This is a genomic window from Mesorhizobium delmotii (assembly GCF_900149755.1).
GTDB classification, from domain to species: domain Bacteria; phylum Pseudomonadota; class Alphaproteobacteria; order Rhizobiales; family Rhizobiaceae; genus Mesorhizobium; species Mesorhizobium delmotii.
Map to the genome: position 1 here is coordinate 26,153 of NZ_FUIG01000021.1, position 56,574 is coordinate 82,726.

The 56,574-nt window shown below is 60.3% G+C and carries 52 protein-coding genes, 1 tRNA gene and 3 pseudogenes; 26 read left to right on the plus strand and 30 right to left on the minus strand.

Annotated elements, in window-relative coordinates:
• The first annotated feature begins 276 nt into the window (after positions 1-276).
• Positions 277-582: a hypothetical protein gene (locus BQ8482_RS12460; protein ID WP_123147910.1), complete on the plus strand. Its 306-nt coding sequence runs from the start codon at positions 277-279 to the stop codon at positions 580-582.
• A gap of 47 nt (positions 583-629) precedes the next feature.
• Here the strand turns inward: BQ8482_RS12460 and BQ8482_RS12465 are convergent, their stop codons facing one another.
• Together BQ8482_RS12465 and BQ8482_RS12470 are read right to left on the minus strand one after the other, a co-directional pair.
• A complete protein-coding gene (locus BQ8482_RS12465; protein ID WP_123147911.1) occupies positions 630-1,064 on the minus strand; it encodes a DoxX family protein in 435 nt (144 codons plus the stop codon).
• Positions 1,065-1,338: 274 nt separating this feature from the next.
• The gene (locus BQ8482_RS12470) at positions 1,339-2,091 is read right to left on the minus strand and encodes a tryptophan 2,3-dioxygenase family protein (RefSeq protein WP_123147912.1); all 753 of its coding nucleotides are present in this window, start codon (positions 2,089-2,091) and stop codon (positions 1,339-1,341) included.
• A gap of 160 nt (positions 2,092-2,251) precedes the next feature.
• On the opposite strand from BQ8482_RS12470, the gene BQ8482_RS12475 reads away from it, so the two are divergent.
• Entirely contained in the window at positions 2,252-2,722 is a 471-nt protein-coding gene (locus tag BQ8482_RS12475; RefSeq protein WP_123147913.1) for an Lrp/AsnC family transcriptional regulator, read from the plus strand.
• Positions 2,723-2,750: 28 nt separating this feature from the next.
• On the opposite strand, the gene BQ8482_RS37665 is transcribed toward BQ8482_RS12475, so the two are convergent.
• Positions 2,751-3,377, minus strand: coding sequence for a hypothetical protein (locus BQ8482_RS37665; RefSeq protein WP_133254754.1), 627 nt, complete (start codon positions 3,375-3,377; stop codon positions 2,751-2,753).
• Positions 3,378-3,430: 53 nt separating this feature from the next.
• The gene (locus BQ8482_RS12480) at positions 3,431-3,904 is read right to left on the minus strand and encodes an Lrp/AsnC family transcriptional regulator (RefSeq protein ID WP_123147965.1); all 474 of its coding nucleotides are present in this window, start codon (positions 3,902-3,904) and stop codon (positions 3,431-3,433) included.
• Between the two features lie 111 nt (positions 3,905-4,015).
• Here BQ8482_RS12480 and BQ8482_RS12485 point away from each other — a divergent pair, with 111 nt between their 5' ends.
• Positions 4,016-4,573, plus strand: coding sequence for an RBBP9/YdeN family alpha/beta hydrolase (locus BQ8482_RS12485; protein ID WP_123147914.1), 558 nt, complete (start codon positions 4,016-4,018; stop codon positions 4,571-4,573).
• Between the two features lie 828 nt (positions 4,574-5,401).
• Here the strand turns inward: BQ8482_RS12485 and BQ8482_RS12490 are convergent.
• Positions 5,402-5,788 (minus strand): ester cyclase, encoded by a 387-nt coding sequence (locus tag BQ8482_RS12490; RefSeq protein WP_123147915.1) that lies wholly within the window; start codon positions 5,786-5,788, stop codon positions 5,402-5,404.
• Positions 5,789-5,914: 126 nt separating this feature from the next.
• On the opposite strand from BQ8482_RS12490, the gene BQ8482_RS12495 reads away from it, so the two are divergent.
• From BQ8482_RS12495 to BQ8482_RS12505, 3 genes are all read left to right on the plus strand, one after another.
• A tRNA-Gln gene (locus BQ8482_RS12495) sits at positions 5,915-5,988 on the plus strand.
• A 1,065-nt stretch (positions 5,989-7,053) separates the two neighbouring features.
• Positions 7,054-7,914, plus strand: coding sequence for a LuxR C-terminal-related transcriptional regulator (locus BQ8482_RS12500; RefSeq protein WP_123147916.1), 861 nt, complete (start codon positions 7,054-7,056; stop codon positions 7,912-7,914).
• A gap of 34 nt (positions 7,915-7,948) precedes the next feature.
• Positions 7,949-8,245 (plus strand): hypothetical protein, encoded by a 297-nt coding sequence (locus tag BQ8482_RS12505; RefSeq protein WP_208867664.1) that lies wholly within the window; start codon positions 7,949-7,951, stop codon positions 8,243-8,245.
• A gap of 327 nt (positions 8,246-8,572) precedes the next feature.
• Here BQ8482_RS12505 and BQ8482_RS12510 read toward each other — a convergent pair.
• Together BQ8482_RS12510 and BQ8482_RS38090 are read right to left on the minus strand one after the other, a co-directional pair.
• Positions 8,573-8,935: pseudogene (locus BQ8482_RS12510) on the minus strand (transposase); the annotation flags it as partial.
• Positions 8,936-9,296: 361 nt separating this feature from the next.
• Entirely contained in the window at positions 9,297-9,758 is a 462-nt protein-coding gene (locus tag BQ8482_RS38090) for a hypothetical protein (RefSeq protein WP_165848539.1), read from the minus strand.
• Between BQ8482_RS38090 and BQ8482_RS12515 the strand changes: the two genes are divergently transcribed.
• The 3 genes from BQ8482_RS12515 (at position 9,739) to BQ8482_RS12525 (ending at position 14,144) form a co-directional block, all read left to right on the plus strand.
• On the plus strand, positions 9,739-10,614 hold the full coding sequence (locus tag BQ8482_RS12515; protein WP_165848540.1) for a right-handed parallel beta-helix repeat-containing protein: 876 nt from the start codon (positions 9,739-9,741) through the stop codon (positions 10,612-10,614). The two genes, BQ8482_RS38090 and BQ8482_RS12515, sit on opposite strands and share 20 nt — an antisense overlap.
• Before the next feature lie 217 nt (positions 10,615-10,831).
• Positions 10,832-12,625, plus strand: coding sequence for a type I secretion system permease/ATPase (locus BQ8482_RS12520; RefSeq protein WP_123147919.1), 1,794 nt, complete (start codon positions 10,832-10,834; stop codon positions 12,623-12,625).
• Positions 12,626-12,890: 265 nt separating this feature from the next.
• On the plus strand, positions 12,891-14,144 hold the full coding sequence (locus tag BQ8482_RS12525; protein WP_123147920.1) for an HlyD family type I secretion periplasmic adaptor subunit: 1,254 nt from the start codon (positions 12,891-12,893) through the stop codon (positions 14,142-14,144).
• Positions 14,145-14,344: 200 nt separating this feature from the next.
• On the opposite strand, the gene BQ8482_RS12530 is transcribed toward BQ8482_RS12525, so the two are convergent.
• The 7 genes from BQ8482_RS12530 to BQ8482_RS39175 all read right to left on the minus strand — a co-directional run bounded on the left by BQ8482_RS12530 (position 14,345) and on the right by BQ8482_RS39175 (position 22,474).
• Positions 14,345-14,572, minus strand: coding sequence for a hypothetical protein (locus tag BQ8482_RS12530; RefSeq protein ID WP_123147921.1), 228 nt, complete (start codon positions 14,570-14,572; stop codon positions 14,345-14,347).
• Positions 14,573-14,682: 110 nt separating this feature from the next.
• Complete coding sequence (locus tag BQ8482_RS12535) at positions 14,683-15,684, minus strand: nucleotidyltransferase family protein (RefSeq protein WP_123147922.1); 1,002 nt, start codon at positions 15,682-15,684, stop codon at positions 14,683-14,685.
• Positions 15,681-16,856, minus strand: coding sequence for a PqqD family peptide modification chaperone (locus tag BQ8482_RS12540; RefSeq protein WP_244602771.1), 1,176 nt, complete (start codon positions 16,854-16,856; stop codon positions 15,681-15,683). Before BQ8482_RS12540 ends, BQ8482_RS12535 begins: the two co-directional genes overlap by 4 nt.
• Before the next feature lie 181 nt (positions 16,857-17,037).
• Positions 17,038-18,372: an undecaprenyl-phosphate glucose phosphotransferase gene (locus BQ8482_RS12545; protein ID WP_165848541.1), complete on the minus strand. Its 1,335-nt coding sequence runs from the start codon at positions 18,370-18,372 to the stop codon at positions 17,038-17,040.
• 544 nt (positions 18,373-18,916) lie between these two features.
• Entirely contained in the window at positions 18,917-20,077 is a 1,161-nt protein-coding gene (locus BQ8482_RS12550) for a glycosyltransferase (RefSeq protein ID WP_133254757.1), read from the minus strand.
• Between the two features lie 34 nt (positions 20,078-20,111).
• Complete coding sequence (locus BQ8482_RS12555) at positions 20,112-21,770, minus strand: GMC family oxidoreductase (protein ID WP_123147925.1); 1,659 nt, start codon at positions 21,768-21,770, stop codon at positions 20,112-20,114.
• 308 nt (positions 21,771-22,078) lie between these two features.
• Positions 22,079-22,474 (minus strand): hypothetical protein, encoded by a 396-nt coding sequence (locus BQ8482_RS39175; RefSeq protein ID WP_244602774.1) that lies wholly within the window; start codon positions 22,472-22,474, stop codon positions 22,079-22,081.
• On the opposite strand from BQ8482_RS39175, the gene BQ8482_RS12560 reads away from it, so the two are divergent.
• A complete protein-coding gene (locus BQ8482_RS12560) occupies positions 22,451-23,203 on the plus strand; it encodes a hypothetical protein (RefSeq protein WP_342210945.1) in 753 nt (250 codons plus the stop codon). The two genes, BQ8482_RS39175 and BQ8482_RS12560, sit on opposite strands and share 24 nt — an antisense overlap.
• Positions 23,204-23,237: 34 nt before the next feature.
• On the opposite strand, the gene BQ8482_RS12565 is transcribed toward BQ8482_RS12560, so the two are convergent.
• The 9 genes and pseudogenes from BQ8482_RS12565 to BQ8482_RS39180 form a co-directional block, all read right to left on the minus strand.
• The gene (locus tag BQ8482_RS12565; RefSeq protein ID WP_095490889.1) at positions 23,238-23,642 is read right to left on the minus strand and encodes a recombinase family protein; all 405 of its coding nucleotides are present in this window, start codon (positions 23,640-23,642) and stop codon (positions 23,238-23,240) included.
• The gene (locus tag BQ8482_RS12570) at positions 23,639-24,796 is read right to left on the minus strand and encodes a glycosyltransferase family 4 protein (RefSeq protein WP_165848543.1); all 1,158 of its coding nucleotides are present in this window, start codon (positions 24,794-24,796) and stop codon (positions 23,639-23,641) included. The genes BQ8482_RS12565 and BQ8482_RS12570 overlap by 4 nt, the downstream gene beginning before the upstream one ends.
• 292 nt (positions 24,797-25,088) lie before the next feature.
• On the minus strand, positions 25,089-26,270 hold the full coding sequence (locus tag BQ8482_RS12575) for a glycosyltransferase family 4 protein (protein WP_123147929.1): 1,182 nt from the start codon (positions 26,268-26,270) through the stop codon (positions 25,089-25,091).
• Between the two features lie 22 nt (positions 26,271-26,292).
• On the minus strand, positions 26,293-27,591 hold the full coding sequence (locus BQ8482_RS12580) for a polysaccharide biosynthesis/export family protein (protein WP_123147930.1): 1,299 nt from the start codon (positions 27,589-27,591) through the stop codon (positions 26,293-26,295).
• Between the two features lie 306 nt (positions 27,592-27,897).
• The gene (locus BQ8482_RS12585; protein ID WP_123147931.1) at positions 27,898-29,208 is read right to left on the minus strand and encodes an O-antigen ligase family protein; all 1,311 of its coding nucleotides are present in this window, start codon (positions 29,206-29,208) and stop codon (positions 27,898-27,900) included.
• Positions 29,205-30,929: a Wzz/FepE/Etk N-terminal domain-containing protein gene (locus tag BQ8482_RS12590; RefSeq protein ID WP_165848544.1), complete on the minus strand. Its 1,725-nt coding sequence runs from the start codon at positions 30,927-30,929 to the stop codon at positions 29,205-29,207. Before BQ8482_RS12590 ends, BQ8482_RS12585 begins: the two co-directional genes overlap by 4 nt.
• Before the next feature lie 10 nt (positions 30,930-30,939).
• Positions 30,940-32,259, minus strand: a complete 1,320-nt coding sequence (locus tag BQ8482_RS12595; RefSeq protein WP_123147933.1) for an oligosaccharide flippase family protein — start codon at positions 32,257-32,259, stop codon at positions 30,940-30,942.
• Positions 32,260-32,422: 163 nt separating this feature from the next.
• Positions 32,423-33,229 carry a WecB/TagA/CpsF family glycosyltransferase gene (locus tag BQ8482_RS12600; RefSeq protein ID WP_123147934.1) on the minus strand — a complete coding sequence of 269 codons (807 nt, stop codon included), beginning with the start codon at positions 33,227-33,229 and terminating at the stop codon, positions 32,423-32,425.
• Between the two features lie 170 nt (positions 33,230-33,399).
• Positions 33,400-33,522 (minus strand): annotated as a pseudogene (locus BQ8482_RS39180) (bifunctional Delta(1)-pyrroline-2-carboxylate/Delta(1)-piperideine-2-carboxylate reductase); the annotation flags it as partial.
• 182 nt (positions 33,523-33,704) lie between these two features.
• On the opposite strand from BQ8482_RS39180, the gene BQ8482_RS12610 reads away from it, so the two are divergent.
• The 14 genes and pseudogenes from BQ8482_RS12610 (at position 33,705) to BQ8482_RS12675 (ending at position 45,440) form a co-directional block, all read left to right on the plus strand.
• Positions 33,705-34,313, plus strand: coding sequence for an SIS domain-containing protein (locus BQ8482_RS12610; RefSeq protein WP_165848545.1), 609 nt, complete (start codon positions 33,705-33,707; stop codon positions 34,311-34,313).
• Positions 34,310-35,578 carry an HAD-IIIA family hydrolase gene (locus BQ8482_RS12615; protein ID WP_095490897.1) on the plus strand — a complete coding sequence of 423 codons (1,269 nt, stop codon included), beginning with the start codon at positions 34,310-34,312 and terminating at the stop codon, positions 35,576-35,578. The genes BQ8482_RS12610 and BQ8482_RS12615 overlap by 4 nt, the downstream gene beginning before the upstream one ends.
• Complete coding sequence (locus tag BQ8482_RS12620) at positions 35,571-36,626, plus strand: NAD-dependent epimerase/dehydratase family protein (protein ID WP_123147936.1); 1,056 nt, start codon at positions 35,571-35,573, stop codon at positions 36,624-36,626. Before BQ8482_RS12615 ends, BQ8482_RS12620 begins: the two co-directional genes overlap by 8 nt.
• 33 nt (positions 36,627-36,659) lie before the next feature.
• Complete coding sequence (locus BQ8482_RS12625; RefSeq protein ID WP_123147937.1) at positions 36,660-37,742, plus strand: GHMP family kinase ATP-binding protein; 1,083 nt, start codon at positions 36,660-36,662, stop codon at positions 37,740-37,742.
• Positions 37,743-37,845: 103 nt separating this feature from the next.
• A complete protein-coding gene (gene rfbC / locus BQ8482_RS12630) occupies positions 37,846-38,379 on the plus strand; it encodes a dTDP-4-dehydrorhamnose 3,5-epimerase (protein WP_123147938.1) in 534 nt (177 codons plus the stop codon).
• A gap of 46 nt (positions 38,380-38,425) precedes the next feature.
• A complete protein-coding gene (locus BQ8482_RS12635) occupies positions 38,426-39,763 on the plus strand; it encodes an NAD(P)H-dependent oxidoreductase (RefSeq protein ID WP_123147939.1) in 1,338 nt (445 codons plus the stop codon).
• Between the two features lie 41 nt (positions 39,764-39,804).
• On the plus strand, positions 39,805-40,593 hold the full coding sequence (locus BQ8482_RS12640; protein ID WP_133254760.1) for a phosphatase PAP2 family protein: 789 nt from the start codon (positions 39,805-39,807) through the stop codon (positions 40,591-40,593).
• 797 nt (positions 40,594-41,390) lie between these two features.
• Positions 41,391-41,963 carry an FkbM family methyltransferase gene (locus BQ8482_RS12645; protein WP_165848546.1) on the plus strand — a complete coding sequence of 191 codons (573 nt, stop codon included), beginning with the start codon at positions 41,391-41,393 and terminating at the stop codon, positions 41,961-41,963.
• A gap of 463 nt (positions 41,964-42,426) precedes the next feature.
• Positions 42,427-43,497 (plus strand): GDP-mannose 4,6-dehydratase, encoded by a 1,071-nt coding sequence (gmd, locus tag BQ8482_RS12650; RefSeq protein WP_123147942.1) that lies wholly within the window; start codon positions 42,427-42,429, stop codon positions 43,495-43,497.
• Positions 43,498-43,512: 15 nt separating this feature from the next.
• Positions 43,513-43,674, plus strand: a pseudogene (locus BQ8482_RS12655) (NAD-dependent epimerase/dehydratase family protein); the annotation flags it as partial.
• 143 nt (positions 43,675-43,817) lie between these two features.
• A complete protein-coding gene (locus BQ8482_RS12660; RefSeq protein ID WP_123147967.1) occupies positions 43,818-44,000 on the plus strand; it encodes a DUF3606 domain-containing protein in 183 nt (60 codons plus the stop codon).
• Positions 44,001-44,142: 142 nt separating this feature from the next.
• Positions 44,143-44,421 (plus strand): type II toxin-antitoxin system HigB family toxin, encoded by a 279-nt coding sequence (locus BQ8482_RS12665; RefSeq protein WP_123147943.1) that lies wholly within the window; start codon positions 44,143-44,145, stop codon positions 44,419-44,421.
• Positions 44,422-44,437: 16 nt separating this feature from the next.
• Positions 44,438-44,854 carry a helix-turn-helix domain-containing protein gene (locus tag BQ8482_RS12670; RefSeq protein WP_123147944.1) on the plus strand — a complete coding sequence of 139 codons (417 nt, stop codon included), beginning with the start codon at positions 44,438-44,440 and terminating at the stop codon, positions 44,852-44,854.
• A 256-nt stretch (positions 44,855-45,110) separates the two neighbouring features.
• Entirely contained in the window at positions 45,111-45,440 is a 330-nt protein-coding gene (locus tag BQ8482_RS12675; RefSeq protein ID WP_165848547.1) for a GYD domain-containing protein, read from the plus strand.
• A gap of 128 nt (positions 45,441-45,568) precedes the next feature.
• Here the strand turns inward: BQ8482_RS12675 and BQ8482_RS12680 are convergent, their stop codons facing one another.
• From BQ8482_RS12680 to BQ8482_RS12705, 6 genes are all read right to left on the minus strand, one after another.
• Positions 45,569-47,665: an EAL domain-containing protein gene (locus tag BQ8482_RS12680; RefSeq protein WP_123147968.1), complete on the minus strand. Its 2,097-nt coding sequence runs from the start codon at positions 47,663-47,665 to the stop codon at positions 45,569-45,571.
• A gap of 219 nt (positions 47,666-47,884) precedes the next feature.
• Entirely contained in the window at positions 47,885-48,193 is a 309-nt protein-coding gene (locus tag BQ8482_RS12685) for a hypothetical protein (RefSeq protein WP_123147946.1), read from the minus strand.
• Between the two features lie 9 nt (positions 48,194-48,202).
• A complete protein-coding gene (locus BQ8482_RS12690; RefSeq protein ID WP_123147947.1) occupies positions 48,203-49,552 on the minus strand; it encodes a S8 family peptidase in 1,350 nt (449 codons plus the stop codon).
• A gap of 3 nt (positions 49,553-49,555) precedes the next feature.
• Positions 49,556-51,127, minus strand: a complete 1,572-nt coding sequence (locus BQ8482_RS12695; RefSeq protein WP_123147948.1) for a phospholipase D-like domain-containing protein — start codon at positions 51,125-51,127, stop codon at positions 49,556-49,558.
• Positions 51,128-51,503: 376 nt separating this feature from the next.
• The gene (locus tag BQ8482_RS12700; protein ID WP_123147949.1) at positions 51,504-52,709 is read right to left on the minus strand and encodes an NAD-dependent formate dehydrogenase; all 1,206 of its coding nucleotides are present in this window, start codon (positions 52,707-52,709) and stop codon (positions 51,504-51,506) included.
• A 266-nt stretch (positions 52,710-52,975) separates the two neighbouring features.
• Positions 52,976-53,575, minus strand: a complete 600-nt coding sequence (locus tag BQ8482_RS12705; protein WP_123147969.1) for a YdeI/OmpD-associated family protein — start codon at positions 53,573-53,575, stop codon at positions 52,976-52,978.
• Positions 53,576-53,791: 216 nt separating this feature from the next.
• Between BQ8482_RS12705 and BQ8482_RS12710 the strand changes: the two genes are divergently transcribed.
• Positions 53,792-54,403 (plus strand): hypothetical protein, encoded by a 612-nt coding sequence (locus BQ8482_RS12710; protein ID WP_123147950.1) that lies wholly within the window; start codon positions 53,792-53,794, stop codon positions 54,401-54,403.
• A gap of 122 nt (positions 54,404-54,525) precedes the next feature.
• Here the strand turns inward: BQ8482_RS12710 and BQ8482_RS12715 are convergent, their stop codons facing one another.
• Positions 54,526-55,428, minus strand: a complete 903-nt coding sequence (locus BQ8482_RS12715) for a S1C family serine protease (RefSeq protein WP_123147970.1) — start codon at positions 55,426-55,428, stop codon at positions 54,526-54,528.
• A 271-nt stretch (positions 55,429-55,699) separates the two neighbouring features.
• On the opposite strand from BQ8482_RS12715, the gene yghU reads away from it, so the two are divergent.
• Positions 55,700-56,566, plus strand: a complete 867-nt coding sequence (gene yghU, locus BQ8482_RS12720; RefSeq protein ID WP_123147951.1) for a glutathione-dependent disulfide-bond oxidoreductase — start codon at positions 55,700-55,702, stop codon at positions 56,564-56,566.
• Positions 56,567-56,574: the final 8 nt, after the last annotated feature.

The window sequence follows — 56,574 nt, forward strand, 5'->3', positions numbered from 1 at the left end:
GTGGGGGAGATGTCCGGCAGGACAGAGGGGGGCGCTGTCCCGCCGACATTCATCCAAGCAAGCGAAAGATGGTCCAAAAACTAAAAACCCGCCTCGGCGGGCGGGTCATTGGCGCAAATCAGCACCATGACTATATTCCTAGCATAGCTGCCGTCACAAAGCAAGCGAAATCTCGTGGGCGGGCTTAAAATTCGGCCGCGCGCCGCGATATGGTGCAGCTGTCTGGATCGGAACCGGCGTTCGCGCGTTTGCAATTTTGCCAATGGGAGCAAAGCCATGAATGTCGCCAATCTGCAACTCGAAGGCCTGCTGATGGCCGTCGCATCGATCAATCAGGTCCTTGTCCGCAAGGGCGTGCTCACGGTTGAGGAGATCGACATCGCCTTGCGCAGGGCCGAAGCCAGCGAGACCAACGAGGAACGGTCCGAAGGCATGTCGGCGTCGAGCCGCGATGCCGTCAACTTCCCGATCCGGCTTCTGGAACTGGCCAATCAGTGTCAGCCGGAGGCGGACATGCCGTCGTTCTCGAAACTAGCCCGCATGGTCGGCCAGATGAAGGAACCCTACAACGACCAGATGTGACGCCCCTTCCCCGCATCAAAGATGGTGGGCCGACCGAAGGTTCGGGATCAGCTTGCAGACCCAAGCTTCAGCGCCAGCACATTGCCCGGCCCGTGCACCGCGGCAAACAAGAGCCCGGCCAGGAAGGTGAAATGATCGACGAAGAAGCCGAACTCGGCCTGGTTGCCGGCCCAGTGCGACGGCCCGTGGAAGGCAAAACCGAGGAAGATGACGTAAACGGCGGCTACGAGCGCGGCCGGTGTGAAAAAAGCGCCGGTCAGGAAGCACAGCACCAGCACCACTTCGAGCAGGGCCGCGCACCAGGCCAGAAACAGCGGGAACGGAAATCCGGCGGCGGCGATGTAGCCCGCGGTGGCGCCCATGTCGATGAACTTGAAGGTCACCGCCATCACGAAGACGGCCGCGAAGATCAGGCGGCCAATGAGGATTGCCGCGGTTTGCCACGGCGTTTGAACCGGTGATTGAGCTGATTCCAACGACATGATGTCCTCCGGGGTTGCGACGGGTTTCGCCCCAAGGACGATACACCAGCCGCAAACCCGACAATCATCCCCGAGAACCCTGGCTGGGATCAGCGACCCGTGGGCATGCCTTTGCAGGACTTGGGTTCCTCGCCCCCACGAAAGTGGGGGAGAGGTGGCGCGGCGAAGCCGCGACGGAGAGGGGGACTGCGCCCGCAATGAAAGACCCCTCTCTCCGTCCGCTTCGCGGCCACCTATCCCCCGCTTCGCACGGGCGAGGAATCCAAGCCTAGGACTATCCTACCTTCGCCTCCGGGTGGCTGATCGAATCCCGCACCGTCCCATACTGGCTGCCCCAGCGGTCGGTCATGTCGCAGCGTATGTCCCACAGCTCCGGGAAGAAGCGATGAAGGGCGCCGGCCTGCAGCAGTTCGACCGGCCGGCCCTTCAGCGATTTAGAGCCCAGCCCGATCGAGCGGTGGATGAGGTAGAGATGGTTGGCGCGGAACTTCTGGAACAGCTCGTCGAATTCGATCAGCGCCTCGGCGACGACATAGCTGTCGCCGTGATCATAGCTGATATCGTAGACATCCTCGACCGAGAGCCCGCGACCATCGAGATAGGACGCCTGGAAGGCGCGCCACAGGTCCGGCGGCATGCGCAGCAAGAGCTTGAAGCCTGGCGATTCTTGGCCGCTGCCATTGCCGAGCTGCAGGCGAATCTCCTGGTATTCCTTGGGCGACATGGTTTCGAGCAGGTCGAGCTGCGCCGTCACCATGCGCATCAGCCGATGCACGCGCCCCATCAGCGTGACGACGCGATGCGTGTTCTGCTGTTCGAGAAAGTCTACGACATCGACCAGCGTGTAGGTGATGAGCTTCATCCACAGCTCCTCGACCTGATGGACGATCTGGAACTGCAGCTCGTCGGCATTCACCATCTCGGCCAGCGGCTTCTGGCAGGCGAGAAGCTTGTCGCATTGGAGGTAGACGCCGTAGTCGCGCATCTCGGGCGCTTCGATGCGGGCATAATAATCCGGCTTGTGCATGGCAGCTGCTCCTTTGCCCGGCCCGTCGGTTCAGGGCTTCCGTTCGGTCCGAGCCTGGAGAATAAGCGCTTTTGGCTTGCACATTGTTCCATTCTGTTATTCAAATGGCGAAAATCGAAGGACGAAAGCCCACTGATGGAGCCATTTTGGAGAACGTTTGATGTTGGACTCCCTCGACCGGAAGATCGTCGCAGCGCTGGAACGCGACGCGCGTACCTCCTTCGCGGTGCTCGCCGACGAGGTCGGCTTAAGCAAGACGCCGTGCTGGAAGCGGGTCAAGGCGCTGGAGGACGCCGGCATCATCCGCGGCTACTCGACACGGATCGACCCGGCAAAGCTCGGCTTCGGCATCGAAGCCTTCATCCAGGTGTCGATCGATTTCGAGCTTTCCGAAGCCTTCGAGGCCGCAGTCCAGGCGCACCCGCTGATCCGGCGCTGCCACGCCACGACAGGCGAGGCCGACTATCTCCTGCAGATCGTGACCGTCGACATGATGGCGCTGGACAGGATGCTGCGCGTCGAGCTCAGCCGCCTGCCCGGCGTACGCCGCACGATCACGTCGATGGCCATGCGCGAGATCAAGGGTGACATTTCTTTCGCCAATGCCGTAGGTCATACACAGAAGCGATAGCGCTCCATCAGCCCCCGCGACGCCTCCCCTAATAAAATCCTTCCAGTAATTTCTTTTCGGAACACTGTATGTGGGTGTCAGGTGGGCTCATCGACGTTTCACTTATGCCAGAAGAGTCCATTTTCTTCAGCAATTCGCCAAAGCAAATGTCAAAATTATCCACACCGGAATCCACATCGGAATCCAGAGAGGGTTTTCTGCAAACTTCAAATGACGGGTCGTAATATTTGCTTTCCTTGTTTGAAATTAGATGTTGAACGTAGGCCTCCACTATCATCAATGGCAAGATTAAAGATTCTCTTTCATATTCACTTTCTATTTTGTATAGCGCATTCAAGCTAAGAATTTGCCCATTCCGATGAGCCAGAGCCGCGAACCTAAATGCGATTTCGCTGTTCTCAAGATCGCTGGCTGGCTGCCAAGGATGTTCACCTTGAAAGGCAAGAGCAGATAAAATCAAATAGGAATTTATTTTATTGTTATTACGGTTTTCCCAAAACAAATGCCAAACGCCATGGCAGTCATTATCATCGAATTTTTCCATTTTTGCATTGATAGTCTCAAAAGTCACTTCAGACTTTGACTTGGCAGGCAGGCACGCCATAGCTGATGCTGCGACCAGAGTGGCGGCCACAAGAACACGTTTCGCAAACATCCTTCTCACCGCTCGATCCTCCCTGTGTCGCGTTGGCCGGTGACCGTACCCGGTCATGGCCTCGCCATCAATTCCCGCCCCAGCCGTTTCGGTTGCTCGGCGCGCAGCACCACATTTGTCGTCACCGCGCCGTAGCGGCCGATTGTGTCGACGATGCTTTCAAGGTCGGGCGGCGACGGGACCACGACTTTGACCAGAAAACAATCCTCGCCGGTCACCCGCAGCACTTCGATCACCTCAGGCAATTGCGCGAATTTCTTCAGGCAGGCCTGGATGTGCTCATGCGTGGTGCGCAAGCGGATGACGGCCATGGTGCCGAGCCCGAGTGCTGCCGGATCGATCACCGCCTTGTAGCCGGCAATGATGCCGCGTTCCTCCAGCCGCTTGACCCGCTCCGAGGTGGCGGGCTGGGACAGGCCGACGCGCCGGCCGAGCTCCGAAATGCCGATCCGGCCGTCCTCCTGCAGGGCTTCGATGATCGCCACATCGGTGGGATCAAGTTTTGGACGATAAATGCCGTTCTGCATGAAAACCTTCAATCCATCGGAATTCGCCGCACTTTTGCGATGATCTCTCATTCCACCGACCGAGGAAAGGCCTAGAATCCGGCGAGTATTGCAGGAGAAACAAGGCTTCCCATGACTGACTTCATCATCGTGCCGGGCATTGGCGGGTCGGGCGACGCCCATTGGCAGACCCGGTGGCAGCAGGCGAACCCGGCCATGCGGCGGTTCACGCCGGCGAGCTGGGACCTGCCGGATTTCAACGACTGGGTCGCTGCTTTGGAAACTGCGGTGTCCGAGGTCAAGACACCGCCCGTGCTCGTCGCTCACAGCCTCGGCTGCCTGCTGGTCGCGCACTGGCAGCGCATCTCGGGCCGCGACGTCAGCGGTGCATTCCTGGTCGCGGTTCCCGATCCGGCGGCGTCAGCCTTTCCCTCTGTCGCGCACCGCTTCGCCGGCACCCCGCAACAGCGGCTTCGCTTTCCCTCGCTGGTCGTTGCCAGCACCAACGATCCCTATGGCTCGATGGACTCTGTCAGGGCCAAAGCCGGCCAATGGGGCAGCGAACTGCATGTCGCCGGACCGCTCGGCCACATCAATGGCGACAGCGGCCTCGGCGAATGGACAACAGGAATGGAACTGCTGCGGGCCTTCATGGAACAGACGGGAGGCGGCCAAGGCTTGCTTCGCTAAGGTGAGTGATCCAGCGGACGCTCGCTTCCTAAGACCGCAGCCGGCCTGGGCGCGCAAAGTCCGGGCTAGTAGACGATAGACGATGATTTGCGCAAGGCGGCGAAGCTGAAGCGCTCTGTCCGCTGAGTGCGGCGAGGCCCCTCGCTCTCTGCTGTTCGGCGTCAGCTTTCCGCTTCGGGCAGTCCTCGTAGTCATGGTCGCGCCCGCCGCAATAAGCGCAGCATTTTGCAGGGATATCGGGGCGAAACATCGTCATGCATTGAAATGCACGTGGCGCCGGTCTGGTTGCGTGGCACCGTTACTTTTCGCTTACATTAGGGATTTGGGTGCTAAATCCGAGGCTTAAGAGACTGTTTCGAAATTCGCTCTGGCGAGACATATGGTGGTGGTTTCGAGAACCGGAGCGCAGCGGACATTAGAGCGCTGCGCGTCCAATTGGACGCGCAAAGGACGCTCTAACACTTTGCATGTGCGCATGATCCTTTCCGGGAAACCGAAATCGGTTTCCGGGGTCATGCGCTGGTCCGTGAGCACCGGACGCGCCGGAAGCGCCATCAGATGGCCGCCAGAGTAGAGTTTCCAAACAGTCTCTAAGGCGTGTAGCCCAGCGCGGCCAGGGCCGACAGCCCTGCAACCAGGCCAATTGCAATAACAATGCCGAAATGCCGTTCCAGGAATTTGCGCCCCTGCCAGTCGTATCGCATATCTGAAACTCCGCCGCGTAATCTGGGGCAGCGTGTTCAGGCGTCAAGGCCGGGTCCTTGACAGGCGGTAGACAGGCAGCTGCCATTGTTCATATCGTGTTCATATCGGAACGTGGACGACACGCTAAAGCTGAGCTTCGATAGCCGCCTTGTCTATAACAGACCATACTTGTACAATCTTTTTGTCCCGAAATTCATAGATAACATTCTCGGCAAAGGAAACTCTTCTCCCGCTTACAGGGAGGCCGAGGAATGTTCCTTTCGGGGTACAATCGAAGTCAAGCCGGCTCGCTATATAAGGCGGATCGGAAATCAGCATCCGGACGTTGAAATAAAGGTCCGGGATTTCAGCAAAGTCTGTCTCCAGCATTTCGCGATAACCTGATAAGCCGAGCCGCCGGCCGTTGTGGATCACCTCATCATCAACGAACTGTCCCAGCTTCTCCCAGTCCTGCTTATTCAGGCAGGCAATGTAGTCTCTGTAGACGTCGGAGAGCTCGGTTTTAATCATCGCGACTGACCCTATCTTCTAACGGGACCTGCTGCAAAGACGGTATTCTCGCGCTCACGCAGATGACGGCATGAAGCGGCTTCATGCGCGGATGAGAAAGTGTTAGACAGCGTCCACTTCCTCTATTCCCGCTTCGTCTAATGGTAGGACAGCGCCCTTTGAAGGCGTGAATCGTGGTTCGAGTCCATGAGCGGGAACCAGTAATTTCAATAACTTAGATAATTTTCTCGCCAACTGTCCAATATTTGGCCTATAATCGCCGAGGTGGGCACAGGGAGCGGGCTATTCGCTTACCTGCAAAGAACAGGGGGCGGCGCACCTCGTACGGTTGTTTTAGTAGGGTTCCTGCGACTATCGGCAGGTCCACGCGATATGGATGCGACATGGGGGAACCGCAATGGGCGCAATCGAAGACGTTCGAAAATGGCTGGCCGACATGCCTCTCTGGCGGGAACTCGGGCAGATGCCGGATCGGGTCGCGGCGATCGAGGCCCGCATGGCTGCGATGGAGGATCGCCTAAAAACTAGACCAGGGGAAACCTACCCCAAATGCGGCGAGCACACCATGAGGCTTTCTCACAGCGGACGAGTGACTGGCTCTGCGGCAAACAGGAACGAAACGACGTTTTTCGAACGCCGAATGCAGTCACCAAGAACACCGGATAGTGCGCCTATGAAAAGCCCGCGCCCGTGAGGCAGCGGACTGGTCGTGCGCGGCCTGGCGGGGCCGTGATATATCTCGACCACGCGGTATCCGCATCGGGCTTGCGGTGAAGGGCAGGCCGAGCGGAACTCGGCCTCGTTCGTGTTGAGCAATATGCAAAAAGGTCCGATCATCATGACCGACGGCGACACGGCCTATCGCGCGACGAGAGCGTGCTGCCGAATAAGTGCAGGTGCCTGACACACTGCGGCAGACCTGACCACGCCAACCTCCACCTTCAGCAATCCTCGTCTATCGTTGCAATCGCCGAAGGCACTACCCGATCGTCGTTCGACTACCAGCGGCTTGAGATGGCTAAGCCGTGCCATCCCTGCGTCTTCAGGCAGATTGCCTAGCTTGACGTCGGTTTGCGGCGAATATTTACCGAAAAAGCAACCTATGTTAGAGACTGCTTATAAATAGACCTTACACTGCCCAACCTGTTCTCGCCAAGGAGGGAGTGAGGAACTGCAAGAGACTCAAACCGAGGGCATCGAGTGCGGTTGGCGCGTGGAGTGCTCTACTCGACGCGTGTACCTCAATCGCGCCGGAGCGAGAGGCAATGATGACAAGACAATCCTTTGTAACAGTACTTGTCGGGCCGAGCGAGTTACTCCGAGAAGGCCTTAGTCGAATCCTGGATGCGGCAAAGTTTCGGGTCCTTTTCTCTGCGGCTTGTGTTCACGATCTTCTGCAGAAGCCGCTAGCCCAGCACCGGTCCATCTTGCTCATCATAGATGTCGGCGGTACTGATGCGGATGCTGAATTCGCACAAATTGCAGAATTCAAAGCGATTTATCCGACCAGCCATGTCGTCGCGCTAGCCGATCACTGTCGATCGACCGATATAGTTTCAGCTTTTCGTGCGGGGGCAGACGGGTATTTGATAAAAGTCGCTCCTTACGACACCTTCATCAAAGCTCTCGAATTGGTTATGCTAGGGCAGACGGTGTTACCTGCCGAAACTTCAACGGCTATTCAAGAAATAAGGCATGATCTGAAACCTGACGCGGTAGCTGATGAGTTAACAAAGGTGGTTGTTAACGTGGAGCATGAGGATCAAGAACTATCAATTTTGTCAAATCGGGAAAACTGTATTCTACGCCGCTTAATCGAAGGGGAGTCTAACAAAGCCATCGCGCGCGAGATCAACATTGCCGAAGCTACGGTGAAGGTACACGTCAAGGCCATCCTCCGAAAGATCCGGGTCCGCAACCGCACACAGGCTGCAGTTTGGGCGATGAACCATGGCATGCTTACTCCCGCATCTGGCAATGCCCCGTCGGGGAGCGAAAAGATGGCAACTCAGCCGTCTCACAATATATCATCACTCGGGCTGGTGCATTCGCTTTTGCCAAAGCTTCGCCCTGATATGAGCCTCCGCTATCAAGAACCATACGCTCAAATCCCCCGGCGATGGTAGCGAGCGGTGGAGACGGCATCGCAGGGGCCATGAGGTGGAGGGCTTTATCAAAGTGGGCAAAGCAAAAATTACTTCTGGATTTTCGTTCAGCGAAGTGCGGATCGGAACGGTCGAGGGCGGAGAATCGGGGGTTCTGGTGTGGAAATGCGACCAACTGGTGGCGGTCCTCACCCAGATCGACGAGGAAGCCTACTCGACGAAAGGCAAATGGTTTCTCGAGACGGGATTCGGGCTGCTAAGCGGGCAGCACAAGAATTTCGATACGATGGAGGAGGCAATAAGATGGGTTGGCAGATACACCTTCCCCGAGCCTGCTTACACTGCAGATTGAGCGACCGTTCCGAGGCAATTGATCCGAAGATGATCACGTCCGTTGAAGTGCGGCGGGCTGCTCATCTTTGCCCGGACACTTTAGGCGCAACTGGTCCATTCCAGGATCCCCGAATGCGGAGACGATGATCCCGGAATACTTTGCCAGATATCTCTGCGAGTTCAATGACCGCCTTGGCACCAATCGCCAATTTGTCATCGTCATAAATCAGAGGTGCGCCGCGTTGCGCCGTTGCACCTTCGACCGTCACGCCAGTCGTGCCTTTGCCAAAACTCCAATGGCAAAGATTGACGCCAAACGGCTGCTAATAATACCAACGAGCGGTGATCATGACCGATGCGCCCATTCGCGGAGTCCGATGGACATGATCTTCCACGGCTGGTCGACGAGCTTGTTCCTTGCGGCGCAGCAATGGGTGACGATGTCGTCGTAGTCCTTGAAGATACGGTTGGAGAGCCAGTTGTCGCGCATGAACTGCCAGACGTTTTCGACTGAGTTCAGTTCCGGTGAGCGCGGCGGCAGGAACATCAGGGTGATGTTGTCCGGCACCTTCGGTTTCGGAGTCACATGCCATCCGGCCTGATCGAGGATGAGCACCGCATACGCGCCGTCGTCGACGCTCCGGCTGATCTCGGCGAGGTGCTCCCGCATCGCCTCGGTATCGCAATAGGGCAGGACAAGGCCCCGCCCGAGTTCAGGATAGCTCTCGTAGATCACCTGTTTCGAGCCGTGCCGGACTGTGTTGGTAACGCTCATGCTGTGTTGGCCGACTAGCATGCATGACCTTGTCTCCTGCTGCTCGGGGGTAGGGTCACGCGTGATCCGAGTACTAGGCGACGTTTGCAATCCGACGTAGGCGCAGGCTTGAACGCAGCGCCGATCGCCCGGGAGAGTCTCAGTATAGCCCTATCCACGCCGCATTCTGGTCATGAAGGTTAGCATTATACCCCCAGACGAAATTTCTGGTTGTATAAGCGGAGTTTCGTTAAGACGATAAATTATCGTTTATTGTCGATGGGTGTCCTTCGAGATACTTATAGTGGTTAATATTTTAACTGGAGAAACACATGAAGTCGATGAATTCCGATAAGGGAATACTGTGGAAGCACTCGGAAGGGTGGAAACACTCGGAAGGGTTGAACAACTCACGCGCGACGACGGAGACAGCCGCGTCGAGCCCGACCTCGACCGTGACGACCGAGGCTCCCACTTCCACCGCTTCCGCGTCGACGGCATCCACGGCTCCCACGTCGACGGAGACAGCCGCGTCGAGCCCGACCTCGACCGTGACGACCGAGGCTCCCACTTCCACTGCTTCCGCGTCGACGGCATCCACGGCTCCCACGTCGACGGAGACAGCCGCGTCGAGCCCGACCTCGACCGTGACGACCGAGGCTCCCACTTCCACGGCTTCCACGCCGACGGCATCCACGCAGCCGGCGCAAGGTCTTACCCACACCACCACACCGATCCAATCGGAGTACGATGGCCAGGTGATTGAAAATCTTGACATCTACGTCACCAACGGGGACGCGGTCACGATTACGCACGACAATGTCATCCTGCGCAATTGTCGTATTCATCACGTCGAGGGCGACGGGGTGACGGTGTCGGGCGCAACCGGCGTCACCATCGAGAACACCGAGGTCATCAACGCCGACCCGCCGGCGGGAATCGACGCCGAGACGAGCCCGAACATCAACAACATCAACGCAGAAAACGCCGCGAACCTGACCGTTCAAAACACCACGGTGCGGGAAGGCTCGACCGGCATCTATCTCCTGAACTCGCCCGGCGCGGATCTTTCGAACGTCGATGGCTACAACTTCCATGGCCCGATGCCGCGCGGTCAGTTCGTCCAGTTCAACAACTCGGGCAATAGTTCGCTGACCGACTTCTATGCCGTCAACGAAGCCGGCAGTTCGCATCCTGAGGACATCGTCTCGGTCTATGGCAGCCCGAATACGACGATCTCTAACGGGGTGATCGACGGTAACAACTCCGTGACCGGCGTCGGCGTCATGTTCGAGAACGCATCAACCGGCGGCAGGGTGCAGAACGTTGACGCCATCCATCAGGGCAATGGCGCGTTCTCGTCCTACGCGAGCGATGTCACCTTCGATGACACGAGGTCGTTCGACGGTATCAACGAGGACCAGGGCCGCGGGCTGTCCTCGTCGAATGGACTGATCTGGAATGTCAGCTCCGGCGGGGTCAGCGTCCTGAACTCGAGCTACACCAACCCTGGCAATCCCAACAACATCATTTGGGACAAGTCAAAGGCGGTCGTAGCCGACGTGCACGAGGATGCCGCCGCCACCCCAATGGCACACATCGATAACCAGTTCGCCTGGGACTACGCAGTCTGAACGGGCGGCGCAACCGGCTGCTGCAGCCGGTTGCGCCCCACTTCAGCACGGTGAGATGGGGCAGGGCTCGCGCTCGGACCAACTCGGCGGGTGGTTCCGTCGGGGGATTTTTGCATGAGACCTCGCCTGCCCTGCCGCCTTCCTCTCTCGTGAACAGAGGCCTGAAGATGGCCAGGTTAGAGCGCCCTGCGACCGCTTCACTGGATTCGGATAATAGATGACAAATTTCTCCTTGCACGTGCCCTCGCCGCTGGCGGTGGCCTTGCGCAAGATCCGTCCGGGCCTCTGCGCGGCCGGCGGGCTCTCGCTCTTCATCAATCTTCTCATGTTCGTGTCTCCGCTCTACACGATGCAAATTTATGATCGCGTCCTAACGAGCCGTAATGCCGTCACGCTCGTCATTATTTCGGTGATCGTGGGCGTGTTGCTGATGACCTATGGGGCCCTCGAACATTATCGGGCTCGTATCCTCCAGCAGGCTGGCGTGCGGTTCGATCGGCTCTTGTCCGGTCCCGCCTTCGAGGCGGCGCTTTCCTCGGCGCTGCGTGCCCGCGGATCGAATCATGCACAGACCCTGCGCGATCTCGACCTCATGCGCGACATTCTTTCGGGCGGCGTCATCATGGCGCTGATGGACGCGCCCTGGGCTCCGATCTACATCGTGATCTGCTTCCTACTTCACCCGTTGATCGGCCTTGTGGCCCTCGTCGGCGCGTTGGCGATAGTGACGATCGCACTCGTAAATGAGCGAGCGACGAAGGGCTTGCTCTTGCGAGCCTCGCTCACGAACACTCGCGCGATCGACAGGCTGGGCTCCTCGCTGCGCAATGCAGAGGCAATTCGGGGGCTCGGGATGGGGCCCGCTATCCGGTCATGGTGCACCGGAATCCGCGAGGAAGCGCTAGGTTACTCCGTCAGCGCGGGCGAGCGCGGCGGCACACTTCTTGCGTTGTCCAAGTTTCTGCGCATGGCCATTCAAACGGCCATGATGGGCATCGGTGCGTACCTGGCTATTAACCAGGAAATCTCCGGGGGCGTCCTGTTTGCGGCGTCGCTTATCATGGGTCGGGCACTTGCCCCGATTGAGATCATGGTGGCGCAATGGAAAAGTATCGTGTCCGCGCGCAGCGCCCATGCGCGCCTGGAACGCATATTCGAGGAGAACCCGCCCATTGCAGGACGCGTGCGTCTGCCTGACGTCAGGGGTACGGTTTCCGTCGAGAACCTTTTCGTCCTCGCCCCCGGTACGAACACGCCGGTCGTCATGGGCGCGACGTTCACGCTGAAGGCGGGAGAGGTCGTCGCCCTCGTCGGGTCATCGGGCTCGGGCAAATCCTCGCTCGCGCGTGCGCTTGTGGGTGCGTGGCCGCCGGCGCAAGGATGCGTGCGACTCGATGGCAACGATTTGCGCCATTACGATCCGGACCAACTCGGCACCGCGCTCGGCTACCTGCCCCAGGATATTGAGCTGTTCTCCGGTTGCGTGCGCGACAACATTGCGCGCTTCCGAGCTGACGCGGCCGATGCGCAGGTGACCGAGGCGGCAACACACGCCTCTGCGCACGAGATGATCCAGCGCCTCCCCAACGGGTATATGACCGACATCGGGGAGGATGGAGTCGGACTGTCGGGTGGGCAGCGGCAGCGGGTCGGTCTCGCGCGCGCCCTGTTTGGCAAGCCGAGCTTCGTCGTGCTCGATGAGCCTGATGCCAATTTGGACAGCGATGGCAATCGCGCACTGATCCGGGCAATCGAAGGGTTGCGGAGAGACGGAAAGACCGTTGTGATCGTGACCCACAGGCCGAACCTCCTGTCGGCGGTGGATCGAATGATCATCATGCAGGAAGGACGAATAGCGCAGATGGGCAGTCGTGACCAGTTGCTGCCGTCGCTCGTCGGCCCGAACGTAGCGCCGGCACCGCGGCGGCCCGTCTGGGATGGAGGGCGCGCCGGACCGCCGGCGTCAGATCCAGCGCACTCTCTCCTCCGCCGGACACGCGTCGATGCATAACGAGTCGAAACCAATGATAATGCCTGACACCTCGAAAAGGACTGCAATCATAGCACGGGTTCGCGGGCTCCCGACGCGGACGGCCCGCTCGACTCCTGCCTCCGCTTGTACAAGCGCGGTGGGGCCGACACTTTCCGCGCTCTTGCGTGCAGGACGGGTGACTCGAGCTAGCTTCCCGCAGATTTTCGCGCCGTTAGATTTTGCCGGCTCAGACCACAAGCCGGCGCACGCAAACCTCTCCGGCGACTGGCGCAAGCCCGCGCGGATGGGCTTTGGCATCGTCGTGCTGACCTTCGGCATCCTCGGCGGGTGGGCCTCTCTGGCCAGCCTCGACAGCGCGGTGGTCGCTTCGGGTACAGTTGTGGTCGAAACCGACCGCAAGGCGGTTCAGCACCTTGCGGGCGGTATCGTGCGTGATATTCTCGTCTCGCCCAACGCACATGTGACCGAGGGTCAGGTGCTCGTGCGCCTTGATCTCACCGAGGCGCAGGCGCAGGGCGAAATCGCGAGGTCCGCCGTCTTCTCGCTGCTTGCCGAGCAGGCACGGCTGCAGGCGGAACTGGACGGAGCCGAAATGGTCACTTTCCCGCGCGAACTCACGCTAGGGAACGCCCCCCTGGCCCAGCGCGCGATGGAAGACCAGTTGCGACTGTTCAACAAGCGCCGCTTGGCCCGTACGAACGAGATTCCCATCTTGCAGGAGCGCATCGCCCAGTCCGAACGGAAGATCGAGGCCGTGCAATCCCAAAGCGAGGCTGTCCGTTTGCAGATCGAAAGTATCACAGAAGAGCACGACATGCTGGCGCCCTTAGCCCATAAAGGCATCATTCTGGGCACGCGGCTGACCGCGCTCAAACGGCAGCAGGCCGATCTCCAAGGTCAGCTTGGTGCCTTCCTTGCCGGAATAGCGGGCGAGCGCCACACTATCGGCGAGGCGCGACTCCAGATCGAGCAAGTCGGGCGCGAGGCCATCGAAGAGGTCTCGGCACAGTTTGCCGAGACCAGTGCCAAGCTCGCCGACGCCGGCGAAAAGCTGCACGTTGCAGATGACGTGCTCAACCGCACCGAAATACGCGCACCGCGGTCCGGGCGCGTTGTCGGCTTAAAGGTACACACGATAGGAGCCGTGGTTCGCCCCGGCGAAACCTTGATGGAGATCGTCCCTGATGACGACACTCTGATCGTCTCAGCGAAGATGTCGCCGGTCGACATCAACAATGTTGCCGAGGGCCTTCCTGCCGAGATCCGACTGCCTTCGTTCAAGGCTCGCTCGACGCCGGTCGCGATCGGCGAGGTGCAGACCGTTGCCGCGGACGCGCTCCATGACGAAGTGACTCGTGAGCCCTACTACGAGTTGAAAGTTTCCGTGCAGGTCTCTCAGTTCCCCGAACAGGTCCGCGAGAAACTTAGGCCCGGCATGCCGGCGGAGGTGATCGTTGCTACCGGCGAGCGGACCGTGCTGTCCTACTTGACGCAACCGCTGACGGACGCGTTCCGTCTCGGCATGCGCGAAAACTGAGCCTTTGCCGGGCTGCTGGCATCCCTGCGGTCGACCCCTTCCTTAGACGGGGTCGGGGTAGACCGCAGAGACGCGGCAATATGGCAGGATCGATGACCGCTGGGGCAAAGATCGGGCGAAGCGCGCTTCCGTTTCCACGGCCGCCTCAACCGGGTATTAGGCGTCTATCCGGATTAGCCAGAATGACCAAAGAAACCATTCTAACGCTTGCGGCCAGGAGAGCGTTTCTTGCTGCCCCATCCATGTCCGGGACGTGCGCCATGCGATGCGGCAATAGCTTGCGAGTTCAAGCTCGTGCCAAGCAACAGAGCAATGGATGGAGGTGTTACAACAGCAAAACGCCCGGCATTCTTTAGAAATTCACGACGTGCCTGTTCTTCCGGGACAAGTTTATCGGTCTTTCCTTTGGAATATTTCCCGCTCTTCATCAAACGTACTCCCAGGCTGAGAATAACACCTCTAACCACTCAATCTATCTATCATATGCGACTCGTGAAGACAACGCGCCATCAAGATACAATTCAGGAATTAAGTATTACTACACTTTTGACCCGAGATCGCCGTCAAGGAGGATGCTAGTGGCGCGGCGTCCAAAGTCGAGCGGACTCCGTCGGCCCAAGCCATCGCCATGTAGGAGTCGCCACATACCCCACAGCGAATTGCCGACCAGGCGCAATGGAACGCCGAGGACGGGATGGTACAGAGGGAAGACACGCCGCCAGTGTTGAAAGCGAACCAATGGGCGCCGCACATATTGCGCCGGTGCTCTGACGCCAAAGAAGTGACTCAATGCCAGGAGTTGAGTATCGAACGCGTTCCGCGCGCTCTGATCGGGCAAGGATGTTCGGAGCACCGCCCAATCCAGCTTATGCTGTTCCGCCAGCCGTGCCAGATCATAAAGGTGGCGAAAGTCGGTCCTTCCGCGCCAGTAGTCCGCCTCCTTGATGAGATCATGCATGATCCAGTGGAGGGCCCGCGACTGTGGGGCGGGGATTTTCGCCCTAAGGCCGTGACGGCGGGCAAGCCTCGGGGACTCGCGGTCAATCTCCCGGTACGGCCGGAGCTCCAGGAGACCGACGTCTTGCGGGCGCGCCATGCCACCTGCGACCGTCACTTCGGCATAGCCAAGCTTGGCAAGGCAAGCCCGGGCAGCCCCTTCTTTGGCCGTTTCCACAGCCAAGTCGAGATCGCTCATGATCCTGTCGGGAACCCTGCCGCTCGACGAAAGGAACAAGGGAACGGCCCCTTTGAGTAGGACCGGAACGACGCCCCCCTGATTGAGGGCAGCAACGGCTTCATTCAGCTGCCTGCGCAAGCGCAAATTGCGTTCCCGGTTGCAGCGGTAAATGAACTGAAGATACTGACCCACGTCTTCGGGGAGCCGGTCAAGCTGGCCCGTGTGCGCAAGAGTGGCGAACAAGACGGGCGTAAGCAGAGTGTGGTTGGCGAGTGCAATTACCGCCTGCCAGTCGGCCGTTACCACCAGGCGGCCGCTAAGTCCCGCGATTAGGGCCTCGAGCGCATCCCTGGTGGGCTTCATCGGCACGCCGCCTTCAGCAGTTCCAACGCGTCATCCAATTTGGCATAGGTCAGGCAAAAGCCCTGTGCCGATCGGATGACTTGGCAAAGAACGTCGAACGCGGTGCTGCTTAGCTCTTTATTCCGCGCAAAGGCGCCGTTCAGCAAGCCACCCAGGATGTCGGTCGGGTCAATCACCCGCAGGGAAGGTTTGGCATCCTGCGTCCGACAGAGCAAGACCACCCAGCCCACGGGCCGGGGAACGGGAGGGACATGATCCTTAGGCACAAGAAAGCGCACGCGCCTGCGATCGGGGCGCCGGTAAACCGGAGACCTGCCGAGTTCGGGGAAATATTGTCCGAGAATGGACCATGATCCCGATTTGACTGCAGGCGCAAAAGCAAGGCCGATACCCTGTCCGGCCGAGTCGAGAAGTGTCACATCGTCTGCCGCGAAGCCAAACCCCGCGTGGACCAGCGCCAAGGTCAGCGTCGTCTTGCCCGAGCCGGGGTTACCACAAAGGAGGAGCGTGCGGCCGTTCTTGAAAAGCGCCGCCGCATGGAGGGCGAGTTCATATTCACTGTGCCCAAGCACTTCGGCCAGCAGTTGCCCTTTGACCATAATGGGTATCTCGTCTCGACCACAGGAATCAGTCCAGTGGCCATCCCGGAACAGGTGGATCCGCTCCCTACGCTCAACCAGATGGAATAGAACGTCGACGGCCCTGTTTCGAACTTCGAGATGCTGAAATACGGTCGCGGCCGGAAAGGCGACGGCCGCCGGATACAGTATGCGCACACACACGCCTGGAACAGCAACGACCTGGCAGATACATTGATGAGCTGCGGTTGGGCACGGCGGTGGAGCAGGCTGGATTAGGCCGAGCCGTTCCCAGTCTTGAAGGGCAGCCTCGACATAGCCATAGGCCTCTTGCCTACCAACGCCACGGGCTGCCATCTCGCCCAAGATAGCCTCGACCTGCACGCCTTCTTCAAGCGAGCGCCAGATATCAGCCGCAGTGTCATTGAGCGCAAAAACTACCCCCTGCGTTGAACTGAGCAGGATATTTTGCCCTTTGATGCATGCAAGCCGCCCTTGGGGAACTAACCTCGCCGTAGCATACTCGACAAGGGGAGGCCCCGCAGTTCGGTCAGTGGTTCGGGTTTGTTGCGGACTCACAGAAGCCGTCATCATGGTGTCGAGCCTCACCCAAAGTCGTATTCAACTGATAGCGTCGAAGAAGAGGTTCGCTTTTTCCGAGTGAGGTGTCGCTTGGCAGTTAATTGATAGGGTCGTCTGCCAGCCGCCACTCCTTGCAAATCAATCACTTGCCACGCAAAATCGCCTCCAGCGGCCTCGAATCGGCAAAGTTGGGCTAGAAGGCGTTTCGCCCCGTCCAGATGCGGGGGATGGTCAGAAGCAGGATCGTTACGTCGAGCCAGACCGACCAGTTGTTGACGTACCACATATCGTGTTCGACACGCTTGATCATCATGTAGACATGCGGCGTCGCGCCGCGGCAGCCATTTATTTGTGCCCAGCCGGTGATCCCCGGCTTCACCTTGTGCCGAGCCGGATAGAGAGAGATGATCTGGCTGTATTCGCTGTCATGCGCCAGCGCGTGCGGCCGTGGGCCTATCAACGACATGTCGCCCTTCAGCACGTTCCACAGCTGCGGAATCTCGTCGATACTGAACCTTCTCAATATGCGCCCAACGCGGGTGACGCGGGGATCGCCCCTGCAGGCTTGACGGACAACAGGCCCGTCCTCCAGGATCGTCATCGTTCGGAACTTATAGATCTTGAACGTGCGGCCATTGAACCCGGCCCGACGCTGACAGAAGAGCACCGGCCCCCTGGATTCGAGCGCAATCAGCGCCGCTACAACGACCAGAGGGGGCAGAAGAAATGGAAGGGCGGCAGTGGTCAGCACAAGGTCGAAGAGCCGCTTCGTAAGCAGCTGAGGCGCCGTCAGGGGCGCGCGTTGCAGTTCTATCGCCCTCGTCCCCCCCAGGTTGACGACAGGTCGCTTCAAGAGCGCGCTAACGACGTGGTCTGGAAGGAGCCTTACGGGTACCGGAACCACGCAAAGGTGAGCCGTGATTTTCTCAATCAGGGATATGTCAGCCCAACTGACAGCAAGGACTATCTCGTCGACAGAACGCCGACGCACATGTTCAATAAGCTTATCCATACACTCAAGGAGCGAGCCCTCGCTGGATGCCGCCGGCAATGTAATCGTTTGGCAGACCTCGCATCCGGAAGCCTCGATTGCCTGGACTACGCCACTTGGCACGCGCACGTCCGATTGCGTTACGATCACTACTTGCGGTTTGGCAAGCATGTCCGACCTGGTCAATGAGGCAAACAGTCGTCCGGCGCCCAAGCGCACGAAGATGATGCCGCCAAGTCCCGTCACAAAGAACAGCATGACGGCTTGGCGCGAAAACATATCTCCCACCTTGAGTGCAAGCGCCACAACCGACAGGCAAAGAAAGACCGCCGTCCAGATAAGCACGACCTCCTTGATCTGAGAGGTCAGCGACCGCGGCTCGGAACTCAGATATGGGCCGCGCGCATATGCGGAAGTCGAAAAAAGGGCGGCTACAACAACACCGAGCCCGAAGTTCCGGCCGTACTCGCCGAAATGTCCGAAACTCACAAGATCATATACCATTCCCGAGACGATGCTGAGCAGCACGACGGACATTGCCTCGAGAAGCGGAAACGACTGCAGAAGAACATTGCCCTTGACGTTCCACCGCGGTGCGTTTGACGTGGCGCCCGCACGGGGGCCTTCATGAAGAAGTGCCATGATGTTCACCTGCGTTCAAAGCCGCATCCATCCACCATGTCGTGACGACCGCCCCCTCCTCGGCTGAAAACCGCCGAAATGCCCAGCGTGACTGCATCCGCCGCCTGCGGTCATTGCCCCTTCACGCGAAGTTCGATTGCCGTGGCTGCGGTAGCACTCGGTTCTTGGAGTTGAGAGAATGGCAGCGACACTGTGCGAATCCAATTCGGCATAAGCTCTAACCCCAAAGGGCAGCGCCGGCGGACACACGACCTTTCCTTGCCCGCTTCCAACGCCTGTTAGCCCTTCGGAGTGCCTCGAAATGAAATGCTCGCGCCAGAACTGGAGCGGCGGACGCTCCGACGGAAGCAACCGGTTCGGAACTGCCGCTCTTTCTCTTTGTTTGAGCACCGTTTGAGCATCGAACCCGAAACCGGTTCCCACCTTCAGGCCTGATCGTCTAGGCGAGCGCCATTGCACCGGCGGCGATCCGTCGCAGCTGGAACTTGCGAAGGTGGAGTCGCTGGAGCGGCTCCATGCCGATCGTGGCAAGGATGTGCTCCCAACGGTAAACCCAATCGTGCCTCTCTAGGCAACGGACCGCGCTTGTCCGGCGCAACAATTCTGTGCGGCGGGGGTTTGCGTCGAGTTCGCCAATTACGTCTGCGATACTGCTCGAGTCTGGTGATACCTCGATCACCGCGTCTGGCCAGTCAAAGTGCTCGCTGAATTCGGCGCATTGCGGCGCGGTCCCAAGCATGACGGCGCCGCCCGCGGCCCCTTCGAAGAAACGGGCAGGCAGCACCTGCTCGCCGGCAACCGTGACGGACTTGGAGTTTGCAAGTGCCGCAGGACTGAAAGCCATGAAGTAGCGCGTGCGCCTGATGATATTGGCGAGCAGCAACCGATGCTCATGCCAGTCCCTGACCCGGGAATCTGTGCTTGCGAGCGTGTCGTAGAGATAGAAGAAGTCCCGCTCTTCGGCCAGCTTCAGAAGCTGTCCGTGTATCTTCGCGGCTCGGTTGCCGATCGAGTATACGTCGATCACGCGTTTGACCGGCGACAGGTACGGCGTTGCAATGAGGCCGTCGACAGCCGTGGCAAGAAAGGAACAGGGCGTGCGGGTGTATTGAGGCAGGCGCGGTATGCACGCGCTGTGCAACAGGAACACGTGGTCGAACTGGTCCAGGAGCTTCAGATATTGGCGGTCCTCTTCGAGCGTGCTCGACCAGAGTTCGAACAGATACGCGACAGCAACCTTGCAGCGGCCGCGCCAGTCGTGGATCCGAGACAATTCAACAAGACTTTGCGGGCTCCAAGCGACGAAGAAGAAAAGGTCATATTCTTGGGTGAGCCGAACATGCTCCATGGTTGGTGCGTTCCTCAAGCCTAGCCCTTTGCGAATCGCGCTCGTCAGTCTGTTGAAGTCACGCTGGACGTTGTGAGGGTCGTGCTTTGGCAAGATGGCGTGAAAGTGTCTCGTCAGGTAGTTGTCGATGCCGGGGGCGATCAGATCGGCATCCTCGCATTCGGCAACGATGCGGCAAAACTCATACGCCAACGCAAAGTGAGCCCGGTCCTTCGCATTGAATTCAGAGGCAACAAGTGTACGTCTCTTCAAGGAATTCTCCCGGCAGTTGTCGTTCGACTTTCAACTATTCGGCCGCCGCAGGTTGGCCCGGCGCATGGTGCTCCAGTGCCGGGAGGGGTTGCCGACCCAGGATCATGTCTGCTGCCTTTTCCGCGATCATAAAGACAGCGGCCGAAGTGTTGGCCGAGGGAACGGAGGGCATGATGGAAGCATCAACGACCCGCAGGCCCTTGAGGCCGTGGACGCGCAACTGGTGGTCCACGACAGATTCAACACTGTCGGATGGGCCCATCCGGCACGATCCGCACAAATGATAGGCGGTCAGCCCGATTTCGCGGGCAAACTGCAGCCGGTCGGCGTCGTCCGTTATTTTCGGGCCGGGAAGCTCTTCCGTGCAGTTGTAGCGCCTGAGCTCGGGGGCCCGAAACAGCTGCTGCACAGTCTTCATGCCGTTGATAACGACCTGTCGGTCCTGATCATCGGCGAGATAGTTGGGCTGGATGAGCGGAGCTTGAAACGGATCTGCCGAGACCGCCCGAACATGTCCGATGCTCTTCGGCCGCAACTGATAGTAGCCAAGCTTGATGACCGGAAACCGCCGCGCGCCGTGATCGGTATAATTGCCCAGGGCAAGGTCAAGCTGGATATCCGGGGTGGAGTGAAGATCCCGCGAGTTGGCGAACCCGTAGACGAGCGACGGGCTGACGGCGAGAAAGTTCGGGCGGCCCAGCATCCATTTCGCTGCCTCGCGCAGGAGGGCGACGCCGTTTCCGCTGACCGTTTCGATGCCCTCCACCCGGGCGATCAGGTGGACGATGTAATGGTCCTGAACATTTGCACCGACACCGGGCAATTCGTGCACGACCGGAATTCCAAGGCCGGAGAGCATACTCGCAGCACCGACGCCTGACAGCTGCAGCAGCTTTGGTGAGTTCGCCGCGCCAGCGGAGAGGATTACCTCCCGACGGGCCTTCACACAGCTCGTGGGATGACCCGGCCCTCCTCGTGCATATCGAACGCCGATGGCACGCTTTCCCTCGAACAGGACGGCAGTGGCCTGCGCGTTCGTGCGGACGTCCAAGTTCTTCTTTCTGGCGATCGGCCGTAGGAAAGCCCGCGCTGCGCTCACGCGCCATCCGTTGTCGATATAGCGCTGATAGTAGCCCACGCCGGCCTGGCTTGCTGCATTGTAGTCGGGATTACGCGGGATACCGGCATTGAGCGCGGCCTCGATGAATGCATCACATAGTGGATGTCGCCAATCGCAGTCTGTAACTGGAAGCAGTCCGTCCGTCCCGCGGTAGAAGGGATCGCATGCCCCAAGCCTTCGCTCGGTTCTCTTGAAATAGGGCAGCACGTCGGCGTAGCCCCAGCCTCGATTGCCCTGGAGGGCCCACTCGTCGAAGTCCGCAGCCGCGCCGCGGTTGTAGTTCATGCCGTTAATTGCGGTCGAACCGCCTAGTGTCTTGCCCTGCGACATCGGAATAGAACGGTTGGCCGTCCCTGGACTAGGCTCCGTTTCGAACTGCCAGGCATATTTCGGATTCGAGGATGTCTTGTAGAGTCCCGCCGGAATGTGCAGAAGGATGCTGCTGTCGGCCGGCCCCGCCTCGAGCAGGCAGACCGTATTGGTCCCGTCAGCCGCCAGACGATTGGCCAAGACGCAGCCTCCCGCCCCGGCTCCGACGATCACATAGTCAAAGACGTCCGCTTCAACCGACATCGCCTCGCGCTCCGCTTATTGCCAGTTTCGGAGAATGGCAGGGAATCCGGCAGATGGCACTTTGCCCATCGGAATTAAGCCTTATGAAGGGCTTTCGCGGCGGGCGGAATGGAGAGATGGTGTGCGGAGTACTGTGCGGGCATAAGCCTGCCGCCGATGTGCATTCTTCGGGAACCTGCGCCGCTGGCGCACAGGGGAAATGGGGATGCCTGACGACAACCTAGCCGAAGAAGCCGCCTTGCCGAGAGGTTGGGTTTATCTGCATCTCGTTGGCCACCTCGACGTCTCCGCACAAGCCGAGTCGACGTTTAGCACCCGAACTGGGCGTGCTGATAGATTCCATGTCGCGCGGCCGGCAGTCTCTTGAATCCCCGCGCCTTAACCGGCGCCGTCTCCTTGCCGGGCTGCTGGCGCTGCCTGCCTCGAGTGTCGTCGGTGCAGCGGTGCATCCGGCCCAGGGGGGATCGGGCGGAAAATGGTTCGGGGGTGCCGTCTCCTTTCTGCGTCCAAGCGGACCCGTGCTCACGCGTGCGGATGGGCAGATCATTGAAAATCTTGACATTTATGCCCCCCATGACAACGGGATCACGGCACTCCATCAGGGCGTCATCGTCCGCAGCTGCCGCATTCGTCATGCCATGGGCAGCGGGATATACGCCCGGGGAGCCGCCGGAATACGCTTGCAGGATCTCGAGATCGATCATGTCGGCGTTCCCCCCTCGGGGACCGGACCAAGCCAGAACCGCAACAACATGGAACTGGAAAGCTGCCCCGATGCGATCATCATCCGTGTCAAGGCGTCCCGCGGCTCCTCCAATATCTATGTTTTCGACTGTCCAGGCACCCAGATGAGCTTCCTCGAACTCCACGACGCGCGCGGGCCGTTCCCCCGTGGACAGAATGTGCAGTTCAACCGCTCTCCGGATACGAGCCTGGAAGAATTCTCGGCCGAGAACGGTCCCACCTCCTGGACCGAGGACAATATTTCCGCCTTTCACTCGGATCGCTGTACAATTCGACGTGGACTCGTCTTCTACAACAACAGCCCCACGGGCGCTGGCGTCATGTTGGAGGGAAGCTTCAATTGCCGGGTCGATGACGTCGATGCCGTTCAACAGGGCAACGGCGCCTTCTCGGCCGTTCCGCAGGGTAAGATCGGCAGTGGCGGTTGCTCGTTCAACCGCTGCCGGAGCCGGGACACCTACAATGGGCCACGGGACGGCAGGGACGCCCCGACATCCAACGGCCTGTCGTTCCATACCCGGATATCAGAAGGCGCTGAAAAGCACAGTGTTAGGGACTGCTGCGTCTACGCGCTCGCCAATCCCCGCAACATCATCTGGCAAAGGGCGGCCGTGCATGCCGGTTGGTCCATCGAGCGCAAGGCATTTGATCCCAGACCGCCATTGCGGCTTGCCTTCAACTGGCAGTGAGAGAGTGCGCTGGTGCGTCGAATCCGACGAGGCCCTACCGACGACGACGCCAAAAGAGAAGCAGGTCTGACAGCATTGACCGCGACGGGGACATCCCAAGCGTCCAGAGAGGCGCTGATGCAAGAACCATGCGTCCCGTCGTCGTGCTCGTATCGATAGGTGTGTCGACGATGCGAAGACCGACATCCTTGGTGCCAAGCCTTTCGATGAGCGCCAGCACTTCGCGGGTTGTGCGCGCAACACGGTACGGCTTCGTGACCGCAATCACGTCTCCTTTCCTGGCACATGCGATCGCCCTCTCCAGCTCCGGCGTCGAACCGAATATGCTAGTCTTCTCGCAGAAGAAGTTCTCGGCTCCCAAGCGGGCAAGATAAAGCTTTTGCGCCTCCAGCCTGGCAGCGGGTTCGAAGGTGTTGATACGACAGTAGCCGATGATCATCGCCTTGCCCAACCGTAAGAAGCCTTCAGGGAATGGGATGCAAGGGGCCCGACAAGCCGCTGACGATCTGGGAGCCGCGGTTCGTCAGTCCCTTTGTCTTCCTCCCCCTTCACCGAGATTCCGATGTTGGACCGCAATCCGGAGGGGTTCGCGAGCTCCAGATATTGCTTTGCAACACTGTGAGCATCGAACTGTCTAACCCTCTCGCGGGCACCCGCCGACAAACGCGACCAAAGGTCATCATCGTCCAGCACCGCCTTTAGCGTTGCGGCCATCGCCTCGGGCTGTGGTTCGACCACTGCCCCATTCACGCCATCCGCGAGGAGATCCCGGCTGAGCCTTGAAGTCCCGACGATGGGTGTGCCGCTGGCGATCGCCTCCATCACCGTTGCTGAGGCGACAGGAACCGTATAGCGCGTGGGGAAAGCGGCGACGCGAACGCGGCTGTGTAGCTCGCGAACGCGTGCTCCCTCTGCCATGCCGAGAAGGACTACGTGTCGCCTTATCGGTTCAGGAAGAGCATCGACCGCCTCCCGCACCGGTCTTGTTATGTCACCCGTCACGTAGAGCCGTACGGAAGGGTCGTTGAGGGCGCCGAATGCCCGGATCGTCGCCTCCGGCACCTTGTAGGGCGAGGTGCCGGCATGGAGGATTGCCCGCTCGCGCTCTGCCAGCCCACGAGACGCATATGACTGGCGATCGATGCATTTGGGAATTTTCAGGATTTGGTCCCTTGGCAGGCCAAGATCTCGCACCAGTTCCTCCTGAAGCTCGGTCGTGGAGGCGACGACGTAGTGGCAGCGCCGCATGCTCGCGCGTCGAATGGCTCGCCATGCTGCCGCAAGCGCCCCTTTCCGTCTCTCGAGATCGTGAACGATCTGGACGATCGTGCCACGCAGCGGTAGCGGCACCGTCTCGCTGTGGATGACAAGGTCCGGCCGGAACCGATTGATGATACCGATCGCCCGCAGCCATGCCGCGACTGAGGCCGGTCCGGTCAAAGGCGTGCGGCTCAATCCGATTATCGGCAACTCGAGGCGAGGCGAAAGAAGTCGCTGAAATTTTGCGGGGCTTTCGAAGGTGCCGACCACGATCTGCACCTGGTGCCCCAGTTCGAGCAACGCCTGGGCAAGTGCCACAATGAAGATGCTCACACCATCAGGTGAATCCAAAGGTTCGCGCCGGGTCAAGACAATGCGCATTCGATCAAACCGTCACAATAGGTGCCTGCGGGCGGCCGCAGCCTCCCGTTGCACCGTGTTTCAGCAATGGAAGCAAAAGAGGACCTCTCCGAAGTATGCGAGGCGGCAGGATAGATCCTCGGGGCAATCGATAAACGAAAAATGGGGAGTACCCCGGCCCGCACTGCGCTCGTTGACGCGTGAAGCTTGGTCTGCCCTATGGGCAGCCCTGGTCGGTTCCTGCCGGCGCATGTTCCGGCCCACCTCACGACACCGCCGCGAAGGCCCGGATCGGGCGCCTGACCAGGGGTTCATAGATGGCCATCAGCCGATTGAAGTTTGCTTCGGGCGTGTACTGCTCCTGATAGGCGGCATAGGCCCGGCCTGCCACTTCCTCCAAGGCAGATCGGTTTGAAAGCGCCCAGCGCACCTGATCGGCCAACGCGCCGGCATTGCCGACAGGAACGACAAGGCCGGTGACGTCTGGCTCCACGACCCCTTTGATCCACGGCAGATCCGAGCAGATGACGGGCAGCCGGCTTGCGAAGGCCTCGATGACTGTCATGGGAAACAATTCATACCCTTTCGACGGAAAGAGCAGGAATGCTGCAGCCTGCATCTCCTTCAGCACCGTCTCGCGCGACTGACGCCCGAGATATTCCACGCGCTCGCACGCAGATTGCTCGACAAGCGGAGCCAACGGCCCGTCGCCGATGATCCGCAGCGGATAGTCGATCTCCTTCCACGCCTCGAGCAGCGTGGCCACTCCCTTGTGGTGCTCATCCAGTCGTCCGACGAACAGCCCTCCATTGCGACGAAGGTCACCGAAGATCGGCGGCCTGGCAACAGCGTTGGGCTTGACGACGATGCGTTCGGCCGGCAGGCCGCCTTCCACAAGCTTGCGCCTGGCCCAGTCGGTGAGGGCAATGAAGCGCTCGACCTTGCGGGACCAGGTGCCGGCTCTCTTGTGAAACTCGACCATTGCGGCAAGGGCGAGCGTGCCCGCCAGGGAATTCCTGTAGACCTTCTTCGGAACAGTCCACCAGCAGGCGTGGCGGAGACTTCGCTCCCGAAGCCTCTCATCGGGATAAAGCAAGGCACTGGGACAGAGGATCCTGAAATTGTGCAAGGTCATTACTGATGGCACGCCGGCCTGACGGCACGCATCCAGGATGGAGGGGCTCAGGAGAGGAAAGAAATTGTGGATATGGACGACATCCGGTGAAAATTCCGCCAATTTTCGGGACAGTGCCCGCCGTGAATGAGAGTTGTAGACAACTCCCAGGGCGGTAGAAATCTTCCGCGCGACCCGCACGATATCGTCATTCGTGGCGGAGAACAGCTCGACCTCGACCCCATTCTGCTTGAGGCACGCGAGCTCCTCCCGAACCACGCTGTCCTCTCCGGCCCTTATCTGGTAGAAATTATGAACCATTAAGACGCGCATCGCAGTCCGCCCCGTCCGAATCTCAATTCGGCATCCCGGACGCCCGTGGCGACGACGCGACGGCTCCGGAAAAGTCGACCTTTGGCAGAACGACCTCCACAACGTCGCCGGGCGCAAGCCCGAGATCTTCGCTGCCGGGGAGCGTCTCTGCGCCCTGCTCTCGCTTTCTATGGACTGTTATCTCGGGCCGACCCGCGGCTATCAGCAAGGTGGATTGCGCTTGACCTGTAAGCGCCAGCTTCTGCGCGGTACCCTCAAGACGCGCCGAGATCTGGGCCAGATTCACATAGGCCTCCTGTAGCTCTCCCAAGGCCGCGATTTGTCGTTCACTGTCGATCTTGTTCATCTGTCTGACATATTCGCCGCGCTGGCGCTCGATGTTCGATGCCTGGACGATCGTATCGAGCAGTTGGGTTGATGACATAAGCACCGCTCGACGGGCTTCAGATAGGCGCGTGGTCGGCGCCAGGCCCTTCTGAAACAGCGTCCTGACGCTCTCGTAATCGTCGGCGTCGGCCTGGCTTCCCTCTTCGTCCTTCTTCTTCTTTTCAGACAGGAGCCCCAGTTGCAAGTTAGTCTCCTCGACAGCACGTCGCAGAAGCTCCTTGTCCTTTTCACTGTCTGACAGACGAGCTTCGATATGCGCTGTTGCCGTCTGCTTCAATCGTTCGGCGAGCGCCTCAGGCACCGGCACGTTCTTGACATGTTCGACTTCTTCGCCGAGTTCGGTGCGAAGGCGCCAAATGCGAGCCTGTTCCGTTGCGAATTGCGCCCATAGGGCTTTGTACTCGGAACGGAAATCGGCCGCTTCCATGAGCGGATTGGCGATGCGAACTTGGGCAGCGCTGTAGCCACCCGCAACCGCCACAGCCTGTCGGACGGTCATACCCGGCCGGAAGATGTACTCTCCCGGCCTGGCCACATCACCATAAGCATAGATGGGCCGGTATTCGGCAAGCGAAACGAAGACCTGGTCGGTCTGGATCAGGTGCGTTATTTCACGGCCGTCCGCGGTCCCCTGCCGATACTGCTTGCTGGCGAGACTGCCAGCGATTATTTCCTGCGCTTGTTGAATGGAAAGGCCGCTGACTTGAACCGCTCCAACCAGCGCCAAGTTCACTTCGCCGTCCACTCCGATCAGCAATCGCTGCCTGAAATCGGGAATACCAGGGACCGATACTTCCAGCGTATCTCCGGGCTGTAGCGTGTAGTCGGCAAGTGCCGCTGTCGGAATCAGAGCGATGGCGCCAGCGAACGAAGCGAGGCGGGTCGAAGCCATGGTCATCGACAGCGCCGACAACAAGGATCTCAACAGCTTCATGGGTTCCCCCAACGGGTTGCCCCCGTATCTCTACGGGCGACTTAGCACGGGTTTCTCCGGCGCGGGCGAACCTGCGCAGTGGATGGCCCTATGCTACCAGAGGAGGCATAGCCGAGGCCGAGGCAAAATGGCTGGCTCGCTGGCTCTTTCGAGGCACTCCTCATGGAAGCGGCACGGCGCCGCCGCATGAGCGGGCACATCAGCGGACGGCTCTCCTGCTCCTGCCGCGCCAAAATCGGTACAACGCGTCCCCTTCTACCGAGACCGATAGCCCGCCGATGTCGTGTCGGCCGCATCCATGTTCCGTCAGATGTATGAACAAGCGCAATGCTGCGTTCGACCCCCTTCAAATGGAGGGGGTTCCACAGCCAAGGCCGGAACGCTGGCGCGAAGTGCAATCAAATAGCCGTATGAGAAACCAATTCCCACAACCTGTACAGGACTCTCCAGGACTGGATTGACGAACATGGCGAGGAAAATCGTGATGAAGACTATGGACGCATGATTGCGAACACCGCGTGGCAGTCGATTTGGCGGGAAGGCCACCAAAATGGCAGACACGATCAAAATGAAACCAATGACCCCCGTCCGCAATATGGCTTGAAAGAACGAATTGTGAATTCCTGTCGAGAGTATCTCAAGCATTTTGGCATGCGTAATATTCCTGGTGTCGGGAAGAAAGGTAATATCCTCGAACCCGGGAAACTCATATCGCCATCGGACCGATTCCTTCCCAAATCCGATGCCAACTCCGTATGTATCCGCAAGGGATGCGAGTGCGTCCGAAATGAACGCGAGTCGGATCCCGGAGTTCGGGTCCAGAGCAAAGGTTTGAGGTATGAAGTTCAGCCCGACGGCATAGGCCGAAGTCAGTGCGGTCGCCAGGGCTGCGGCCATCAACCGGCCGGGCACGCCAATTAGAATGACGATCATCGTGACCGCGAGCACCTTGAACTGAGCCAAGGGGCTGGCGAGGGCTATTCCCAATAAGAGCAAAATGCCGCCGTATCGGCGCCAGTCGTTCGTCAGAAAAATACCGCCTGCAATGAAAAACGCGGCAATGACCATGTTATTGATCAGCGAACCATAAAGAATCGGTATCGTGGATTGCGGAGATGCGCCCTGATATTGCACGTCCTGCTGAAACATCACCGCCGGCGCGACAACGAGAGACAGGAACAGGAAAACGGGTGCACCAAAAAAGGCATTGCCGCTCATCAGCCTGCGGCGGAAATAAGCCTTGGATGCCCATGCGACGGCGAAGAATCCTACAATCGGGACGATTTGCCTTATGACTGCTTCTTGAAGGAAGTGAACCTGCCAGGAATCCGGCATCAGCCCGTATCTGGACAGCAGGGCAATGAAGAGGCAGAAGGCGGTGTAGACCGCCAGCAGACGAGGCGGCACCGTCTGCCGCAGCACGGCATAGGCCAGACAGACACCGACCGGGATCACTATGAAGAAAGGGCCAAGCAGGCGCAGGGATATTGCGAGGGCGCAGGCCAGCCAAATGCCGGAGAGAAAGAGGGTGTAGTCGAGCACGTCAGGGGAATGGCTGCAAACGAGGTCGACCGGCTCTGAACCCCTCCTGCGTAACAATGTCGCTGGCGAGGTCATGGCCTGTATTCCCGGTTAGGACTGAAAGCCGCACGGTTGATCCTGGTCAAAATTACTGCCGAGAGTTTCTCTGCAGGGATGATGCGCAGGATTCCCTCGACGTGGTCCGCGAAAGTGCGGCGTGCCTTCAGCACCAGGAGGACCTCGCTGATGACGCCCATGGCCGCTTCCAGATCAGCGGTGCGGTCGGTGCTGTGAAAATCAACCACTATACAACTGTATTCTTGCTGCAGATGCTGGAGTGCAGCGGAGATGGAGAGCGAGGCATTCAAGTCGGAGATTGACCCCGTGGGCCTGAGAACCAGAACTTCCAGCCCTTCCTGATCCGCGGGAATGGTGGCAAACGCCCTGGCGAGCTTGCGACCTGGCTCCGCGTTCAGCATTGGCTGGTCCATTGATGGCTTTTGCCAATTGGCATCAACGAGCAGTGTCTTTTGCCCAGTCGCCGCAATGACCCTTGCGAGATGAACCGCCACCGTGGAGCTTCCGGAGTTGCCGAGGGGTGAAGCAACGCCGATTACAAATCCGCCTTGGCGGCCCTGAACTCCGCGCATCCGGGTGGCAATCTTGCTCAGCGAGCTGTGAAGCTCGGGAGCGTTCTTTGAGTAGACGGGCTGCAAAGACTGCTCGCATGGCCCCACAACATTCCACCTGCGGCGGGGAATTCTGGGGATCCCTACAATCCGATCAAGGCCGGTCGACCTGTGCACATCCTCGACCGTTATAAGGCGGTGGTTCATTGCTTGCCTGATCAATGCATGACCAACGCCGGCAACCCCACCGGCCATAACGGAGAGCGCTACCATCAGGACCGTTGGCGGCCAACTGCGTTGGCGAGGTGGTTCGGCCGCGGTGATAACCCTTGCGCTCGGGATCAGCGACGAGGCGCTAAAATCGGAGTGGGTCCGCTGCAGAAGGGCATTGTAAAGCGAGCGATAAACCTCGGCCGCGCTCTGCTGCTCGCGGAAAAGGACTCTTGCCCTCTCCGCAGATTCAGGGTCTGACGGGGGTTTCTTCAGTGGTTCGGTCACAAAAGCCTTTTCCCGAAGTTCCGCCAGCCGCTTGTGCAGATCAGAGGCTTCTTCCGCGCGAGCCGCCTGCCGGCGTTCGCGCTGACTTCCGATGTAACCGCCGGCGATCGCGTTCGCGAGCATGGCCGAGAACTGAGGATCGGAAGAGGTGGCCCCGATCTCGACGGCGCGGGAGGAACCCAGCTGATGAACGGAAAACGCGCGCCTCACAAGGACCATCGCCTCATGCCGAATATTTGGCTCCGCCGTCGGCAGTTCGGCGCCGAAGAGAGACGCCAATTGGCTCCGCACATAGCTGGAGATCCGCGCGCGCAAGCTGTCATCCATCACAAACTCTTCGTCTTCCGCTAAGCCAGTGTGGTCAACAACGCGTCCGACGACCTCGTCCGACTGAATGACCTGTATCTGGCTCTCTACATAGACCCGCTCATCTGCCTCAGCTTCGCCCGGTTGCGAAGCGGGCGGAGATGAAAGGAGGATCGTCGCATAGGCGGTGTAATATCTAGGCGAAAGGACCGCATATGCGCCGCCGACACCAAGGCTCACAACCATCCAGAGGAGGCAAAGGCGCCAACTGCTTCGAACAAATCTCAAGATGTCTTTCGCGGTCAGCTCGTCGCGATCCTTGGGGGGGATCGGCTGGTGAGGCGACCCCGACGGCTGAACGACAAAGTGATCAGTGGCGAACATACATGCTCTCCTACGACCGGAAACGATCGGCGTCGTGCTCCAACGGCGCGGATTGGGACGCCGGCGGATATCCTCGCACCCGGCCTGGGTCGCAAGCCGCCGCCGTGCGAAGGACGGCCGCTCCGCCAATGAGGAAGAAGCCGGCTGAAACCACCAGCACGACGACTTCCTTCGCCACCAGCGCATAAACAATGGCTTGCTCCGCCATGACGAAAGACAAAAAATATGTGGCCACCAGGAATACTAGCAGACCGGATACGTTAAGGACGGCCCATTCATTTTCATAGCCGTAACTAAACATGAATATATTTGATGTGAATGTATTTATGTTCATCAGCAATGGTATAATGGCCATTGCACGCACGATAGGTATCGCTCCTGAAAATTCATCTCCGAAGAGGACCAATATTATATATGGAGCAACAAAGAACATTCCAATACTCATCGCCGTTCCGCCTGCTACGGTGAATAGTGATATCCTTATCAGTCGTATCCCGGCAGAAGGGTCGACATGAGCGTAGTATGAAACCCTCGGTATGAAGGTATCCATAAGCAACTTGAAAAATACCCGCGCGGCTAATAGGAATTTTTCGGCGACAGAATATTGTCCGGCTGCGACATAACCTTCGAAATGCCCGACAAGGGCGACAGGGAGGGTGAAGAGGGCAGTCTCCACGGCTAAGAAGAGGCATCCCCTCCAGCCATTGCGCAGCTGCATTCCAATCGTCGAAGGCGTCACGGACCTGAAGCCGCCGAACCCAATCGGAAGGATGAAAGGTAAGCAGATGACGCCACTGACGACGGGAACTGCGCTCTGGATGGCAACGGCGAGCGCGACCTGGTCAGGTGATGCGACCATGGCGACGAAACAGACGAGCGCCAGAACGCGAGCAACAACCACCGCGACGGCCGCCTGCCAGGCGCGTTCCAGGCCGACGAAGAGCCAGGCCGGAAAAATAATGCCGCCGGCGGCCGAGAGCATCGCGCACAGGAATGTCGGCCTACTGAGCGCCAGGACGTCGCCGGCCAGCACAAGGCCAACCAGGCATACGGCAACGAACAGCACTGCCTTGGTGGCCATGACCTGAGCAACGAGTGACGCGATCGCCGCCGGCTCGTATCGAAGGGAAGCAACCCTGCGCTGCGCGGTCCAATGAAATCCATAGGCCACGACGGAGGCAGCGAGTTGTCCGATGGCGAGCGCATACGCGTACTGCCCGAAACTCATGGGTCCGAGGACACGCCCGGCATAGGGCAAGATGATCAGCGGCTGCAGGACGTCGGTGACATGCAGGATAGCCAGACTGGCGGCCTGTTTGCTCAGAGTCATGGTAGCCTCCAGTCAGGTGCCTGTCGAGGCAATGCAAACCACACCGTCCGGATATGGGCAGCGCCGCCTCCCAGCAGCAGCGCCGAAGAACAGCCGCCCGTGAAGGAGTTGGCGCAGATCAGCAACACGGCGGTCCGAGTGTGTTCACTGGTTCCGCCTCCCTCTAACCGTCACGAAGTCTGCGCCTGGGAAGCAGCAACGCCTGCAGCAAAGCCAGGATGAACAGGCTGTTCGTCACGAGATACCTGCTCGCCAGGCGGCGGGGATCCTGGAAGAGCCGGTGCAGCCATTCCAGCCCGCTCTTCTGCATCCATTGCGGCGCCCGCTTGACATCTCCGGCGTGGAAATCGAAAGCTGCTCCTACCCCCAACATGACCGCATTGATCCGGCGGCGATGCGCCTGCATCCAGCTTTCCTGCTTGGGACATCCGAGCCCCACCCACACGATCCTCGCACCGGACTGATTGATCATTCTGACCACTGCCTCATCCTCCTCGGCCGACAGAGGGCGGCGCGGAGGTGAGTAAGAGCCCACGATGTTTATGCCGGCAAACTCGGTTCGAATGCACAGTTCAAGACGCTGGAGGGTGCCCGGGCTGCCGCCGTACAGGAACATTGCCGTGCCGAGTTCCGATGCCCTCCGGCAACAAATCCACATCAGGTCCGGTCCGCTGATGCGCGGCTGATCCGCGTGTCCCTGCCGCCTCAGCATCCACGCCACCGGCGCTCCATCCGGCGCGACAAGGTCGGCGCTATCCATCGCTTCGGCATGGAGGCGATTGCGGCGGGCGGTGACGACACTGTGGACATTGCACAGCAAAACCGTTCGGCTCTCCCGCCGTAGGGCCCAGTCGAAGACGCAGTTGACTGCCTGCGCCAAGCCCAGGGCGTGCACGGGTACCCCAAGCACTTGCTCGCGCAACTGTCCCTGATCGATCGCGTGTCCCTGATCGATCGCGAGCTCTGTCATGCCACACCCTCGATTGCTGCAATAGGTGAGCCATCATCACAGCGTGCGAGCACTTCGAGTTCAATTGCTATTCCGAACGGGAAGCTGGCGGGCGGCGCGCTCACCGGAGGTAGCTAAAAGGAATATCCCTTGTTCTCTCCGTGGTGCCGAAAGAGCGCATGAAATGCGCAGCCCGTCGCGCCGTCGAGCAGGAGGTAAAGCCCCATCACCGCGGGTTTGCCTACGGCATTGTTGTCGGGCGACACCGTGACGATCTTGACGCCGATATGGCCGCCTGCCGACGTGCCGACCGCAACGGAGAGAACAAGGGATATCCTTTTAAGTACTTCCGATGAGCGCCGCCCGCCGGCTTCCCGTTCGGAATAGCAATTGAACTCGAAGTGCTCGCACGCTGTGATGATGGCTCACCTATTGCAGCCATCGACGGTGGCATAACAGAGCTCGCGATCGATCAGGGAGTGGTGGGATGTCGCAAATGTTCGCGGATGATGCCCTCTGGTTGCAGCCTAAAGAATTCACGCAGGATTATCTGGCATCGCTGTGCATCGCATTGGCGCAGATCGATACGGATGCCGTGCAGGAGGCGATACAGATGCTGCGCGCCGTACGCGATGCGGGCGGCACAGTCTTCGTCGCCGGCAACGGCGGCAGCGCAGCGACCGCCTCCCACTGGGTCAATGACCTCGGTAAGGCCACGAAGCGCTCGGGAAGGCAGCCAATCCGGGTCATGGGCCTGACAGACAACGTCTCCTGGATGACGGCGCTCGGCAATGACGAAGGCTACGAGCGTATCTTTGCCGGCCAGATGGAGAACTTCGCCAAGCCGGGTGACGTGCTCATAGTGATTTCAGCCAGCGGGAACTCGCTTAATCTCGTGCGGGCAGTCGAACTCGCTCGCGAAAGGAAGGTAGCCACCATCGGCATTGTCGGTTTTGACGGCGGCACGCTTAAAGAGCTCGTCGATCAGCCAGTATGGGTGCGGTCTGAAAAAGGCACCTACGAACTCGTCGAGGACGCCCACGCCGCGATCTGTCATGCCATCACGCGATACCTCGTCGCCGACCGACCGGAGCGCGGTCAATGAATATTGTCCTGCCGAGCTCTCCCTGCCTGCAAAAGGCAGATGTCGAGGGCCGCACCTACAGCCGGCCGCGCCAGGCGGTCATCCTGGCCGGCGGGCGTGGCACGCGCATGCGGCCGATCACACTCGACCGCCCGAAACCAATGGTGCCGGTGCTCGGCCGCCCTTTTTTGGAATACCAGATCGAACAGCTGCGGCAGGAGGGGTTCGAAAGGGTTCTTCTTCTACTCGGGTATTTGCCCCATGTGGTGATGGACCACTTCGGCGACGGCAGCAGGTTGGGCCTCAGTATCGAATATGCCGTCACCCGTCCCGACGACCTCACCAGCAGCCGGGTATCCAATGCCCGTCACCTCATAGATCCGTGCTTCCTGCTGCTGTATTGTGACAATTACTGGCCGATGCGCATGGAGCGGCTGTGGCAACGCTTCTGTGCGGCCGGCAAGCCTGGAATGATCACGGTCTACAGCAACAAGGACGGCTATTCACGCGGCAGCGTGATCCTTGATGCGGACGACAATGTGACCGTCTTCGACCGGCTCCGCACCACGCCCGGGCTGCAGGGAGTCGAGATCAGCTATGCCATACTGACCGATCTCGCCCTCGAACTCCTGCCCGACGAGGACACCCTCTTCGAGGAGGCCATCTACACGCCGCTCGCGACGCAGCATCGCCTCGCCGGCTTCGTGAGCGAGCACCGCTATTACAGCGTGGGCTCGATCGAGCGTCTACCCGCGACGGAGCGCTTTATGAGGCGCGAAAAAACCATGCTCGTAGATAGGGACGGCGTACTCAACTGCAGACCGCCACGGGCTCAATATGTGTGTTCATGGGACCAGTGGGAGTGGGTTCCGGGTGCAAAGCAGGCGTTGGCCCTTCTGAACGAGGCCGGCTACCGCATAGTCATCATCTCGAACCAGGCAGGGATAGCGCGCGGAGCGATGACCGCCGCTGATCTCGAGGCGCTTCACCAGCGCATGTGCGCCGAGTCCGAAGCCGTCGGCGGCAAGATCGCGGAGATCTACCACTGCCCACACGGCTGGGACGACGGCTGCGACTGCCGCAAGCCCAAACCCGGCATGCTGTATCAGGCACAGCGCGACTTTGATCTCGACCTCACACGCACACTCTTTGTCGGCGATGACGATCGTGACCGTCAAGCGGCCGAAGCCGCGGACTGCCTATATGCGCAAGTAAGCGAGCAATGCTCGCTTCTGGACCTCACCCGTCAACTCCTTTCGAAAGCGGAGCAGGGCAGACATGAATGAACCAACACGCGTTCTCGTCACCGGACACAATGGATATCTCGGTTCTGTCATCGTGCCCGTGTTGCAGGCGGCGGGCTATGAGGTGGTCGGGCTGGACATCGGATATTTTCATGCGTGCACCCTGGGAGCCGACAATACCAGTGTGCCCGAGATCACAAAGGATCTGCGCGCCATCGAACCCCCGGATCTCCAGGGCTTTGACGCGGTGATCCATCTGGCGGCACTCTCGAACGACCCGATCGGAAATCTCAACGCGGATTGGACGAGGCAGATCAATGCGGAAGGGACAGTTCGTCTGGCCACGATGGCCAAGGCGGCCGGCATCCGGCGGTTCCTATTTTCCTCCTCCTGCATCATGTATGGCATGTCGAAAGCCGCCGTCGTCGACGAAACCGCCCCGCTGGCGCCGCAAACAGAGTACGCAAGATCGAAGGCTGTTGCCGAAGAAGCGCTGCGCGCGCTGGCGGACGACCGGTTCTCGCCCGTCTATTGCCGCAACGGCACCGTCTATGGTCTCTCGCCGCGAATGCGCTTCGACACCGTGCTGAACAATTTCATGGGCAGCGCCTTCACAACTGGACGTGTCGAAGTCCATAGCGATGGCACGCCATGGCGGCCCGTGGTTCATGTCCAGGATGTCGCGCGCTATTTCAAATTGATGCTGGAGGCGCCGCTACAGGACATCCACAATGAGGCGTTCAACATGGGTGTTGAAAGCCTCAATCTTCAGGTGCGCGAGATAGCGGAGATCGCCGTTGAGGCCGTCCCCGGCGCGCAGCTCACAATGACACCGAAGCCGGGCGCGGACCAAAGGACCTACAAGGCGGACTTCAGCAAGTTCTCACGGACTTTCCCGGATTTCGAGTTTCAGTCGACGGCGCGAAAGGGAGCGCAGGAGCTTTACGAGGCGTTCCGCTCGATCGCACTTAGATTTGAAGACTTTACCGACAAGCGCTTCACGCGGCTGCGCTGGCTCGATCATTTGCTCAAGGCGGGGATGCTCGATGATCAGCTGCGCTGGCGAACCGCACAGCCGCGTGTTGCCTAATTTTCATTCCGTTGATTTTCGAGAGGGCAAAATATGGAACAGCTAGACGATACCAAAGCCGTGGGGCGCCGCTCAGGACTGGACCTTCTGACCATCATCGATCGCGCTGCACAGCGTCTACCGTCTCTCGTCCTGACGCGCACTCCTTTGCGCGTCAGTTTTGCTGGCGGCGGTACCGACCTGCCCGATTTCTACAATCTCGATTGCGGCGCGGTCTTCAGCGCGGCAGTGGACAAGTACATATATGTCACCGTCAAGCGTCACAGCGAGATCTTTAATGAACCCATCCGCTTGAACTATTCACAGACAGAGCAGGTAAACACCATAGGGGAGATCAAGAACAACATCGCTCGCGAATGCCTGCGTTTCCTGGAGATCGAACCGCCGATTTACATCTCGACGGTCGGAGACATGCCGGCCTCGACGGGCATGGGGGGGTCGAGCTCGTTCACGGTGGGACTGCTCAACGCCCTACATGCATTCCGGGGAGAACGTGTCACCCCTGGCCAACTCGCCGAAGAGGCATGTCACATCGAGATGGACATCCTCAAGGAGCCGATTGGCAAGCAGGACCAGTATGCCGCCGCGTTCGGGGGCATGAACCTGTTCCGCTTCCAGCCTGGCGGCGCGGTAACGGTCGAGCCGCAGCGGGTGCGCAATGGCGCCGTCGAACATCTCTTCAGCAACCTGATGATGTTCTGGACATCGCATCAGCGACCGGCCAGTTCCGTGCTGGCAGAGCAGAAGGCGAACACGTCAAGCAATCTCGATACGCTCAGGCGGATGCGGGACGATGCCTTCATGCTTCAGGAGATCTTTTCGGAGCCCGTCATCGACATAGAACGCTTCGGTGCCGTCCTTCACGCAGGGTGGGAGATGAAGCGGAGTTTGGCGTCCCGCGTGAGTAACGCGGCGATCAATGGCCACTACGACCTCGCCAGGGACGCAGGTGCGGAAGGCGGCAAGCTGTGCGGCGCCGGCGGCGGCGGATTCCTTATGTTCGCGGTCAAGCCGGAACGCCGGGAAAGCGTAAGACGCGCACTCTCACACCTAGCCTATGTGCCTATCGGCTATGAAGTCCACGGCTCGCGCCTCTTGCATCCGGCGCAAGTCTGATGCCGTCCCGCGATCGCACAAGCGGACCGCCGGCGCGAGCAACCCTCAGGAGAGCGTCGGAGATCCGACCCGACGTGACACTCATTTGATCAATGGATCTACGATGCTTTTCACAAAGACCGATATTCCCGGCGCCACCCTGGTGGAACTGCAGAAATTCGAAGACGAGCGGGGCTTTTTCGCACGCGGCTGGTGTTCGCGGGAATTTGCCGAGCAGGGGCTTCCGGATCATGTCGTGCAGATGAATATTTCATACAACAGGCACAAGCATACACTGCGCGGCTTCCACTACCAGCTGGCTCCCCATGGCGAGGACAAGATGCTTCGCTGCATACGGGGCAGCCTGTACGACGTGCTGATCGACATGCGGCCCGAGTCGCCCACCTATAAGCAGCACCTCACTGTGGAACTTTCCGCGGCGAACCAACGGATGCTGGTGATACCGAAGGGCTGCGCGAACGCCTTTCTCACCATTGAGGACCACACCGAGGCCACGTATCTCGTCTCCGAATTCTATGCACCTGCAGCCGAACGCGGTGTTCGTTGGAACGATTCTGCTTTCGCCGTGAAGTGGCCAGTGGATGAGCCGGCGGTGATCTCAGATAAGGACCGAACTTGGCCGGACTACCCTGAATGACCTTTCTCGGCGACGAACTTGCGGGAGCGCTACAGAGGAGACGCAAATGTTCATCGTCGACAGGGAGTTGGAGTTGCTCCAGGCTGAGGGGCGTCCAATTCGCGTGGGTATGGTGGGGGCCGGTTTCATGGCCCGAGGCATCGCGATGCAGATGCTGCGACATGTTCCGGGCATGAAACTCGCAGCCATTTCCAACAGACACGTGGAAAAGGCGCGAGAGGCCTATGCCGCTGCGGGCGCGGACGATGTGACGGAGGCGACCAGCACCAAAGCGCTTGAGGATCTCGTGGCCAGCGGCCGCCGCGCGATCACGGCGGACCCGATGCACATTTGCGAGGCCGAAGGCATCGACATCGTCGTCGAGGCGACAGGCGCGATCGAGTTCGCTGCCCACGTCACAATGCGCGCGATCCGGCACGGCAAGCATGTCGCCCTGATGAATGCCGAACTCGACGGCACGATCGGCCCAATCCTGAAAGTGTATGCCGACCAGGCAGGCGTGGTCCTCACCAATGTGGAGGGGGATCAGCCGGGCGTCATCATGAACCTTTACCGTTGGGTCAGGGGCCTGGGCATACGTCCCGTGCTTTGCGGGAACATCAAGGGCCTGCACGATCCCTACCGAAATCCGACGACCCAGGAGGGATTTGCCAAGAAGTGGGGGATGAAGGCCCCGATGGTCACCTCCTTCGCGGACGGCACGAAGATCTCATTCGAGAACGCCATCGTCGCCAACGCCACAGGCATGCTGGTGGCCAAGCGCGGCATGTACGGGCCTGTGGTCGAGCCCGGGACCCCGATCCAGGAGGCGGTCGGCTGGTATCCGCTCAATCAGCTCCTCGAGGGGCCGGGGATAGTTGATTATTGTGTCGGCGCCATGCCCAACCCCGGCGTCTTCGTTCTTGGCACCACAGAGAATGCCGTCGAGAAACACTATCTGTCACTCTACAAGATGGGCCCCGGGCCGCTCTACTGTTTCTATTGGCCTTATCATCTGTGTCATTTCGAGGTGCCCTTCACGGTGGCGAGGGCCGCGATCTTCCGCGATGCTGCGATTGCGCCCCTGGGCGCGCCGACCGTTGACGTGGTGGCCGCCGCCAAGCGGGACCTTAGTGCCGGAGAGATCCTCGATGGCCTCGGACATTACATGACCTATGGCCTCTGCGAGAACGCGCCGACGGTGCACGCCGAGCGGCTTGTGCCGATCGGGCTCGCCGAGGGCTGCCGACTGCTGCGCGACGTCAAGCGCGACGAGGTGCTCGGCTATGACGACATCGAGCTTCCGATAGGGCGGCTGTGCGACGGGCTGCGCCGGGCGCAGGATCTTGTCTTCTTCGGCAGCTCTGCCGCGTCACCGCAGGGCGAGGTTCTTACAACCGCTTAGTTAGCGGGATGTTCCGCAGACCGAGCCCGAGGAGGTTCGAGATGGCCGAACCGATGGCGCGAACGCTATCCGACTTCCATTACCTGAAGCATGCCGCCGCGCTTTGCCTCCTCTTTGTGGGTACGACTTTCCTGGCCCTTAACCCGGATTGGATCGACAGGCCCCTCGTAAAGGCCATTAACACCGTAGCGAGCAATCAGCCCTTCGCCAGCCGGCTCGCTTTCGGTGCCGTCTACCCAACAACCGAGGGCGCTATAGTTGTGTCCTTGCTTTGGTATTGCTGGTTCGCCCATGACAGGCCGGAATCGAGGGCAAGGCTGGTGAGCGGCGTCTGCGCAGCTGTCCTCGCGGCGCTCGTCGCGCATTTCCTGCAGGGCACTCTGCCGACGACGCCAAAGCCGATTTTTGACGCCGCACTTGGGCTTCATATCCCGGAGGTTCTGGGCGACGCTGCCGTTCTGCGCTCAGCGCCGTTCGCCGGCAGCCCCGGGTTCCCCAGTGAGCGAGCGGTTCTGTTCGCGGGTTTAGCGATCGCCATTCTTCTCGTTCGCTTCGAACTCGGACTCCTCGCCCTGGCCTGCACCTTGGTGATAGAGCTTGCGCGAGTCTACTTGGGGCTGCATTACCCGACCAATGCTCTGGGTAGCCTCGCCTTGGCCGCGACCCTGGCATGGCTAGCACAAACGCGCCCGAGCCTTGAACTCGGCGCCTTGTTTCTCCGGTGGGAGCGCGGCGCCGCACCAAGCTTCTATCTGTGCAGCTTTCTGGTCTCATACCTTGTTATTGCGTTTCAGGACTTGCGCGAACTTGCCAAAGGGCTTCTCCAGTAGGAACTGGTGTGAAGCCGGCCAGGAAACGTCATCTTGGCCAAGCAACAACAATCATGCTGAAGGGTTCGCAACAGCGGCGAATTACCACAATGCAACGGATCAAAAAATATGCATCCGGCAGCTGGATAAGGCTCCCCATACGGCTTCCACTGGCCCTATTACCTCTGCCATTTCGAGTACCCACTACGTCGCGCGGCCGCTGTTCAAAAAGCCCGATCGCTCCGCTCGGCGAAGCCCAGGGTCAATTTCGTTCGAACCGCGAAGGCCCGCCCTCCCCTGCGTTCAGCTCCGCAACGAACAGGATCACCACTTCTTCGGCTCCGCAAGTAGCCGGCACGCAGCCCTCGGACAGGGGCATCGGCGTAGGGACTCGTGAGCCGGCGATCGCAGCGGGGCGGCTACTTCCTATGCAGCGGGGCGAAGACGTTGGCCGAGCCCAAGGCGACGCTCCCGCAGCATCTGTTACGAACGCCGAGCGATGGGGATTACCTCCTTTTGCTGGGGTGCCTGCCACAATGACACTCTGATCGCGGGAGGGAATTGATGTAAAATTCACAGGGCGATAGCCCCTCCGCGTTAGGCCAGACTCTGGCGCTCTTGTCCATTTGGACATGGTGAGGACGGCGCAGTCAAGCGGAACAGCTACTACAAATAAGCCAAAGGCACTATTGATGTACAATCCAGATTGGCTCCGGTATTCTAAGCGCGTTGTAAGAGCGGCCTTAGGATTCGATCATCTTCTCCGGCCCGAATGCTCTGTTCCTACACAAAAACTCGGCTCCGTATATGGAGGTTGGGTGGTTGCGGTCGATCCTCTTCTAGGTACTCCCTCCCCTATTGTTCTTTCCTTTGGCTTAGGGGACGACATTTCATTTGATCAGGAAATCAGCAAAGTATTCGGCGCAAAGGTCTTTGGGTTTGATCCGACTCCGGCCAGTCTTAACTGGATTGCCGCTCAGGAATTACCCCCCACTGTGCGGATCTACCCCTTTGGAATATCTAATTTCGACGGGGAGCAGACGTTTGCTGTGTCCGAAGATGATACACGCAGCAATTTTTCCACGAAGATGGTTACGGGCAAGAGCATTATCTGCAACGTGAGGCGTTACTCTACTATCCTGGATATGCTCGGACTGGCAACTATCGATGTGCTGAAACTCGACGTTGAGGGGGCAGAGCACGACGTCCTTCCAGAGGTGCTTGGATCTGATGTCTTACCGAGACAGATTCTCGTCGAGTTTCACCACTGGTGGCACCGCACTCCGGTGGAGCAAACCTACCGAACAGTGGAAGCGATAAAGGGCCAGGGGTACACCCTGTTCCATGTTTCTCCTGCGGGCCACGAATTGTCATTTTTGCTGACGCGATAACAAACCTTACGAGAACTTTCGACAAGCCGCCGTCGGTGGCGGGGATCGTCGGCAACAAGCGCCCCGACGCCACGCTTGCCAGGTGACCCGAGATGCAGGCTGGACGCGAACGTTTCTCAGCCGGCATGGCCCGCGCTGCACTGGTCAGACGACCCACATGTTCGGCATTGCCGACGGCAGCATGGGCGGCAAGCAGCTCGCGGAGAAGCGGTGGCGCAAGCGCTTGTGAACTGACGGCTCGCGGCAGGGCGGCTACGTCCGACGAGGCTAGCCAAGCAGAAAGGGGACGCACGGGAAGTAGCTGTGACGGGCATTGAGCGGTGGGGATTACCTCCTTTGCCGGCGTGCCTCCCACAATGACACTCTGGTCGAACAAAGCGCTTTCGCCTTTCATTTGAGGAGTGCGGGGGCGGACCGTCGGTCGACGGCGCCACCACAGCCCTCAACGATTGGATGGGGCACGATGACAGATCGCATTGCGCTCATAACTGGTGTGACCGGTCAGGACGGTGCCTACCTTGCCAGACTGCTGCTGGAGAAAGGCTATACTGTCCACGGACTGAAACGCAGATCCTCCTCCTTCAATACCGAACGCATCGACGACATCTACGTCGATCCGCACGAACCGGACGCACGCTTCTTTCTCCACTACGCCGACCTGACCGATGCGACCAATCTCATTCGCATCATTCAGGAGACGCGCCCTACCGAAATCTACAATCTTGCGGCCCAAAGCCATGTCCAGGTAAGCTTCGAGACGCCGGAATATACCGGCAACGCCGATGCCCTTGGCACACTCAGGCTGCTTGAAGCCATACGCATCCTGAAGATGGAAGAGCGGGTGCGCTTTTATCAAGCGTCAACCTCCGAGCTGTTCGGCAAAGTCCAGGAGGTGCCCCAGACGGAGAAGACGCCGTTCTACCCGCGCTCTCCCTATGCGGCGGCCAAACTCTATGCCTATTGGATCACGATCAATTACCGTGAAGCGTACGGAATGTTCGCTTCCAATGGCATACTGTTTAATCATGAAGGTCCCACGCGCGGCGAGACGTTTGTGACCCGAAAGATCACACGTGCGGTTGCAGGTATCGAGCGAGGCTTTCAGTCCACCCTCTATCTTGGAAATCTGGACGCGAGACGCGACTGGGGGCATGCTCGCGACTATGTGGAGGGCATGTGGCGGATTCTTCTGCACGCCGAGCCTGACGACTTCGTCCTCGCCACGGGCGAAACCCATTCTGTGCGCGAGTTCGTGGAACGTGCCTTTCGGGCAGTCGGCCGCGTCATCGTCTGGGAAGGTAAGGGGGTGGACGAGATCGGCCGGGATGGCAAGACAGGAGATATCCTCGTCCGAGTCGACCCACGCCATTTCCGTCCGACGGACGTCGATCTCCTGATGGGAAATCCGGCGAAAGCCCGCTCAAAGCTCGGCTGGTCGCCTAAGACGACGTTCAGCGACCTCGTGGCGGAAATGGTGGCCACCGATCTGAAACGTCTGGAGCGAGAGATCTGGCACATGGACAGTAGCGTCTAGAGAGGGCCACCGGTCATGGACTACACTTATCGGCTCGACGCAAAACGGATATTCGTGGCTGGCCACCGTGGCATGGTCGGCTCGGCTGTGGCGCGGCGATTGGAAGAGGAAAACTGCGAGGTCCTAATGGCTCCGCGCGACGTTCTCGACCTTCGAAATCAGGACGCCGTGAAGGCGTGAATCGTGGTTCGAGTCCATGAGCGGGAACCAGCATCGCCCGCGCCAGGCAACCGATCGGACCGGTGTGCCGTCCTTTTCACTGGCAAGGTGGTCGGGCCGACCAAGTAGCCCTATAACCACCAGATGTGACGGAGGACGACATGGCCGACGACAAATCCAAGACCAAGCAGGACCGCAAACCGGCCGCCGGCGAGGAGCCTTACGACGTTGCGGCTTTTGCGAAAAAATACGGCCTACCGCCGAGCGAGGCCGTGACCATCATCAAGCGGTACGGGCCTTCGAGAAAGAAGCTCGATGCGCATATGGCGAGCCGCAACGCCTGATCCGCATCCGGCGGCGTCGACGACCCGGACTGCGGCTTGACCATACCCGCCTGTTTTCCGGTCGGTTTCTGCCGGATGCGCGAATTTCCCATTTTGGGAACTCGCCCCTTGTTCCCGTTTTGGGAATTTGCTATATCAAGGCGTGCAGATCGTCAGCAAAAAGACCCTTGTTGCCTTCTGGACCAGGCACCCCCAGGCGAAGGGGCCGCTGACCGCCTGGTATCTGGCGGTCGACAAGGTCGAGTGGAAGACCTCTGCTGACATCAAGAATCAGTTCGGCGCGAACGTGGACTTCGTCAGTGACAACCGCGCGATTTTCGACATCGCTGGCAACAAGTACCGGGTCATCGTTCATGTCAGCTACACGTACAAGCGGGTGCTGATCAAATTTGTCGGCACCCATGCCGAATACGCAAGATAGATGCGGAAACCGTGTGATGAAAAACATTCGCCCCCTCAAAACCGAAGCTGACTATGACTGGGCCATCGCTGAGATCACCCGATATTTCGACAACGAGCCCGAGATCGGTTCCCCCGACGGCGACCGTTTCGATGTGCTCGCCGACCTCATCGAAGCCTATGAGACCAGGCATTATCCGATCGAGGCGCCGGACCCTGTCACGGCCATTCGCGCTCATATGGAAATGGCCGGCCTGAAGCAAGTGGCCCTTGCCGAAGTCATCGGCTCGGCTTCACGAGCCTCGGAAATCTTGAACAGAAAGCGCTTGCTGACGATGGATATGGTGCACCAGATCCACAAGAATTGGCACATTCCGGCGGAAGTGCTTATCCAGCCTTATCACCTTTCAGGTGATGCGAAGACCGAACGGCGCCGGCCGGCGCGCAGCATTTGAAGCGATGGCAAGACATTTCGTCCATTGCCAACTGGCGAAGACCCGCTTGCAATGCCTAAAGTCCTGACAGCTTGGAAAACCCTGCCCTCAAGATCGGCCTGATCGACCTCGGAGCGCCGATTCATGGATGTTGCTCTTGCATTAGCTTGAGCGCATATTTCGTCAGCCGGTGAACTACCCAAGCCGGTTAGGCTCGGCGCCAGTCCCCCCTCGATCCCTCGACGCCGAGCCGCTGGGATCGGCCTGGAGGCGAACCATGCCCATGTATCTCTCACGATTCAGCTATACGCCCGAGACCTGGGCGCGCCTGATCGAAAACCCCGAGGATAGACGCGAGGCAGCCCGCACCTACATCGAGTCGGTGGGCGGAAAGCTGCACGGGTTCTGGTACGCCTTCGGAGAGCACGATGGCTGGAATCTGTGGGAGGCGCCAGACAACGTTTCGATGGCATCCGTCGCGCTTGCCATTGGTGCGGGAGGAGCGCTCAGCTCGTACGAGACCACCGTTCTCCTAAGCGTCGAAGAAACGATGCAAGCCCTCGGCAAGGCGAAGTCGGTCCGGTATCGCCCGCCGGGAAAGCCCTGACCAACTCGCGCGGTGTGGGCGCCGCAACTGTTTCCAGACTTTCTCGCGGCCGTTAATGCATGTCGCCCAAAAGCATGCCCTCAGGCTTGAACCGAGGGTCCTGCAGCCTCGCATCCGGCCAGCAAATGCTACGCTCGCCGCCCAGCTGGCAAAGCCGCTCGCGCGCTCGCCCGCGTAACGATCGCTTGCAGCGGCTCCGGCTGGTGCAGCAGAAATCCCTGGCCGAAGGCAACGCCCATATCCCTGAGGATGTCGAGCGCATCCTGCTCTTCGATCTTCTCCGCCACCACGGAGCAGTCGAGGCTTCTGGCTATGCCCGATATGGCTGAGACGATCTCGCGGTCGAAACGGCTCTCCGCAATATGCTCGATGAAGGAACCGTCGATCTTGATCGTGTCGACGGGAAAGCGCCGGAGATATTCGAACGAGCTCATGCCCGCCCCGAAATCGTCGAGGCTGACTCGGCAGCGCCGCTCGCGCGCCTTGCGGACGAACTCTTCGGCAGCAGTGAAATTGGTGACCGCGGCGGTCTCCGTGATCTCGAAGCCGATGCCGGAATGCGGCGCCCCGGTCTCATCGATGACGGCGTCGACGAAATCCCAAAGCTGCGGATCGCTCAGCGTCTGTGCCGACAGGTTGAAGCCGAGCGTGAGCGCCCCTGACTTCAGCGCCGGACCATGAAGCGAGAGCGCCGTCCTGATGATCCAGCGATCGAGCCGCGAGGCAATGCCGAACCGCTCCGCCGCCGGGATGAACTCGCCCGGCGGGATCAGCCGCCCGTTGCGCCCGGCGAGCCGCGCAAGGACCTCGACATGGCGGTTCTCCTGCCAGGGTTGTCCGAGGCGATGGATTTCCTGGCCGAACAGTTTCAGCCTTCCGTCTTCCATGGCATCGACGGTGTCGGCCGCCAGCCGCGCCGCATTGAGGCCCCCGGATGTTGTCTCAGGGGAGAACACCGCGAAGCGATTGCGCCCGGCGGCCTTGGCCGCATAGCAGGCGTCGTCGGCGCAGGCCAGCGCGTCGGCCACCGCGGTATTCTCATCGGCGACAAAGGCGATGCCGATGCTGGCCGCGAGCTTGCGCGACGCCGCCGTCAAGCCGAGGTCGGCATCGCGAACCGCCGCGAGAACGGCGTCGGCGAGACGCTCGGCTTGCGCTGCGTCGCAGTCAGGCACCAGCAGCGCGAACTCGTCGCCGCCGAGGCGCGCGGCATGCACCGACGGCGGCAGACAGCCCAGAATGCCCTCGGCGACGCGCTTCAGCGCGAGGTCGCCGGCGGCGTGGCCGGCGAAGTCGTTCAAGGCTTTGAAATAGTCGAGGTCGACATAGAACACTGCGAGCGGAAACTGGCGCGCCGCTGCGATATGTTCGGCCAACAGCCGGTCGAATGCGGCGCGGTTCAAAAGGCCGGTCAGCGCGTCGTGACGGGCCGCATGGGCAAGTTCCTGGTCGCGTTGCTTGGCCTCGGTGACGTCGCGCACAGTGCCCAGGATCTGGCCTGACGACTGGGCGTCGGCGATGGCCCGTATCAGCGATTCGACATGTCTGATGTCGCCGTCCCGCTTGATGATGCGGTATTGCACGGCGACGACCTTTTGGGTTTGCAGCGGCGCCAAGTGGGCCCGCTCGGCATCGGCCCTGTCGTCCGGATGCAGATAGCTGTGCCAGAGGTCTTGCGACACCTCGTCGGTTTCGGCGACAAGCCCGAAGATTTCCCGCGTGCGCTCGTCCCAGTAGCTTTTGCCTGCGGCAAGATCGTGATGCCAGATGCCGGTGCCGCTGGCGGCCAATGCCAGGCGAAAGCGGACATTGACCTGTTCGAGCTCTGCTTCCGCTTGCTTCTGCTTGCTGATGTCGGTCTGGACGCCCATCAGTCTGACCGGCCGGCCTTCCGCGTCGCGTTCGACCACTCCGCCGCGATCGAGAACCCATACCCAGTGACCGGATTTGTGCTTCAGCCTGAGCTCGGTCTCGATCGAATCGGTCAGGCCGGCAATGTGGCGTTCGCCGCTGGCTACCGCCCGCTCGCGATCGTCGGGATGCGTCAGCTGCAGCCAGAGATCGCTCGCCTCGACGAGCTCACCCTCGCCATAGCCGAGCATTTGCGACCACATCGCCGAGTAAAAACAGTCGCCGCTCCTGAGATCCCAATCCCAGACGCCAAGATGCGCGCGTTCGAGCGCCAGCTCCCAGAACTCTCCGTTGCGATTCTTCTTGTCAGCCATGCCCTGGACTTCGCCTGCCCCGTCGCGGCCATTGTGCGGCAAAACCAGAGAAGAAACTGTTACCGGTTGGGTTAAAGGCCGGGATTCCGCAGGAATAGCCGCGGCGGGCAGCTGCGATATGGGTCGATTGCCCTGACTCGGCGCCCGTATCATGCCGGCTGTGCTGCTGGCTGCCCTGGGGCTGGCGGATGGCCGCACCGGCATTGCTCTGAGGGCTGACTAGTCCGCGCGGTTAAGGCTCGCCGCGTCGATCGAGTCGTCTTCCAGCAGATGGCGCAGCAATTTCGGGTCCGCCTCGATGGAAAAGGACTGCACATTGGGAAAGAACACCAGCCGGCTTGGCTTCGACTTTGACGCCTTGCAGGCGCGGTCGACGAGGTTGCGCAACATCTGTTCGCTCTCGGCGGGTGGCAACGGCTTGGATCCGGCCGGCGACCCGACCACGACCACCGCCTGGATCGGACCGCTGTTCACCGTCGCCCGGTCGAGCGCCTGCTTCAGCCGCGGGTCGATCTTGTCGATGTCCATCGTACACCGTTACAGCTTGGATTTGGCGACCATCGCGTCCGGTACGCCCTTGTTCCCCCTTAATGTGCTTATTCCACTGGGCCGCTTGCAAGAGGCAATGATCGCTTTTTGGATTTGCGCGCCGGTCGCCTCGGGACGAAACTGCTTGAGCAATGCCGCGAGCCCGGCAATGTGCGGCGCCGCCATCGAAGTGCCGGAAAGCTTCTTGAGCCCGCCGCCAGGCGCCGAGGACCAGATGCCGGCGCCCGGCGCAATCAGCGTCGGCACGATCCGTCTCGGCGTCTCGGCGAATTGCTGGCTGGAGGAATTGAACCAGATCTGGTCGGCCTCGTCGGCGGCACCGACCGACAGCGATTCCGGCAGATTGCCTGGCGTGCGGCTGGTCTCCGCCCCTTCATTGCCGATGGCGACGATCGGCAGGATGTCACGGTCGCGCAATTGCCTGACCAGCGCCGCGACCAGCGGATCGAATCTACGCACACCCAGCGAAAGGCTGATGATCATGACGCCCTGGCCGACACACCAATTCAGCCCCGCAATCATGCGCGCCGGGATATCGCCACCCTCGATGACCGTTCCCGCCGCAAGCCGCGCCCCCGGCGCGACGCCGAAGGTGACATTCTGGAACGGCTGGCCAACCAGCAGGCCGGCCGTGTGCGTGCCGTGAAAGCCGGTATCGACCATCGCTGTCGTGACATTGAGCTGCTGGCCGAGTTCGTCGAACACCGAAGAGGCATCGATGGCGTCGGCGAGCGCCGGATGGGCGCTGTCAATGCCGGTATCGAGATGGCCGATCAGAACGCCGTCTCCCGTCAGCCCGGCATCCCACAGTTTCGGGATGCCCAGTCGTTTGAGCGCCCAGGAGACGCCTTCTGGCGGCCCGGCAAGCGCTGCCTCCTCATCTTCGAACGGACGGATCAGGCTCATTTCCGGCGGACTGAAAAGCTCCGCCACCTCGTCCTTCTTGTTACGCAACTCCGCCAGGCCCGTGCGATCGACCGTCCCCATCATCATGCCGAGATAAGGGAAGTAGCGAACTCCGGCGTTTTCGGGGACAGCCTCGGCGTGCTCGTCGCGCACGTACTCCGGCTGGCCGCGCCGCATCGGGCCATCCGCGGCGATACGCGAGCGTATCGTCGGCTCGCTGCTGCTGGCAAGTTCGCGCGCCATTTGCGACATGCGCGAATTCTTGAACGGACGAAAGCAGGACGCGATCGACTGCGCCACTTCCTGCTGCATTGAAATCGTCTCGGTCAACGCCACGGTAATCCGCCCATCGACTTTGTGCCGTTTGGTCGGCTTGAGCACCACGACCACGCGCGTATGCCCCGAAGCCTCCAATTCGTCCTCGATCGGCATCGCTCAATCTCCAAAGAAATCCGACCAGCTCATCCGCACCATGCCCGCCGGCGGCGGTGCATTGTCCGGGGCAATGACTGCGGCAAGGCCAGCCGTCTCGAACGGCGGCCGCGCCCTCGTCTTCCAGTCCTCATCGAAGACCCCGGCGAAATACTGCGCGACCTCACGATCCTCGATGATCAGGCCAGCATCACGGTTGCGCAGGAACCCATCGCCCGACCAGTTTTGGCTGCTGACCAACACCTCGGTGCCGTCGCGCACGATGCCCTTGTTGTGGATTTTCGACTGCACCTTGAAGACAGCTTCGTTAAAGCCGTTCTGCGCCAGCAGACGAATGGCATCGTCGGCTCCTGAACCGACGATGATCCGCAGCGTGAAATCGTCCTTCCAGGACAGCTTGCCGATGTCGTCGAGCAGCGCCTTGAAATCCTCGTCCTCGGCGCGCTCCGAATAGTTGATGTAGGAGTACTGGAGATCGAGGCTCTTTTGCGCGCCGCGGATCCATTCGCTGATGCGCCGCGCATAATTGTCGGGAGACAGGAGCGGCCGCACGCGCGCCGACTGCCCGGACAGGATCTTTTCCGGCGCGACCGGATCGGCGGCGGCAAGTGCGGCATCCCCAAGCAGATCGCCAAGCGGCACGAACAGGTCTGGAAAGGCCGGCCTCTCCTCCCCCGCCAGAGCCGCATCGCTTTCGGATTCCCTCTTGTCATGCGCGATGTAGCGCTCGAACAACCTGGCTAGCGCTACATCCTCGACGACGACATGCCATTCGCGGTTGCCCTTGCTGAACCAGCCGCCGGCCGGATGGCCGATCGGGTCGATATCGGGCTGGCTGTTGGGCGACCAGTTGCCGCTCGACAGCCAGAAACGCTTATGATCCTGCACCGCCACCTTCGGGTGATAGGCCGATGGGAAGCGCCTGCTCTTGGCGCACCGGATGACCTCGGCGTCGTAGAGGTCCCCGAGCTTCTGCTCCAGCCGCTCCTGAATGTCGCGTTCGGTGTCCTTGATGCCGTCGTCGAGCGTCAGTTCCACCTTCACATCATTGGCGCGCACGACCTCGATCAGCGTGTTCGAAATATAGTCGGCAGAGAAATCATACATGGCGACGTTGAGCGTGTTGCGGGTTCCGACCAGGAAATCCCTGAGCACGATCCAGCCCTGATCCGGCCCGACCGCGCACAGGATCGGCTTCGAGATCTCGAAACTGGCATCGATGGGGTCGTCGGGCAGGCCCTCATAAGGGATCGTCGCCGCGGCCGCGGTTTCGATCTCCTCCTGCAGCGCCCGCAGGCCTGGATTGAGCTCGATCTGTTTCCAGGGATCGGCCTGCATCACATCGAGCCGCACGCCTTCGACCTCGCCGGGCGCGAAGTCTTCCGGCAGGAGCCGCGCCCTGGGCAGCTTGCTGGCAACATAGAGGATGATCGCCGGTTCGCGCAGCAGCTTTCCCTGAACGATGGGGAAACCGGGCTCGGCGCCCAAAGCATTGGGAATCGACAACAAAAGCTCACGATTGCGATCGATGACCGCCTGGACGCGGTGTCGATCTACTTGGCTTAATTTACGCATGGACGCCCCCCGGCAAGATTTTATATCTACCTTGAACCCATCATTTCCAGCCTGGCAAACATTCCTCAAAGTAAATTGTGCGACGATGTCGAACTGTCGTCAACAGGCAAAAGGTCCCTGCCCATGGCCGCAGAACAGACAGATTTTTGTGTGCAAGGCCAAAACAAACTCAATTGTCGTTCAATTTCCGACGACAGATAAGAGCCGGCTTGCGATGATTTTTGCTTGGCGGCAAGCCCGGATAGTGTCCGGCTGCGCTGTTCGACGCCGCGTCGACACTCGCTTGGACAGCCGGTTCCGTCGCGTTCCTTCCCACCCATTGTAACTTGGAATCGACAGCATCCATGCGCTCAAGATCACCGAGGCACCGCCCGGATCACACCTTGGCTCTGAAGCGCGCTGCCTCTTCCGAACCGCTTGTGGCGTCGCCTGCGCTATAGGAATGGGCGCCGGCGCCGGCCAGCTTGCCGCCGTCGACGATCAGGTAGTCCTCGCGGATCGGCCGGCCTTCGAACCAGCACTCCAGGATTTCGCGCGTGCCGGCGGCATAGCGCGCCTGGGCGGAGAGCGACGATCCCGAAATATGCGGCGTCATGCCGTGATGCGGCATCGATCGCCACGGATGGTCCTTGGGCGCCGGCTGCGGGAACCAGACGTCGCCGGCATAGCCCGCGAGCTGGCCGCTCTCCAGCGCACCGGCGACAGCGTCACGATTGCAGATCTTGCCGCGCGCCGTGTTCACCAGATAGGCGCCGCGTTTCATCCTGGCGATCATCGCCTCGTCGAACAGGTTCTCCGTCTCCGGATGCAGGGGGGCGTTGATCGTCACCACGTCGCAGATGCCGACCATCGACGCCGGGTCTGGGTGGAAGGTGACGCCAAGCTCCTTCTCGACCGCCTCGGGCAGGCGGTGGCGGTCGGTGTAGTGCAGTGTGACGTCGAACGGCTGCAGCCGGCGCAGCACCGCGCTGCCGATCCGGCCGGCGCCGACAGTTCCGATCTGCATGCCTTCGACATCGTAGGAGCGCGCGACACAGTCGGCGATATTCCAGCCGCCTTTGATGACCCACTGGTAGGACGGGATGTAGTTTCGCACCAGCGCCAGGATCATCATCACCACATGCTCGGACACGCTGATCGAGTTGCAGTAGGTCACCTCGGCGACGGTGATGCCGCGATCCATGGCGGCCTGCAGATCGACATGGTCGGACCCGATGCCGGCGGTGATCGCAAGCTTCAGTTTGTTTGCCTTGGCGATCCGTTCCTTGGTCAGATAGGCCGGCCAGAACGGCTGCGAGATGACGATTTCGGCGTCACCGAGTTCACGTTCGAAAACGCTGTCGGGACCGTCCTTGTCCGAGGTCACGACCAGGCTGTGCCCGGCGCTTTCCAGATAGGGCCGCAGGCCGAGTTCGCCCGACACGCTGCCGAGCAGAACGCCCGGTTCGAAGTCGATGGCCTTCGGTGTGGGAAGCGTCTGGCCGCCGGGATAGCGGTCGAGCTTCGGCAGCCCATCCCGGGCATAATTTGACGGGTAACCGTCAACCGGATCGTCATAGAGGACGCAAACGACCTTTGCCATTTTGGTTCTCCCTTCGTCTGATAACGAGGAAGACGCTCGATTGTTAAGGCTGCCCGCCGAAACCGAACGGGCGGCCACCTGGTTTGTCAGAGGCCAGCAACTCCTGGCGCTTCCTCGGAAAGTTGCGCGCTATTGCGAATTAAATGGAGGAGCCGGACGTGGCTTCAAGGCCGGCGGCAGGCACCGCGTTCATCGTTGACCTTGAGCGTACGCGCGACGACGATCCGCCATCGCAGCCACCGCCGCGACGCGCCAGCCACAAAGCCTCACTTCTTCCCTTGCGGGTAGATCGTCTCGCCGCGCTTCAGCATCTCGACGAACGCCGCGATCTTCTTCTTGCGCCCAGCCTCGGTCTTCATATTGTGGATGCGGAAGGCGAGCGCGAAACGGTTCTGCGCGCTGAGCGTTGCCAGCATCGCCTTGGCCTTGGGCTCGGCGTCTATTGCCGCATGGAGATCGTCGGGGATTTTCATGTCCTTGCCGCTTCCATAGGCGCGCGCCCAGCGCCCGTCGGCCTTCGCCGCATCGACCTGTTTGAGCCCATGCTCGGTCATCCGGCCCTCCTCGATCAGCCGGGCGACGTTGTCGACGTTGATCTGGCTCCAGGTGCTCTTCTTGCCGCGCGGCGTGTAGCGCTGCAAATAGCTCTTGTCGTCGAGCCCCTTGCGCACGGCGTCGATCCAGCCCCAGCACAGCACCACGTCGATGGCTTCCTTGGGCGTGATCGAAGGCAGCCCCGAACCGACCTTGTGGATCTTGATCCAGACTTCTGTCGCGGTGTCGTGGTGCTGGCCGAGCCAGGTGTAGAAGCTTTCGGCATCGCTGAATTCACGCACCTTGGCGGGATCGACCTTGACCGGCGCCATCAGCGGTTCCGCCTTTTTGCGGTCGTCATCGGTTTCCTCCTTATCGCTGCTCAGCTCCGATCGAATGGAGCAACAGTGGCCTTGTTGCAAGGCTGGCGGGACAGCGTCGCTGTCCCCGCCCAGCCCATGGCGGTTCTTCCCGTCGTACTGTAGGAATCTCCCGGCAGAACTGGCCCATAATAGACACGGCGGGCTTCAACTGGGGGACATATTGTCATGCGAGCAATGATGCTCGGCCTGATGCTGCTGGCGTCAACCATGGCCCTGGCGGAACCGATAGAAACTCAGAAGATCATCACCGTGCTGACCGGCGACTGGAATGGCGACGGCGCCGTCGATCTGGTGATGATCGTCGAGACCGCGCCCAGCGACCCGATGGACATGCATTTCTTTCTCAGGGATCGCGAGCGCAACTTTTTGCGTCCTGCCGGCGTCGTGCGTGACCAGATTCTCGGCGAGTGGAACGGTTATGACCGGCCCGGCTACGAGGCCTCCGACACCGTGCCGGAGCTGACCGCGCTGCCCAACGGCTCGATCAAACTGTATCTGCCGGCAATGCCGGTCGGCAGCAAGCGGACCAACCAGACGCTGACGCTCGCTTACCGCGACGGCGTCTTCATCGTCGCCGGCTTTGCCTATGACTATCACGACTACCTTGCGGACAATGTCGCAAGCGACTGCGATTACAATGTTTTGACCGGCAAGGGCAAAAGCAGCAAGATGCAGCCCGATGGGACCACAAAGCAGAAGACCGTGGCGGTGGAAGGCAAGATCATTGCCTTTTCGGAGTGGAACCCCGGAACAGGCTTCAGCGCCTGCGGCGAATGAGGCACCTTTCCTTCTCCCCTTGTGGGAGAAGGTGGATCGGCGCGCAGTGCCGAGACGGTTGAGGGGTGTTGGAAGAAACTCAACGCCTCACTCCGTCCAGCACCCCCTCATCCGGCCGAGCTTCACTGCAGCTGCGGTTTCTTGAGAAAACTGTTGCGGTCGGCCGACTTGACGCGCAGCCAGGTTTCGCGGCCGTCGCGCACAACCCGCAACGGGATCTCGGCGCCCGCCGGGTTCTGCCACAACTTGCGGTAGAAATCGGCGAGCCCGTCGACTTCGCGGTCGCGGACATCCGAGATGATGTCGCCCTGGCGCAGGCCGGCTTCGGCGGCCGGGCTGCCTTCGGCGACGCTCATCACCACAACCTCGCCATTGCTTTCGGCGGAGAAGGCGCCGAGCCATGGGCGCGGTGGCCTGGCAACCTGGCCGCGTGTCAGGAGATCGTCGAGAATGGGCGGCAGAAGGTCGATCGGCACCACCATGTTGATGTCGGCGATCTCGCCGGCGCGGCTCATCTGCAAGCGCAGCGAACCGATGCCGAGCAGCCTGCCATCCTGCCCGATAAGTGCCGCACCTCCCCATGACGGATGGGCGGGCGCGGTGAAGATCGCCTCGTCCAGCAGATACTCCCAATAGCCGGCGAATTCCTGCTTGGTGACGATGTGCGCGCTGACCGCCTGGCCGATGCCGTCGGCGAGCACCACCGGGTCGCCGGCCGTCGCCCTGGCCGCGTCGCCAAAGGCCACCGCAGGCAGGCCGAGCGGCGCCAGCGCCTGCGCCAGGCCGAAGCCCGATTCCTGGTCGTAGGCGAGAGCGTGCGCGGGAACCACGCGCCCGTTGTGGTCGGTCAGCCAGACTTCTTCCGCCTCGGTGATGAGATAGCCGATGGTGAGCACCAGCCCGTTATCGCGAATGACCACGCCGCTGCCTTCCCGGCTCGTGCCCAGCGCATTGGCGGTGAAAGCATCGTCCGGGATCGAGGCGCGCACCGCCACGATGGACCGCAAAATCGTATCGATGGTCATGCTCTCAATCCCGGCAATATTCATGACGGCCGCCAAAGGCCCGATATCCCTATAGGTATGGCGCACGTGACGAGGCGCAAGGGCATCGGTGAGCCCTTCTCCCCGGGGAGAAAGGGCATGCGGCGTCGACTATAGTTCAACATAAGTTGAACTTCCTGCTGACCGCACTACCTGTATCTATGTGTAGATGAACCTGCCCCACGAATCTCCCGCTTCCATCGCGCAAGCTGATCGCCCAAGACCCTCCCGCTTACAACACAAGGCTCCCGAGATGAACCAATACACACCGCCGAAAGTATGGACCTGGAACAAGGAAAATGGCGGCGCCTTCGCCAGCATCAACCGGCCGATCGCCGGCCCGACGCATGACAAGGAGTTGCCGGTCGGCAAGCATCCGCTGCAGCTTTACTCGCAGGCGACACCGAACGGCGTCAAGGTGACGATCATGCTGGAGGAGCTCTTGGCGCTCGGCCACAAAGGCGCCGAATATGACGCCTGGCTGATCAGGATCAACGACGGCGACCAGTTCGGCAGCGGCTTTGTCGAGGTCAACCCCAACTCCAAGATCCCGGCGCTGATGGACCGCAGCGGGCCAAAGCCGATCCGCGTCTTCGAATCCGGCTCGATCCTGGTGCATCTGGCCGAAAAATTCGACGAATTCCTGCCGACCGAGCAGCCGGCGCGCGCAGAAACCCTGTCGTGGCTGTTCTGGCAGATGGGCTCGGCGCCCTATCTCGGCGGCGGCTTCGGCCATTTCTATACCTATGCGCCGGAAAAGATCGAATATGCCATCGACCGCTTCGCCATGGAGACCAAGCGCCAGATGGACGTGCTCGACCGGCGCCTCGCTGAAAGCGAATATCTCGGTGGCGACGCCTACACGATTGCCGATATCGCCGTGTGGCCCTGGTATGGCGGGCTGGCCAAGGGGCGCATGTACAACGACGCCGGCGAGTTCCTGTCGGTCACGGAGTACAGACACGTGCAGCGCTGGGCCGACGCGATCGACGCGCGGCCGGCGGTGCAGCGCGGGCGCATGGTCAACCGCGCCTTCGGCGAGCCCGCGATGCAGCTGCACGAGCGCCACGACGCCAGCGATTTCGACACCAAGACGCAGGACAAGCTGGCGGCGGAGTGAGCAGAGCG

Excerpts from the sequence above, each read along its gene's own strand:
- BQ8482_RS12460 (WP_123147910.1), top strand. The coding sequence starts at position 277 with ATGAATGTCGCCAATCTGCAACTCGAAGGCCTGCTGATGGCCGTCGCA.
- BQ8482_RS12465 (WP_123147911.1), bottom strand. The coding sequence starts at position 1,064 with ATGTCGTTGGAATCAGCTCAATCACCGGTTCAAACGCCGTGGCAAACC.
- BQ8482_RS12470 (WP_123147912.1), bottom strand. The coding sequence starts at position 2,091 with ATGCACAAGCCGGATTATTATGCCCGCATCGAAGCGCCCGAGATGCGC.
- BQ8482_RS12475 (WP_123147913.1), top strand. The coding sequence starts at position 2,252 with ATGTTGGACTCCCTCGACCGGAAGATCGTCGCAGCGCTGGAACGCGAC.
- BQ8482_RS37665 (WP_133254754.1), bottom strand. The coding sequence starts at position 3,377 with ATGTTTGCGAAACGTGTTCTTGTGGCCGCCACTCTGGTCGCAGCATCA.
- BQ8482_RS12480 (WP_123147965.1), bottom strand. The coding sequence starts at position 3,904 with ATGCAGAACGGCATTTATCGTCCAAAACTTGATCCCACCGATGTGGCG.
- BQ8482_RS12485 (WP_123147914.1), top strand. The coding sequence starts at position 4,016 with ATGACTGACTTCATCATCGTGCCGGGCATTGGCGGGTCGGGCGACGCC.
- BQ8482_RS12490 (WP_123147915.1), bottom strand. The coding sequence starts at position 5,788 with ATGATTAAAACCGAGCTCTCCGACGTCTACAGAGACTACATTGCCTGC.
- BQ8482_RS12500 (WP_123147916.1), top strand. The coding sequence starts at position 7,054 with ATGATGACAAGACAATCCTTTGTAACAGTACTTGTCGGGCCGAGCGAG.
- BQ8482_RS38090 (WP_165848539.1), bottom strand. The coding sequence starts at position 9,758 with ATGTCAAGATTTTCAATCACCTGGCCATCGTACTCCGATTGGATCGGT.
- BQ8482_RS12520 (WP_123147919.1), top strand. The coding sequence starts at position 10,832 with ATGACAAATTTCTCCTTGCACGTGCCCTCGCCGCTGGCGGTGGCCTTG.
- BQ8482_RS12525 (WP_123147920.1), top strand. The coding sequence starts at position 12,891 with ATGGGCTTTGGCATCGTCGTGCTGACCTTCGGCATCCTCGGCGGGTGG.
- BQ8482_RS12530 (WP_123147921.1), bottom strand. The coding sequence starts at position 14,572 with ATGAAGAGCGGGAAATATTCCAAAGGAAAGACCGATAAACTTGTCCCG.
- BQ8482_RS12535 (WP_123147922.1), bottom strand. The coding sequence starts at position 15,684 with ATGAAGCCCACCAGGGATGCGCTCGAGGCCCTAATCGCGGGACTTAGC.
- BQ8482_RS12540 (WP_244602771.1), bottom strand. The coding sequence starts at position 16,856 with ATGATGACGGCTTCTGTGAGTCCGCAACAAACCCGAACCACTGACCGA.
- BQ8482_RS12545 (WP_165848541.1), bottom strand. The coding sequence starts at position 18,372 with ATGTCCGTCGTGCTGCTCAGCATCGTCTCGGGAATGGTATATGATCTT.
- BQ8482_RS12555 (WP_123147925.1), bottom strand. The coding sequence starts at position 21,770 with ATGTCGGTTGAAGCGGACGTCTTTGACTATGTGATCGTCGGAGCCGGG.
- BQ8482_RS39175 (WP_244602774.1), bottom strand. The coding sequence starts at position 22,474 with ATGATCGATCTCGAGATCCTGCAAGCGTATTCCGGCGGCTCCCCGGGC.
- BQ8482_RS12565 (WP_095490889.1), bottom strand. The coding sequence starts at position 23,642 with ATGATCATCGGCTACTGTCGTATCAACACCTTCGAACCCGCTGCCAGG.
- BQ8482_RS12575 (WP_123147929.1), bottom strand. The coding sequence starts at position 26,270 with ATGCGCGTCTTAATGGTTCATAATTTCTACCAGATAAGGGCCGGAGAG.
- BQ8482_RS12580 (WP_123147930.1), bottom strand. The coding sequence starts at position 27,591 with ATGAAGCTGTTGAGATCCTTGTTGTCGGCGCTGTCGATGACCATGGCT.
- BQ8482_RS12585 (WP_123147931.1), bottom strand. The coding sequence starts at position 29,208 with ATGACCTCGCCAGCGACATTGTTACGCAGGAGGGGTTCAGAGCCGGTC.
- BQ8482_RS12590 (WP_165848544.1), bottom strand. The coding sequence starts at position 30,929 with ATGTTCGCCACTGATCACTTTGTCGTTCAGCCGTCGGGGTCGCCTCAC.
- BQ8482_RS12595 (WP_123147933.1), bottom strand. The coding sequence starts at position 32,259 with ATGACTCTGAGCAAACAGGCCGCCAGTCTGGCTATCCTGCATGTCACC.
- BQ8482_RS12600 (WP_123147934.1), bottom strand. The coding sequence starts at position 33,229 with ATGACAGAGCTCGCGATCGATCAGGGACACGCGATCGATCAGGGACAG.
- BQ8482_RS12610 (WP_165848545.1), top strand. The coding sequence starts at position 33,705 with ATGTTCGCGGATGATGCCCTCTGGTTGCAGCCTAAAGAATTCACGCAG.
- BQ8482_RS12615 (WP_095490897.1), top strand. The coding sequence starts at position 34,310 with ATGAATATTGTCCTGCCGAGCTCTCCCTGCCTGCAAAAGGCAGATGTC.
- BQ8482_RS12620 (WP_123147936.1), top strand. The coding sequence starts at position 35,571 with ATGAATGAACCAACACGCGTTCTCGTCACCGGACACAATGGATATCTC.
- BQ8482_RS12625 (WP_123147937.1), top strand. The coding sequence starts at position 36,660 with ATGGAACAGCTAGACGATACCAAAGCCGTGGGGCGCCGCTCAGGACTG.
- rfbC (WP_123147938.1), top strand. The coding sequence starts at position 37,846 with ATGCTTTTCACAAAGACCGATATTCCCGGCGCCACCCTGGTGGAACTG.
- BQ8482_RS12635 (WP_123147939.1), top strand. The coding sequence starts at position 38,426 with ATGTTCATCGTCGACAGGGAGTTGGAGTTGCTCCAGGCTGAGGGGCGT.
- BQ8482_RS12640 (WP_133254760.1), top strand. The coding sequence starts at position 39,805 with ATGGCCGAACCGATGGCGCGAACGCTATCCGACTTCCATTACCTGAAG.
- gmd (WP_123147942.1), top strand. The coding sequence starts at position 42,427 with ATGACAGATCGCATTGCGCTCATAACTGGTGTGACCGGTCAGGACGGT.
- BQ8482_RS12660 (WP_123147967.1), top strand. The coding sequence starts at position 43,818 with ATGGCCGACGACAAATCCAAGACCAAGCAGGACCGCAAACCGGCCGCC.
- BQ8482_RS12670 (WP_123147944.1), top strand. The coding sequence starts at position 44,438 with ATGAAAAACATTCGCCCCCTCAAAACCGAAGCTGACTATGACTGGGCC.
- BQ8482_RS12675 (WP_165848547.1), top strand. The coding sequence starts at position 45,111 with ATGCCCATGTATCTCTCACGATTCAGCTATACGCCCGAGACCTGGGCG.
- BQ8482_RS12680 (WP_123147968.1), bottom strand. The coding sequence starts at position 47,665 with ATGGCTGACAAGAAGAATCGCAACGGAGAGTTCTGGGAGCTGGCGCTC.
- BQ8482_RS12685 (WP_123147946.1), bottom strand. The coding sequence starts at position 48,193 with ATGGACATCGACAAGATCGACCCGCGGCTGAAGCAGGCGCTCGACCGG.
- BQ8482_RS12690 (WP_123147947.1), bottom strand. The coding sequence starts at position 49,552 with ATGCCGATCGAGGACGAATTGGAGGCTTCGGGGCATACGCGCGTGGTC.
- BQ8482_RS12695 (WP_123147948.1), bottom strand. The coding sequence starts at position 51,127 with ATGCGTAAATTAAGCCAAGTAGATCGACACCGCGTCCAGGCGGTCATC.
- BQ8482_RS12700 (WP_123147949.1), bottom strand. The coding sequence starts at position 52,709 with ATGGCAAAGGTCGTTTGCGTCCTCTATGACGATCCGGTTGACGGTTAC.
- BQ8482_RS12705 (WP_123147969.1), bottom strand. The coding sequence starts at position 53,575 with ATGGCGCCGGTCAAGGTCGATCCCGCCAAGGTGCGTGAATTCAGCGAT.
- BQ8482_RS12710 (WP_123147950.1), top strand. The coding sequence starts at position 53,792 with ATGCGAGCAATGATGCTCGGCCTGATGCTGCTGGCGTCAACCATGGCC.
- BQ8482_RS12715 (WP_123147970.1), bottom strand. The coding sequence starts at position 55,428 with ATGACCATCGATACGATTTTGCGGTCCATCGTGGCGGTGCGCGCCTCG.
- yghU (WP_123147951.1), top strand. The coding sequence starts at position 55,700 with ATGAACCAATACACACCGCCGAAAGTATGGACCTGGAACAAGGAAAAT.